The organism is Mesorhizobium sp. M2A.F.Ca.ET.043.02.1.1 (assembly GCF_003952405.1).
GTDB lineage: Bacteria > Pseudomonadota > Alphaproteobacteria > Rhizobiales > Rhizobiaceae > Mesorhizobium.
The window spans coordinates 3,547,480-3,599,632 of the sequence record NZ_CP034445.1 but is presented as its reverse complement, the minus strand read 5'-3'; the positions used below and the strand labels follow the sequence as shown (position 1 = coordinate 3,599,632).

Below are 52,153 nucleotides of genomic sequence, written 5' to 3'. Positions count from 1 at the left end.
TGCTTCGGCCGGCGCAGGAACAGCGGCGCGCCGATGCGTTCCTCCAGCAGCTTGATCTGGTAGCTCGCGGCCGCCTGGGTCATGCCCAATTCCTGCGCCGCCTTGGTGAAGGACAGGTGCCTTGCCACCGCTTCGAACACCCGGATCGCCTGCAGCGGCGGCAGCGGCGCAAGCTGCGGAGGGGTCAGATCGGGCATAAGGCCTCCTTATGGGTCATGATCGAGGTTTAATTGGAAGCACGAACCAGCCAGACCGATATTTGGGATCAACGATCAATCCAGTTCAAGGCTGACGATCATGGTCACGGTACAGGAAAAACTCGTTTCCACCCCCGCACGCGGCTGGTTTTTCATGCTGGTACGGGAATTTGCAAAGTTTTCGGGCCGCAGGCGCGGCTACATCGATGTTCGGGAACTATCCGAGCATCTGCAGCGCGACATGGGTTTTCTCGACGGCAATGATCCGCGCGGACCCTCGCAATAGCCGGCTTCTTTTATGGCCATCAGCCGGCAAGCAGGGTTTCGGCCGTCCGTTCGTCGGTGATGAGGCCATTGACCAGCCGGCGGTTGACGGCGGCCAAAATGCCCGGCAGCTTGCGGTCGCCCATGGCCAAGGCGATGACCAGCGATTTTTCCCGCGACGGCAGCGCGGCGGACGACACGCGGTCGTTGGTGATCCCTTCGATCATGCGGCCTTCGCGGTCGAACACCCAACCGACGATCTCGGCGATGCCGCCGGCTTTCTGCAGCGCCTTCAGCTCGCTTTCGGAAATGAAGCCGTCCTCGTAGAGCGGCGCCTTGGGCCCGAGATCGCCGATGCCGACGAAGGTGACGTCGGCTTCCGCGGCCAGCGCCAGCGTCGGCTGGATCATCGGCTGGTTGAGCAGCATCTCGCGCTCTTCTGGCGAGGAGGCGATGACCGGCAGCGGCATCGGGAAGGACCGCGCCTTGACGCGGTCGGCCATGGTGAAGATGACGTTGTAGAAGGCGGCCGAGCCGTCGGGCGAGATGTTGCCGGTCAGGGACACGACCTTGTGCTGCGGGCAGTCCATCGGCGGCAGCTGCTCGATCGCCGCCTTCAGCGTGCGCCCGGTGCCGATCGCCATGACGATGGGGGCTTCCGAGCGCAGCCGGCGCTCGATCTCGGCCGCTGCCGCCTCGGCGATGCCGATCGTCGTCGAGTTCGACGCCGGATCGCTCGGCACCACTTCGACAAGATCGAGCGCGAAACGCGATTTCAGTCGGGCGGCTAGGTCGAGGCAGTTGGCGATCGGGTGATCGACGCGCACCTTGATCAGCCCTTCGGACATCGCCAGCGACACCAGCCGCTGCGCCGTCTGCCTGGAGATGCCGAGCTTGGCGGCGATCTGGTCCTGCGTGTTGCCGGCAACATAATAAAGCCAGCCGGCGCGCGCGGCATCGTCCAACCTGGTGCTGCCGGTTTCCTGTCGCAAACTCACGTCCTGCCTCCCCGCCCGCAAGAACGCTGAAACGGGCGCCATAGCTTACAGCGAATATGCCGGCGCGCAATTGTCTATCGAAAGAGCAATTGCTTGGGCGCCCCACAGGCCTCCCGAAGATCTGCCGTCACGCCCCGAACCATTTGCCGGCGGGACGGTTTATCTCCGGCGGGAAACCGATTAAGGGGATCGGCGAAGGAGCCGCGCATGACGCCGAAAGCCGTTTTCTGGGATATGGACGGAACGCTGGTCGACAGCGAGCCCTTGCATGAGGCAGCCCTTGTGGCGGCGCTGCGCAGCGTCGGCATCGCCCCGCCGCACGACCTGCATGAGCGCGTGCTGGGCATCGCCGCATGGCCGGTCTACGAGATGCTGCGCGACGAATTCGGCCTCGACCTGCCTTTCGACGACTGGATCGTGCGCAAATACGATCACTACCTGCCGCTGGCGGAAACGCTGAAGCCACGCCCCGGCGCGATCGAGGTGTTCAACGAATTGCGCGCGCTCGGCGTAGAGCAGGCGGTGGTGTCCAATTCCGACCGGCTGATCGTCGATGCCAATCTGCGGGCCGTCGGCCTCACCTATCCGGGCATGATGACGGTCAGCCGCAACGATGTGATCGACGGCAAGCCGCTTCCCGAACCCTTCCTGCGCGCCGCTTATCTCGCCGGCGTCGACCCGGCGGATGCTTTCGCCGTCGACGACAGCCTGACGGGCGCCATGGCCGGACTGGCTGCCGGCATGAAGACGCTCTTCTGGCCGGAGGCGCCGATGGACGGCCCGGCCGGCGCGATTGTGATCAACAGCGCCGAGGAATTGCGGGCGCAGTTGGGGCTTTAACCCGAAGGTCGGTGCTGCCCCTCATCCGGTCCTTCGGACCACCTTCTCCCCGTAAAACGGGGAGAAGGAAAGGCCGCTCAATTCCGATAAACCGGCTCTTCCTCGTCCAGGATCGCTTTCAGCTCGGCCAGATGGCGCTCGGCCTGGCCGGGGTAGTCGTCCATCTCGCGCGCGGTCTTCTCGGCGATCTCGTCGGAGAGCGTGCGCAGCGGGCGCCCGGTCCACAGCGCCTTGATGTAAGTCTCGGCGGCGCGCTCGAAGTAGAACATGCGGTTGAAGGTGTCGGCGACCGTGTCGCCGATGACCATGACGCCATGATTGCCCATGACCATCACCTTGACCTTGGGGTCGGTGAGAAGCTGAGAGCAACGCTCGCCCTCCTCCTCGAAGGCCAGCCCGCCATAATTGGCGTCGACGACATGGCGGTTGAAGAACATGGCCGAGTTCTGGTCGACCGGCGGCAACGTCGAATCGGCGAGCGAGGCAAGCACCGTGGCGTGGATCGAATGGACATGCATGGCGCAGCGCGCATGCGGGACGTTGCGATGGATGGCGCCGTGCAGGCCCCAGGCGGTCGGGTCCGGCGCGTCGGGGCCGGAGAGCGTGTCGGGATCGTTGGCATCGATCAGGAGCAAGTCGCTCGCCTTGATGCGCGAGAAATGCACCTGGTTCGGGTTCATCAGAAACTTCGTGCCGTCCTCGTTGACGGACAGTGAGAAGTGATTGGCCACCGCCTCATGCATGTTGAGCCGCGCGGTCCAGCGGAAGGCGGCGGCGAGATCGACCCGCTCCTCGTAATAGGGCAGGTTGCTCAGCGGTTCCTTGTGCAGGCGGGCAAGGCTCATCGAAAATCCTCCTGTTTGGACGAGAATGCCGTGCGACGCCGCTGCCAGCAACCGATAATCGATGGCTCAGCGGATCAAGCCGCCGGGCGCGCCGACTGCAGCCCACCCTGCTCGACGATGAAGTCGATCACGTCCTGCAAGCCCTTGCCGCGCGACAGATCGGTGAAGCCGAAGGGCCTCTTGCCGCGCATGCGGCCGGCATCGCTCTCCATCACGTCGAGGTTGACGTTCACATAGGGCGCCAGATCGCTCTTGTTGATGATGAGGAAATCCGAGCGGGTGATGGCCGGGCCGCCCTTCCTCGGTATCTCCTCGCCCTGGCAGACCGAGATGACATAGAGCGTCAGGTCGGCAAGGTCTGGCGAGAAGGTGGCGGCGAGATTGTCGCCACCGGATTCGATGAAGATGATGTCGAGGTCGGGGAATTTCTTGTTCAGCTCGGCGATCGCCCGCAGATTGATCGAGGCATCCTCGCGGATGGCGGTGTGCGGACAGCCGCCGGTCTCGACGCCGACGATGCGCTCCTCCGGCAATGCCTGCAGCCGCGCGAGCATCATCGCGTCCTCCTTGGTGTAGATGTCGTTGGTGACGACGGCGATGGAGAAGTCGTCGCGCAACGCCTTGCAGAGCTTTTCGGTGAGCGTCGTCTTGCCGGAGCCGACGGGGCCGCCAATGCCGATGCGAAGAGGACCGTTTTTCGAGGTCATGCCGGAAACTCCGTGATAGCGAGAACGACAAAGCCCAGCCCGATCAACAGGCAGAGCGGCGAATAGAGGCTTTGGTCGAGCCGCGCGAAAGGCTGTTCGGGCGCCAGCCTGCGCCACCAAGGCGTGAAGCCGGCAATGCCGCGGCCGAGGAAGACGAGGCCGATCATCAATGCCGTGGCAGCCAGGCCTTCCCTTGGAAAGGGCGTCGAAAAGACACCGGCCAGCGCCAGCGGCCAGAGCGTCGCGAGCGCGAGGCAAGCGGCGACGGCGAAACTCGCGAAGGACGACGGCATCTCATCGACGCCGTGGAAGCCGACGACGGCGCGGGCGCATGACGCCTGGTCCGTACCCGGCCAGATGCCGCCTATGCCCCAATAGACATGCAGCGTGGTGATCAGGAGCAGCACGAAGGAGAGGGTGACGGCAAGGACGGTCATGAGCGGAACAGCCTGGAATATTGCGTTTCGTGCTGCATCGCCGCTATGTCGGACATGAAGGCCGAGCCGCCCAGATCGTCCAGGCTGGAAGCGGCGGCGCGCGACGCAACCGACAGCGCCAGAGGTTCAAAGCCGGCTAACAATGCGACGGCATCGACCTGGCCGACGACACCGAGCCTGATCGCCGCTTGCGCAAGATTGGAGAAGAAAGCCTGCAGGAAGGCGGAAAGCGCATCCGAAAGGCCGATGCCGCTGCTGCCGGCAACGGCGCCGACCGCAACGCAATAGGGGCAGTCGGCCGGCAACCGTTCAAGCACCGGGGACGGCCAGGCAGATACCGCTTTGAGGAAGGCCGCGCCTTGGAGCATTGTCTCCATATGACGCTCCCGCGAGCCGGCAAGAGCCTCGGCAAGTGCTGCGACTTCCGCCAGGTCGCCGCCATCATCGGGCGCACGGCGCCAGCTTTCGGCGAAGAGCACGGCGTCGTTCCAGCCCGAGCCAACCTCCACCAACGTTTCCAGCCAGCCGGCGAGATCGTCGCGATTTGCGATCAGCCCGTCATGCACGGCGCGCTCGAGCCCGTGGCTGTAGGAGAAGCCGCCGACCGGAAAGGCCGGCGACAGCCAGGCCATCAGCCGCAGCAGCGCGACGGTGGAAAGCTGCTCAGTCATGGTGATGGTGGTGGCCGTGATGATGATGGTCGTGATCGTGATGATCGTGCCCATGGTCATGATCATGATGGTCATGCGCGTGCCCGTGATCGTGGCCATGGTGGTCATGATCGTGATCATGCGAATGGCCGTGATCGTGGCCATGCCCTGAATAGGCGCCGCGCACGGGGCTGAACGGCTGCGAAACCTCATGCACCTTGGCGCCGAGGCCTTCGAGCATCGCCTTGATGACATGGTCGCGCAGGATGAGGATGCGGTCCGGCTCGATCGCCGCCGCGAGGTGGCGGTTGCCGATGTGCCAGGCGAGCTCGGTGAGATGAACGGCGTCGCGGGCGCGGATGTCGTAGACCTCTTCGGGTGCTGCGACGATTTCGAGCTGGCGGCCGTCTTCCAGCACCAGCCGGTCGCCATCGTTCAACGCCACCGGTTCAGGCAGGTCGACCAGCACCTTGTCGCCGGCCGCCGTCTCGATGGCGCGGCGGCGCAGATGGCGCTCGTCATGCGGCAGCACGGCCTTGTCATAGGGCGTCGTCAATCCGGGATCACCGGCGACAAGCACCGAGATAGCGCGTGGAAACTTGGTGAAATCGGTGGTGATGTTGAGCTTCATTTCATGGCTCCGCCATTGGCTTGGGCGCGGGCGCGTGCAGGGCGCCCGAGGACACGGTCGAAATAGGCATTCACCCGGTCGGATTCGATCGGGAAGCGGCCGGCACGAGCCCAGCCGCCCATATCGCCGAGCAAGACGTCAACGGCCGAGAAGCGATCGCCCAAGGCATAGGGCTTGTCGCCAAGCCGGCGATCCAGCGCCTTTATTTCGGATGCGAAATCATACGCCGCAGCCGGGCCGACATCGACCCGAACATCCTTCGGCAGCAGGAAGCGGTGGCGCAGCTTGTTCCATAGCGGGGCTTCCAACTCACTCTGGGCGAAATGCATCCATGAATCCATCTCGGCGCGCCCGGCGACACCCGGATTGGCGCCCATGCCCTTGTCAGCATGCTTATCGGCCAGATAGACGCAGATCGCCGCCGAATCCGTGATTTTCAGGTCGTCGTCGATCAGGATCGGCACCTTGCCTGAAGGGTTGAGCGCGTAGGCTTCCGGCGAGCGCAGCTTGACCTCGACGAACGCGTAGGGCTGCCCGAGCTCCTCGAGCATCCAGAGCACCCGGCTGACGCGGGAGCCGCGCGATCCGACAGCCTTGTACATGGTTGAACCCTTGCCTTTCCGAGAACCCTACCGCATCGCGAACGCTCAGACGATGGTGTCGAACAGCCGCAGGATGAACGATATCTGATAGATCAGCGCGGCCGCGACGAAAGCGATGTGGAAGCGCTTGTCGCGCACCAGGATCGCGACGATGCACAGCGCCACGAAGACCGGCGTGCGGATCAGATATTCGTTGCCGAAGCGGGCGAAATGCTCCGGACCCTTGAGCAGCGTATCGATCACATCAAGCAGATAGGTGAAGCCGAGCAGGCCGAAGAACCAGGCGCGGCGCGAATAGAAATAGTCCTCGTAGCTGGTGTAATCGAGCATCGAATGCGGAAACAGCAGCGCGCAGAGCAGGAACAGCGTAATGGCGTAGAAGATGATGAAAAGATATTTGCCGAAGGTCCAGTTCTCGATGGCGTAGAGGCCGAACTCCCACCACCAGAAATGCACCAGCATCAACAGCACCGAGGCGACCCAGGCGAGATGCACCGCATAGAGCCGGTATTGGCCGGGATGCTGGACGATGCGGGCAGTTCCCGAAAGCAGGCGGGTGACTCCGAGGCCGATCACCATGCCCATGACGATGCGGATATGCGGGAAGATGTCGTGCTGCGAGGCGATTTCGGTGGCCATGCCCGATCACAATGCTGCTGCTCTGCAGCATATTGCGATCTGCGCGCGCGAGCCGCAACGCCATTTGGCCGTCAATCGGACCAGCCGCCCGTCAAAACAGAAAATACCGCTGCGCCATCGGCAGCACGGTGGCCGGCTCACAGGTCAAGAGCTCGCCGTCGGCCCGCACTTCGTATGTTTCGGGATCGACCTCGACATGCGGCGTGGCGTCGTTGAGCACCATGGAATGCTTGCCGATGCCGCCGCGTGTGTTCTCGACCGCGACCATCGCCTTGTCGACGCCAAGCCTGCCCTGCAGGCCGGCGTCAAGCGCCGCCTTCGAGACGAAGGTCACCGAGGAGTTGGTCAGCGCCTTGCCATAGGCGCCGAACATCGGCCGATAGTGCATCGGCTGCGGCGTCGGGATCGAGGCGTTCGGATCACCCATGGGGGCAGCGGCTATCGAGCCGCCGACCAGCACCATCTCCGGCTTGACGCCGAAAAAGGCCGGATTCCACAGCACGAGATCGGCGCGCTTGCCGACGGTGATCGAGCCGATCTCCTTCGACAGGCCGTGCGCGATGGCCGGATTGATCGTGTATTTGGCGATGTAGCGGCGGACGCGGAAATTGTCGTTGTCGCCGGTTTCGTCGGGCAGCGCGCCGCGCTGGCGCTTCATCTTGTCGGCGGTCTGCCAGCAGCGGATCGCCACCTCGCCGACCCGGCCCATGGCCTGGCTGTCCGAGGAGATGATCGAGAAGGCGCCGATGTCGTGCAGGATGTCCTCCGCCGCGATCGTCTCCTTGCGGATGCGGCTTTCGGCGAAGGCGATGTCCTCGGGGATCGACGGCGACAGATGATGGCAGACCATCAGCATGTCGAGATGCTCGGCCAGCGTGTTGACCGTGTAGGGCCTGGTCGGGTTGGTGGAGGACGGGATGACGTTGGGCAGGCCGCAGACCTTGATGATGTCGGGCGCGTGGCCACCGCCCGCCCCTTCGGTGTGGAAGGCATGGATGGTGCGGCCCTTGATCGCCGCCACCGTGTTCTCGACGAAGCCCGATTCGTTCAGCGTGTCGGTGTGGATCATCACCTGCACGTCATAGGCGTCGGCGACCGACAGGCAGCAATCGATGGCGGCCGGCGTCGTGCCCCAATCCTCATGCAGCTTCAGCGAGCAGGCGCCGGCCAGCACCATCTCTTCCAGCGCCGCCGGCTTTGACGCATTGCCCTTGCCCGACAGGCCGATATTCATCGGGAAGGCGTCGAAGGACTGAATCATGCGCGCCATATGCCAGGGGCCGGGCGTGCAGGTGGTGGCCAAGGTGCCATGCGCCGGGCCGGTGCCGCCGCCGAGCATGGTGGTGATGCCGCTCATCAGCGCTTCCTCGATCTGCTGCGGGCAGATGAAGTGGATATGCGCATCGAAGCCGCCGGCGGTGAGGATCTTGCCCTCGCCGGCGATGATTTCGGTGCCCGGACCGATGATGATGGTGACGCCATCCTGCGTGTCCGGATTGCCGGCCTTGCCGATCGCGGCGATACGGCCATCCTTCAGGCCAATATCGGCCTTGAAGATGCCGGCAAGCGCGTCGACAACCAGCGCATTGGTGATGACGGTGTCGACGGCGCCCTCTGCCCGCGTCACCTGGCTCTGGCCCATGCCATCGCGGATAACCTTGCCGCCGCCGAATTTCACTTCCTCGCCATAGACGGTGAGGTCCTTCTCGACCTCGATGAACAGCTCGGTGTCGGCAAGCCGCACCTTGTCGCCGACCGTCGGTCCATACATCTGCGCATAGGCGGCGCGGCTTATCCTGGCCATCAGCAATCGCTCCCGAAATTCCAATTGTTTGTGCGTGGGGCACACATTGTCGCCACCCAATGGTCACGCAATGACCCGCTCGCCGACACTTTGAGCGCCCATTTCAGCGTTCCCATCGGGCCGTTAAGGCGGGCGGAATCACTCCCAATCCGATGGAAGGAATATCCATGCGCAACGCGATACTTGTCGCCGCAGCCGCCACCTTGTTGATGGCGGGAGCTGCCGGCGCCCAGCAGCAGCCGACGCCCAGCCCGGCACCGACCGCCCCCGCCGCGCCGAAAGCCCAGTCCGCGGCGCCGGCGATCCAGAGCGTCAACGTCGTCGACATCACCGAACTGCCCAAGGATGCGCAGACGCAGGTCAACCAGATCGTGGCGCAGCGCGGCGACGCCGGCCTGCAGACCTTGCGCAAGTCGATCGACGCGACGCCCAAGGTGAAATCCGCGCTCGAAGCCAAGGGCATGAGCTCGGCGCAGGTGATTGCCGCCAGCATGCAGCCCAATGGCGCACTGACGCTGATCACCAAGAAGGCGAGCTGATCGCGCGCCCAGGCGGGCCGCCATGTGGTCCGCCAACCATATTTTGAAGGGAATGCGGGCCGCCTCGCGGTCCGCCGCCAGGCTTTCGAAGGGAACCTGCGGCCAGGCCGGACCGTTTCGCTGTTTTCGCCCCGCCACGAGGTCAGTCAGGAGCGAGCGATGGCGAATGGCCGGCGTTTTGCAAGATGGAGTTCCGTGGTTGTTGCCGCGCTTTTCGCGGTCGCCGCGCCCCATGCCGCGTCCGCTGCGCAGCCGCTGGGCAGCGACAAGCCTGCCGCCGCGATCGTCGATTCCGATGTCCGCCAGGAAGAGGCGCTCTCCAGGACGGAGGCCGGAAAAGTCATCACCGCCATCGACCGGACCCGCGACAATATCGGCACGGTGCGCAAGACCACCAAGCTCGACAGGGTCGACATCGTGTTCCTGACCGATGCGGCGCGCAGCGAAGGCGGGCCGCCGCCGGCCATCGAGAACAAAATGAAGCAGCATCAGGACGATGTCGCCGAGCTGCGCCAGGAGATCGAGGCGAACGCCCTGCTCTTCAACGCGATCGATTCCCGGCGCGTGCAGGCCGAGGACGTGCTCGCCGTGGAGTTCGACAATCCGGGGAAGGTCGTCATCTACGCGGCAGCCAAGCCCCCGAAGTGATGGCCTCCGAAGTGATCTGAGCGCGGCGGCGGACCTCACAGCTTGCCCATCACCTTCCGCTGGAAGCCATAGACCTCGCGTTTTCCCCCCAGCGGCACCAGCGTGACGTCGCGTTCCTGGCCCGGCTCGAAGCGCATAGCGGTGCCAGCGGCAATGTCCAGCCGCATGCCGCGCGCGCGCTCGCGGTCGAATTTCAGGCCCTCATTGGTCTCGAAGAAATGATAATGACTGCCGACCTGGATCGGCCGGTCGCCGCTGTTGGCGACCTTGAGGGTGACGGTCGGCCGGCCCTTGTTGAGGTCGATCTCGCCTTTGGCCGCAATAACTTCACCGGGGATCATCGCGCCCTCACACCATGCCGACGGAAAGGCCGACGCCGATCGTCGCGCAAGCGGCGCCGGCGGCGCGCGCCAGGCCGCGGAAGCGCCACCCAAGCCGAAGGCCGGCTGCCATGCCGACACCGTGGAGCAGCGCGGTGGCGGCGGCAAAGCCAGCCATATAATCGAGGCCGGCAGCGTTTTCAGGCACCTCGGCGCCATGGGCGTGACCGTGGAACAGAGCGAACAGGCCGATGATGGCGACCCCGGCCGAGACCGGCAGGTCGATCGCCAGCGCCACCAGCAGGCCGAACGCCACGACGGAAGCGAGGATGCCCGGCTCGACGAAAGGCACCGGCACATGCAGCATGCCGAGCGCGCCGCCGGCCAGCATCACGCCGAGGAAGGCCAGCGGCCAGGCCCAGAGCGCCTTTCCGCCCTCATCGCCGCCCACAGGCCGACGGCCACCATGGCCGTCATGTGGTCGAGGCCGGACAGCGGATGCACGAAACCGGCGGCAAAAGAAGAGGTGGAGCCTGCGCCGACATGGGCTTCAGCCGGCATGGCGGCCGCCAGGAAAAGGATCGCGGCAAGTGTGGTTCGTTTCGTCGAGGCGGGGATCATCTTTCTGCCCTTTCCAATTGACCTGGTTAAGCGGCCTTGCGCGGGCCGCAGCCTTCGGCCTTGAGCACGCGCCTGGTCGACGGCGGATATTCGTCAGCTTGCCTGCCGGCCGGATCGGCCGCGGCGCGAAATTGCCGCCGCAATTCGGGCAGGCACCACCCAGCACATTGTCCACGCAGTCGGCGCAGAAGGTGCATTCGAAGGTGCATATCAGCGCATCCGTGGCCTCCGGCGGCAGATCCTTGTCGCAGCATTCGCAATTTGGCCTAAGCTCCAGCATCGGTCTTCCTCCTCACCGGATCGGCGCTTTACCTGATCGGCTCGTGCACGGTCACCAGCTTGGTGCCGTCGGGAAACGTCGCCTCGACCTGGACGTCGTGGATCATCTCGGCGATGCCGTCCATGACCTGGGCGCGGGTGACGACGTGGGCGCCGGCCTCCATAAGTTCCGCGACGGGACGGCCGTCGCGGGCGCCTTCGACGACGAAGTCGGTGATCAGGGCGATGGCTTCGGGATGGTTGAGCTTGACGCCGCGCTCCAGGCGCTTGCGCGCCACCATCGCCGCCATGGCGATGAGCAGCTTGTCTTTTTCACGCGGCGTAAGATTCATGCAATGTCCTGGTATTTCAGATCAGAGTGACCACAATTTAGGCAGGCCCGCCCGTCCATTGAGCAGTTCGACGAGTGGAACCAACCGCTTGCGGAGCTGGTAGCCGTCGCCGGCGGTGAGCCTCGCAAGAAGCTTGCCAGATCGGCCGACACTCCAGAAGCTGGCGCCGCCGCCGGCGGCAGAGTCGCCGATAATGGCGCGGGCCGCCTCGAGCAGGCTTTCCGCTTGCGGCGAAACGAGCAGCAGCGTCGCGATGGCAAGCGCGCCGCCGGTCGCCGCCGGCCGCCGCAACGTTGCCGCGATATCCGGCCCGACCCGGAAATCCTCCGCATGGATCAGCGCGCCGCACCGGCGGACCCGCCAACGGTCGTGGAAGCTGCCTCGAACCGTCCGCTCGCCCATCGCCAGCCGGCCGAACAGCGTGGCTTCGAGCACCAGCGCCTCGGCGTCCTCCGCGAGATCGACATCCAGCGTGCGGGCGAAGGCGGCGCGGTCGAAAACGATGGTTTCCTGCGGCAGCCAGGCGAGGCGCCCGCCCGGCCCGACCCGCAGGCCGACATTTGTCTCGGCCCTGTCGGCGGCGGCGCGATAGACCTTCTCGCAGGCCTGGGTGGTGATGGAGGCGGAGGCCTCGGCGCCGACTTCGATCGTCCAGCCGAGGCGGTCGCCGCCGGTCATTCCGCCGGCCGTGTTGATGAGCACTGCCTCGAGCGGATCGCCCTGCACCGCCGGCAGGCGGATCTTGGCCGATCCGTCCTGGTAGAGCCGCTGCAGGCGCGTCCGGCCATCGCTCTTGCCGCAGAAAAGCCTGGCTCGCCCGGCAACACGTTGCGCGGCAGGCAAAGGAGCGCCGGCCAAAGGCGAGGCGGGCGGGGGTGTCAGGGCGTTGTCGATCGTGTCCACGTTTCCAGGTTAAGCACTCCGGCGGCATTGTCGATATATCGCTTGTTGCTTGACATCGTTTTGGTTTCTATAGAGGGAAGCCACCCTGGAGCGGTCGCGCGGTGTCTGGCGAGGTAAGGGCAACGGCGTTGTTGGATCCGGGGACCAAAAAAGGGCGCTGATCAGTTGGCGTCGGAAAACGACAGGGAAGGAACCGAATGGCTGACCAGCTGACGACCGAGATCATCGAAAAGATCAAAGCGCATGCCGACACCGGCGGTGAGGAAATCACCGCCAGCACCGATCTCGGAACGCTCGGCATCCATTCGCTGGAATTGACCGAGATCATCTTCGATCTCGAGGAGAAGTACGGCATCGAGATCGAGATGAACACGGTCGATGCCTGGAGCAACCTGAAGAACGTCGGCGACATGGTCGAGGCGGTTCGCGAACTGATCGCGAAAAAAGCCTGACTGCATGCAAAAACGCGTCGTTATCACCGGTATTGGCGGGATTTGCGGGCTCGGCAACGATGCGCCGGCGATGTGGGACGCCATGCGCGCCGGCCGCTCGGCGATCGGCCCGATCGACAATCCGTCGCTGCATGACCTCAAGGTCAAGACCGGCTGCGAAATCAAGGAACTGCCCGAACATGGCATCGACCGCAAGCAGGTCGTGTCGATGGACCGTTTCAGCCTGCTGGCGGTGATCGCCGCGCGCGAGGCCATGCGGCAGTCCGGATTGACGGCACATGCCGACAACACCTACCGGATGGGCGCAATCGTCGGCATCGGCGTCGCGGGCTTCGAGACCATCGAGGAGAATTACCGCGCGATCCTGCTCGAGGGGCGCAACCGCGCCGCCATCTTCACCGTGCCGAAAGTGATGCCGGGCGCGGCCGCCGGGCAGGTGAGCATGGCGCTCGGGCTGCGCGGCCCTGTGTTCGGCGCCACCTCGGCCTGCTCATCGGCCAACCATGCAATTTCCACGGCGGTCGACCAGATCAGGCTCGGCCGCGCCAACGTGATGGTTGCCGGCGGCACCGAAGCGCCGCTGGTGTGGGGCGTGCTCAAGGGCTGGGAGGCGCTCAGGGTGCTTTCGCCCGACACGTGCCGGCCATTCTCGGCCGACCGCGCGGGCCTCGTGCTTGGCGAAGGCGCCGGCATGGCGGTGCTGGAAAGCTACGATCACGCGATGGCGCGCGGCGCCACCATCCTGGCCGAGATCGCCGGCGTCGGGCTTTCCGCCGATGCCTCCGACATCGTCGCGCCGACCGTCGAGGGACCGGAAGCGGCGATGCGTTTCTGCCTGGCGGATGCCGGGCTCAATCCGGAAGACGTCGACTACCTCAACGCGCATGGCACCGGCACCAAGGCCAATGACCAGATCGAGACCGCCGCGATCAAGCGCGTCTTCGGCAACCACGCCCCTTCGCTCTCAGTGTCCTCGACCAAGTCGATGCATGCGCATTGCCTCGGCGCTTCGGGCGGGCTGGAGATGATCGCCTGCGTGATGGCGATCCGCGACGGCATCGTGCCGCCGACCGCCAATTATCGCGAGCCCGACCCGGAATGCGACCTCGACGTAACGCCCAACACGGCGCGCGAGCGCAAGATACGCGCCGCGCTCAGCAACAGTTTCGCCTTTGGCGGAACCAATGCGGTGCTGGCCTTCAAGGCGGTCTGATCACAATCCCGGTTGACTGTATGTGCATCGGCCGCCGGTGGCTGGTGTATTGATCCCGGCCGGCCGGGGACCTAATTCTTCCTCACCCCGCCGTATTCTTTGCCACCCATTGTGAGCGCCGCCCGGCGCCAGTCCCTATCCGGAGTTTCCGATGACCGACCTGTCCGCCTTTCCGATCGCCAAGCGCTGGCCGGCCAAGCAGCCCGACCGCTTGCAGCTCTATTCGGCCACGACGCCAAATGGCGTGAAGGTCTCGATCGCGCTGGAGGAAATCGGCCTGCCCTATGAGCCGCATTATGTCGATATCGGCAAGAACGAGAGCTGGACGCCGGAATTCCTGTCGCTCAACCCGAACGGCAAGATACCGGCCATCATCGACCCGGACGGCCCCGGCGGCAAGCCGATCGGCCTATTCGAGTCCGGCGCCATCCTGCTCTATCTGGCCGACAAGACCGGCAAGCTCATTCCCGCCGATCCGGCACGGCGCTACGAGACGATCCAGTGGGTGTTCTTCCAGATGGCGGCGATCGGCCCGATCTTCGGGCAGGTCGGCTTCTTCCACAAATTCGCTGGGCGCGAGATCTCCGACAAACGGCCGCTCGAACGCTACCGCGACGAATCGCGGCGGCTGATCGGCGTGCTTGAAACGCGGCTGAAGGGCCGCAAGTGGATCATGGATGACGACTACACCATCGCCGATGTGTCGATGCTGGGCTGGGTGCGCAACCTGATCGGCTTCTACGAAGCGCGCGAGCTGGTCGGTTTCGATGATTTCCCGACAGTCGCCGAATGGCTGGAGCGCGGCCTGGCGCGGCCGGCGGTGAAAAGGGGCCTCACCATTCCGGCGAAGGGCTGAAGACGGTTCAGGTAAAGGCGTGCGGCACAAAAGTCCTGCCGGCGCGCCCATGCCGGGCTGGTTTCGACGCTCGGCGCTTTGGCTGCAGGTAGCGGTGGGCTAAGCGGGCGCGGCTAGCGCCCACGTTGGAGATTAGCCGAAACCCCCATGCGTCGTCATACTCGGGCTTGACCCGAGTATCCATGCCGTGGCCGCTGCCGTAGAGTGCAACGGTGCAGAATTCTGTAACTGCAGCAACGCTTTAGCGTCATGGCATGGATTCCAGGGTCTGCGCGCGTCGCTTCGCTCCTTGCTCCGCCCTGGAATGACGACCGAGCTGTCTTGACCGCCAATCGCGAAGGTCCGGCTCGGCGACTTCGCCGTCCCGAATCGCGCAAAAAGGGCTATTTCGTCTTGGCCTTGGCACCACTGCGGCCGAGCATAGAGGCCGCAAGCCGCGCAGTCGCGACGACTGCTCCTGTGGCGACGCTTGCCACGGCGCGGATCGGACCCGATTTCTTTGCCGCCGACTTGGGATGTTTCGCGCTCTTAGCCTCGACTTTATGGGCCGCGACCTTACGGGCCGCGGCCTTGTGGGCCACGCCTGGCGTCACTTTCTTCGGCGCCGCCTTGCCGAAAGCCGGCTTGGCGTCTTTCGATCGCTCGGCGATCGCCGGGCCGGCGCCCGCCTTGGCCTGCGTCGTCCTGGATTGGGTGGCCCTGGTTTTTTTGGCCACGGGCTTTCTGCTGTTGGTTGCCATCTGACAGTTCCTGCTCGCTTCTTTTCGCAATTCCGGACGGAAAGCGGTTGTCCGCTCCCCTGGAATTGCTCCGGCGCCGGACAATTCGGGATAGGCTGATAACGGCGTGAAAACCTTAAAGTTCCCGTCCGAAAATATCGAAAATTGAGCAGGTTAACCAATCACCAGCATCATTGATCAATGACCCGTCATTGACCGATGACCATGTCGGCCGGCCGGCGCCGCGCCAGCACGCGCTCGATGTTGGGCATGTCGTTGGAGGCGATCCAGGCGCGGGCGTCCTCATCCGACTTGCCATGCTCGCGCCAGCGCTCCATCAGCCGGCGCTCGAGCTCATTGCGCGGCACGTCGACGAAGATGGTGAAATCGAACAATGGCGCCAGCCGCGTCCACGGCTCCTCGTCGAGCAGCAGGTAATTGCCCTCGACCAGGATGAACTTGGTGTCGGCGGAAACGATCTCGGCCGCCGCGCGCGACAGTTCGATGCTGCGGTCGAACACCGGAATGGCGATGTCGGGTTCGCCGGAGCGGATGCGCTTCAACAGCGTCTCGAAGCCGGCGAAGTCGAAGGTTTCCGGCGCGCCCTTGCGCGGACGCAGGCCGCGGCGGTTGAGGATGATGTCGTCATAGTGGAAGCCGTCCATCGGCACGACCTCGGATGTGCCTTCGGGCAGAAGCTCATGCAGGTTCGCCGACAGTGTCGACTTGCCGGAGCCCGGCGGACCGGCAATGGCGACGACGAAGCGCTTGGCCTTGCCGGCGCGCTTGAAGATGGCGGCAGTGATATGGGCGATCTCGGACATCGGCGCCTCTTCGGTAAGGGTGCGGCCGGCATTTTGGCGGGTGTCGGTGGAAATTTCAAACCTGCTCTTGGTGACTGAGGCTCGACCGCTTGTTCGGCAGCCTCCCGCTTTCGAAATTGGCCGGAACGCCTGCCCCCTTCGTCATCCACGGGCTCCGCCCTGGAATGACGAACTCCCAGGCGCCCCCGCCTGAACCCCTACGCCGGAGCTGAACGCCCGATGCGCAGGAAGCCGCTGTCGAACGGCGCCTCCTTCACCGCGCCGTTCGGCGCAAGAACGCGCAAACGATCGGCCACTGCCTCAATCTCGGCCGGCGCCTCGGCCTCGGCGGACGGAACCGCGCCGATGACATGGCGAAACGACACCGACCGCCCTTCAGCCAGCGCGAAGGCCGTGGCCATGCCTTCATGCTTCAGCCAATTGTCGCCGAGCGAGGCGGCATGGCCGATCGCGCTGCGGCCGTCCTCGATGCCGAGCACGCCGAGATGGCGGCCGCTCCAGGGCGCGTAGTCGCGGCCGCCATTCGAGAACCACAGCATCGTCACCGGCAGTTCGGCCGGGTTCTTCAGCACCAGAACCAGGTCCTTCTCCGCGCGCCGCGCGATCGCCGTCCAGCCCGGGCCGCCGTGATCCGCCTCGACCAGCGTGACGAAATCCTCGCGCCTGTCTTCCATGCGGTAGTCGGTGAGGTCGGTGGTGCCGCCGGCGGCGAGCGGAAACTGCGTGAGGTCGGCGGCGCGGGCCGGATAGGCAAGCATGAAGCGGCCGCGCGCCGGGTCGGGCTCCAGCGGCGTTGGGGGCGTGACAGCGACGCGCTTGGGCGAGAAGGCGAGCCGGCCGCCGCCTTGCATGACCGTCATCGGATGATGGGCGACGGAGATGGCGCCGGAGCCGCCGGAGAAGACGTGCTCCTGGTAAAGGAAAGGATGGTCGTCGCGCAGGGTAAAAACCTTGTCGACGGCGGCGCCCATCACCTTGCGGCGCAGCCGGAACACGGCCCGCCAGCCGCCGGCAATGGCGCCGTTTTCGACGACGTCCCATTCGCTGTTGGCCGGCCAGCCATGCAGGGGTGCCGCCTCGACGTCGCTGGCGGAGAAGGGTGAGCAGAGGAAATCGCCGGAGAGGCGCACCGTGCCTTCCGGGAGGTTCGCGGGCAATGTCTCGCGCGGCGCGCCGACCCAGGGCGCGCGATGCAGCGGCTTCAGAACGCGGCCATCGGCCTCGATGTCCATGGCGGCGATATGGCCGACGGCGAGATCGAGCGAGACGGAGATGCCTTTTGCGCCGATCGTGACCGTGTTCATGAATGCCTCCCGCGAATCTTTTCTCGCGGGGAGCAAAGCCCGTCGAATGCCTCCTGTGCAAGCAGCGCGATCGGCATTTTGCATCAGTTCCTCACCCTTCCCCTTGTGGGGAGGGTCGGCGAGCGGTCGGAGCAAGGCGGAGACCGGTCGACGGGGAGGGGTCTGACAAAAAGAGTCCTTTCGACCCCCACCCCGATCCTCTGCGCGGATCGACCCTCCCCACAAGGGGGAGGGTGGAGCCCTACTGCCTTTTATACTCCCGCACCGGCGACTTCGTGCCATCCGTATAGGTCACCTGCACCGCCATCGATTTTACGTCGTCCTTGACCTTGAAATAGGGCTGGTAGTCGGAGGGAATGGCGTAGGGGTCCTTGGCGTCGCAGGGCGGCATCTTGATCTCCTTGTCGAGCGCCGAGCCGTTGAGGCTGTAATGCACCTCCTTGATGGCGCAGCGGTAGGAGAGCATCTGGGTGAAATAGACCAGGCCACGATTGCCGCCGGAATCGAAAGCGATCCATGACGTCCAGAACTGGTCGAGGATCTGCTTGTTCTCCTGCTGCAGCGCGCCGTCGGGGTCGAAGCGGATGTCGAACGGGCCGGTCTCGCGGCCGCGGATGTCGAGATATTTTATCGCGATGGTGGTGGCGGCAGTGCTGTCCGGCAACTCGAAGCTCGGATTGGGCATCGGCTTGCCGGTGCGCTGGTCGTTCATCGCCATCAGGCCGGTGTCGGTGAACGGGCCGGAATCGCCAAGGCGCCAGGAGATCGCCGTCGCCGGCTCGGGCAGCGAGATCGTCATCGACCAGCCGGCGTTGGAGCGCATCGGCGTCAGCGTCGGCACGAAGCGCGATGTGTCGAGCACATCGCCCAAAGCCGTCAGCCGGCTGCGGCTGCGGTCCAGCCAGTCGGCCAGTTGTGTCTGGTCGACGAAATATTTCAGCAGGCCGCCATCCTGCTCGTAGGAGACGAATTTGCTCAGCGCCTGCGCCTCGCTGCGCTTGTCGGCCAGCGTCTGGCTGCCGAGACGATCCTCGGAAAATTCCTGCGCCAGGAGAAAATAAGCCGGCGCGTAATCGGGGTTGGCCGCGATGAAGGCGTTGAGCTTGTCGAGCCGCTGCGCGTCGTCGAACTGCAACAGATGCACGAGCTTGATCGACGGCGCCTTGGCTTTCTCCGTCAGCGTGCCGAACACTTCGCGGGCGCCGGCCTTGCCGTCCTGGACTCTCAGCAGCATGGCAAAGCGCGTGTAGGGATCGATGGCGTCGACGTCGAAGCCGGCAAAGGCCAGATAGGAACGGCGGGCATTGAGCATGTCGCCGGCGAGCTCGTAGACGCGAGCATTGTGGTAGAATTCGTCGGGACGCTTCGGATCGGCGATCGCGCCGCCCTGGGCCGAGAGCTGGGCAAAACCCTTGGCGATCGTGTCGATCGAAGCAGCGATCTGCTCGGTGGTCGCCTGCAGTTTTTCCGCCTGCGCCTGCTGCTGTTGCTGGCCGGCGGCCAAGGTGTCGGTCGTCTGCTTGACCGCCTCGACAGTCTTCTGCGTCTCGGCGCCTTGCTCCGACTGCTGCTGTTGGGCGGAAGCGATCTGCTCAGTCTTCTGCGCCACCGTATCCGTGGTCTGCTTGACCGCCTCGACGGTCTTCTGCGTCTCGGCACCCTGCGCGGTCTGCTGTTGCTGGGTGGAAGCGATCTGCTCGGTGGTCTTGGCGACCGTATCGGTCGATTTCTTGACCTCCTCGACCGTTTTCTGCGTCTCGGTGACCGTCTGCTCGATCTTCGCCACCTTCTGCGAGACGATGCCCAGCGATTGCTGCAGCTCGGCGACGGCCGGCACAAGGTTGGCGATCACGCCGTTCTGCGAATTCGTTTCCTGCTGGATGCCGTAGACGCCGCCGGCGATCGCCGCCGCACTGGTGGCGAAGATCAGCGCCGGCATCGCCTTGGCGGCCAGCACCAGGCGCAGCACCATGGCGACGGCGATGATGATGGCCGCGACGGCGGCGACCAGGGCAATGTAGGCGGCAAAGGGCCCGAGCGGGTTGAGCACATCGCCGACTGCGCCGCTGATAAAGGCGAAGCTCGCCGCCCATTTGCCGGTGCGGCTGAGCGATGCCCTGAGCAACGAGGTCGTACCCGTGGCGATTTCCGACATGCCGATCCCCCAAAACCAAGCCGCGACATACTAGCGGAAAGGGGGTGGGGATGGCAAAGCGGATCGAGCCGGGCGTGGACTGCCCCTCACCCAGCCTCCGCTTCGCTCGGCTGACCATTCCGGGGCGAGCCACGGGTCTCGCCCGTCCTTCGGACCCCCAAGGGGAGAGGAGATTGTCAGCGCCTGCGCCAACCTCTTCTCCCCCACGGGGAGAAGGTGGCCGCGAAGCGGCCGGATGAGGGGACGGCGCCAACGTCGAAGGACAAGAACCCGTCCTCCACCCCCCGAAACCTGGGCAAATGCCTTGTTGCCCTCGTTAACCAGTTGGACGCGGCATATGGGTTACGTTAGCTTCGCCGCGTCTCAGCAACAGTTTTAGAACAGTCTTGCCCCCTACCTTCCCTCTCCTCCAGAAACTCATCGCCATATTGGCATTGCTCGCGCTGGTCGCCGGCTGCACGACGGCGGCACCGCCTGAAAGCGTGCTTGCCGTGCCGGCGCAGCCGCAGAAATATGCGGCGATCGTGGTCGACGCCTCGACCGGCAAGACCCTGTTCGAGGTCAATTCGCGGTCGCAGCGCTATCCGGCGTCGCTGACCAAGATGATGACGCTCTACATGCTGTTCGAGGCGCTGGAGAGCGGCCGGGTGATTAAGGAGACGCGGATCCCGGTTTCCGATCACGCGGCCTCGCAACCGCCGACAAAGCTGCGTTTTAGGCGCGGCGAGACGATCGACGTCGATTCCGCCATCCGCGCCATGGTGGTTAAGTCGGCAAACGACGTGGCGGTGGCGGTGGGCGAATATCTGGGCGGCGGCTCGGAGGACCAGTTCGCCGCCATGATGACCGCCAAGGCGCGCTCGCTCGGCATGAGCGGCACCAATTTCCGCAACGCCTGCGGCCTGCCCGATGACGGCCAGGTGACCACGGCGCGCGACATGGCGGTGCTGGGCGTGGCGCTGGAAAAGCGCTTCCCGCAGCATTTCCACTATTTCTCCGAAAGCGACTTCATGTTCCGCGGCAGGCTGGTGCGCGGCCACAACGACATGCTGGGGCGCGTGCGCGGCGTTGACGGCATCAAGACCGGCTACATAAGAGCTTCCGGCTACAACATCGTCACCTCCTACAATGCCGACGGGCGGCATCTGATCGTGGTGGTGATGGGCGCCGACACCGCGCGCCAGCGCAACGACCATGTCGAGGCGCTGATCCAGCGGAGTCTCGGACCGGCGATCGCCGATGCAAGCCAGCCCAGGCTGATGTATTCCGGCCAGCAGCCGGCCTCGCCGCCGCTGCTTCCACCGGCGGACTCGGCGTTGCCAGGGTTGCCGCCGCAGCAGCCGACGCCCGCGTCGGCGGCGCCGGGTTCGACGGCGTCCGATTTTCCGTCGCCGGATCTGGCCTCGCCCGGCGCGCCGCTGCTGCCGACGCAGTAGGCGGCGGGGGAAAATTTTAGACGTCGGCGGGACAGCGCCCCCCTCTGGCCTGCCGGCCATCTCCCCCACTTGGGGGGAGATTGGCAGCTTTGGCGACGGCGCTCGTCTTGCAAACGTCTGTGATTGGCGAAGGCCGTCGTGACGGCTGATCTCCCCCCTTGAGGGGGAGATGTCCGGCAGGACAGAGAGGGGGCGAAGGAACGCGGCGTTTCTCTTTCTCAGGCCGCGCTGCCGTTGCCTATCTCACCACCAGCACCGGAATCTCGGTCAGCGACACACTTCCGCCGTCTGGCTGCCCAGTACCAGCCGGCCCAGCCCGCGGCGGCCGTGCGAGGCCATGACGATGATGTCGCTGCCCTCGCCGGCGGCGACCTCGAGGATCGCCTCGGCGGGGGTGCGGTTCTCGATATGCAGGGTCTTCGCGCCGACGCCCTTCGCATCGGCCTCGGCCTTGCACTTGCCGAGCAGTTCGCTTGCATATTTGCGCGCGCTCTCCTCGTAATTGACCAGCTCGTCGGCGGCGACATAGCCAGCCATGGCGCCGCCCCAGGCCAGCGCCGGGAACGGCTCGGAGACGGTGGCGAAGGCCACGGTGGCGCCGAGGCCCTTGGCCAGCTCCAGCCCGTGGGCGACGCCCTTCTGGGCGAGTTCGGAGCCGTCGGTGGCGATGAGGATTTTCTTGTACATGGTGGCGATCCCTCTTTTGCGGGGCGCCGCGCGCGCCCAAGTGGCGGGAGCCTGAACGCTCAGGCCTGATCTCGATATAGTCAGCCTATCAGGCCCGCCACAGGGGCCAGTTTGATGCGGATCAAGGCCAGGCGGCAGAGACGATTGCGCCAGTGGGGGCGTGAAATCGCCGGCGGCGCTCCCCCTCACCCAGCCTCCGCTTCGCTCGGCTGACCTCTCCCCCAGGGAAGAGGAGATTGTCAGCGCCGGTGCCCACCTCTTCTCCCCGCCGGGGAGAAGGTGGCCGCGTAGCGGCCGGATGAGGGGCTGCGCCGACCTATGCGATTGCCTCAACAGCCCGCCCCCCATCACAAGAACTTGTTCGGTCACACACTCTTCACACTGACCATGGATATGCCGCGCCGGCTTGGCGTATCGTACCCGCAAAGCCTCGAACAGGAGCAGCGACCATGGCAGGCGACCCGAAGGCATCCGCGCAAATCCAGGCCGACAACGAGAACGATGTCGCCGGCGAATATCTCGAGGCGGAAACCGTGCCGGAGGATGCGCAGGCAGCCGCCGACGAGATCCTCGAGGCGCCGGAGGTGCCGGATTCCGAGCCGCACGCCGAACCGCATGTTCCCGGCACGGCCCGGATCAAGCCCAAGAAGAAACCCTCGGCGATATCGGGGCGCAAATTCCGCAAGCGCGACCTGGTGCGCATCGATGATCTCAGGCCCAGCCTCGCCGACCGCATCCGCTCCGACCATCCCGACCTGCCGCGCGGCGCCCGCATCAGCCGCGAGGAGCTCGGCCGCTACCGCATGCGCTACATGGAGGAGCTGCTGCAGCAGGAGCATGGCGAATTCTCCGAGCTCGACCGCCAGGTGGTGGAATCGATCGCCAAGCAGGACACGATCTCTGAGAACTCGGAAGAGGAATATGAGGAGCACCGCTCCTTCCCGGACCGCGTTTCCGACACCATGGCCGAGTTCGGCGGCAGCTGGTGGTTCCTGATCTCCTTCGCGGCGGTGCTTTTGCTGTGGATCGGCATCAACCTGGTCGCCGGCGCGACCAGCGCCTTCGACCCCTACCCGTTCATCCTGCTCAACCTGGTGTTGTCCTGCATCGCCGCCATCCAGGCGCCGGTGATCATGATGAGCCAGAAGCGCCAGGAAGCCAAAGACCGGCTGCGCTCCTTCAACGATTACCGGGTGAACCTGAAGGCCGAGCTGGAAGTGCGCCACCTGCACGAAAAGCTCGACTACCTCATCTCGCGCCAATGGCAGCGCCTGGCCGAAATGCAGCAGATGCAGCTCGACGCCATGCACGAGCTGACCGCGGCGAAGAAGGTGAAACGCGCGACGCGGGCGGTGCGGCGGAAGACGGCGAAGGTGGGGGTGGAGGGTTAGGCCAGTTCCTCGCCCCACGCAGTGGGGAGAGGTGGCTCGGGCGAAGCCCGAGACGGAGAGGGGAGCGCCCTCTCCGACAGCCATCCGTCAGACAATCACCCCACCAGCCCACCACACAATCCCCATTTGCCCGTTGAAGCGTGCTGCGGCTTCCGCTAAGAAGCCGTGGCTGGCCGGCTCACCGGCCGGTTCGTTTTCCGGTTCTCCCGGGAAGCACCCGTAGCTCAGCTGGATAGAGCGCTGCCCTCCGAAGGCAGAGGTCGCAGATTCGAATTCTGCCGGGTGCGCCAATTTTCTCAATAAAAATCAATAGTTGCGGCGAGCCTGATTTGTTCATGCCTGCATTTGCGTGCAGGGAAATGCGGTACAAAACGCCAACTTGCAAGCGTTTTCCGTACAAAATCCGTACAAGGAATCACCTTTCGTTCATGGCGGCAGCTCCGGAATTGCCGGGCAAGGTGATGCCGATCGCAACGTCGTGCGAGCCGCACATCGGGCAGCGGACCTTGCCCTTGAGTTCGGAGACCAGACATGCCCGGCCGCGCGTGATCATGAAGGTCATCAGGTCGAGATCGTAGCGGAAGCCGCATTCACGGATCGTCTTGAGCCCTGCGCGGCGCCCCCAGGTGCAGCGGAAATGGATCCTGCCGCCAGCCTGCCAGACATCCCTGACCGTCTCGATCGCCATCTGCCAACGCGATCAGCCCCGATGTCCGGGTGGCGGCAGCCCCGGGCCGGACATCGGCGCGGCATGCGGGCGCTGATAGTCGATCGGCCGGTCCCTCAACAGGTTTACCGCCTCACGCATCTGCTGCTTCAGCACGCCTATGGCGTCATAGTGAGGGCGAAACGGCGTCAGCGATAGGGTGGCGGCGTCGAGCGCCATGTCGAGGCTGTGCATCTTTTGCTCGATAGTCCAGAGATGGCCTTCCGAAATGTCGTCACGGCGGCGATGGCGGGGCATATTTCGTTCTCCATTTGATCAGAACGAAATGAGAACAAATTCCTTGCCCGTCAAGCCGGTTTGTGGAATCTTTTCGCCATGAGCGACGAGCCAACACGCCCTTCCGAGGCCACGCGACCGCGCGAGCGCGCAGCAGTGCTCGGGCATTTTTGTGAACACGCCGGATGCGGCAAGGATGCCGGATGGGGATTTGCCAGGCCGAAGCGGCCGTCGCACTGGTTCTGCTACGAGCACCGCGGCGACGGGGAGGCCTACCTTTGATAAGCAAGCCGCGCCGCACTGGCGATTATCCTGACCGCGAGATCGACTGCCAGGAGGCGATGGAGCCCGGTTTTCAGGCGATCATTGATTGCATGATCGAGGCAGACTGGGACCGCGAGGAAGTCAAGCGCGCCCTTCGGCGCCTGATCGCGGCCGATAACATGACGCAAAAGGAAAACGCAAAGGTCGAAGCAGAGCTGGCGATCGCGCGGGCGATGATCAGGGCCGGCCGGCCGAAGCCCTGGTGAGCTATCCCCGCTTCGACACTGCGCCGTCGTCGAGCTCGGCTTCCAACTGGTCGCTCACCGGCCTCGGTTCGCTGCCGAGCGGCACGCCGTCAAAGCCCTGCAGCCAGGCCTCTGCATGCTCGGCCCAATAGTCCGGCACGACGCGTTCCTTGCCATCCTTGAGCGCCTGCTGGCCATACATCCAGGCATAGGTGACGCGCTCCTGGTCCTTCTTAGCCACGGCCATCATCATCCTCCCAGAAGTCTTTCAGCATTGCGTGGCGAAGCTGCTCCTCGCCCTTCAGGAACCGCACTCTGCCCGAAAGGCCGGGCTTCAGCCACTCCGCCTTTTCCTTCTTGAGCCCCTTGGGCGGCGGCGCGCCGACTTTGCCTTGTACCCGGTCCCATAGCGCCTGGCGCTTGTCCGCCTTGAAGGTCACGAACGCGCCGCCCATGTAGCGGCCCTTGTCGGCCATCAGCACCATGGCCGGCTTGCCGCGCTCGCGCTGCACGCCGATGATGTCCATCACCTTCTCGTCGAAGCATTGTATCTTGCGCCACGCCGAGGTCGGGCCACTGCTGTAGACGCTGTCCTGCAGTTTCGAGACGATGCCTTCGAGGTTGGATTTGCAGGCCAGATGATAGGCGGCGTCGCCACTGCCAGGGAGCGCTTCGCTGAACTGGATGTGCAAGCCGGCCGGGATCATCGCCTGCAGGACCTCCCTGCGGTCGCGCAGGGGCATTCTGCGCAGGTCGTGGCCGTTGAGGTGGAGAAGGTCGAAGGCGACGAGATAGAGATCCTGCGGCCGGCGGGTGATGGCCGAGCGGAGCGCATGGAAGTCCGACAGCCCCTTGTCGTTGAGCACGATCGTCTCGCCCTCGATGATGAAGCTTTCGCCGTTCAGCTTCCCGGCTTCAGCGGCGAGCGGCCGGTATTTGGCCGTCCAGTCGATGCCGCTCTTCGTGTAGAGGCGGATGCCGTCGGCATCCTTGATCACCTGCGTCCGGTAGCCGTCGAACTTGATTTCGTGGCTCCATTCGGCACCCGCCGGCGGATTGTCGAACCGCTCCGGCTCCATGGGCTTGATGAACTTCAGACGCTCGACGGCGTTACGCATGCACATACCCAACAACCGCGATTCAAGCCGCACCAGGCAATCCGGTTCCGAGTATTTTAGAAAATTTGTATGTGAGAATGGTTATGAAGAATGATCCCGACTGCCGGGCAGCCCTGCGGATGATCCGAGCGACCATCCAGGAGCACTGCCCACCCGGCGTGCTGATGAGTGAGGAGCAGGTGAACGGCCATTACGGCCCGACGCTTCTTGGCGAGGCGGAGGCGCTGTCGGTCGCGATCGTAGCGACGGTCGAGCGGCTGTCGTTCGGCAGGCCAAAGCCGCCGGCGCCGAGCATCAAGGCTTGAACGAAAAAAGCCCGCCGGCCGTAGCCAGCGGGCTTGGAGACGACTTGCCGACGGATCAGACCGGCTTGAAGTCCAGGTAGAACGTGTCACCGACGCTGAACTTGCCGAGCAAGGCCGGGTTCGCGATCGTCAGCGACAGCGCGCCGGCTGGAGAGAACTTCGCGAACTGCTGATCCTCGTCGCTGCCGTCGGCGGGATAAGCGCCATCCTTGGCGGGGAAGTTGAACGTCAGGGTTTCCTGTGTCGCCTCGCCCTCTTCCGGATACTTCTTGATGCTGGTGACGCGCACCTTCGCTCGCATAGTGGTCATGCGTTTGGTCTCCATTTTGGGGTTGCCCGGAACCGCCGGGCGCGGATTATTTTGACCGAGCAATTTCCTTGGCTAGGTCGCCGATCTCGCGGCGGATTTCGGCCAGTTCGTCGACGGCACCGTTGGCCGCCTCGATCAGGCGATAGCCGATCTGCCGGCTTTTCTCGGCGTCGAGGCGCTGCGCGATCGCTTCCACCGTGTGCGCCTCGATCGCCGCGGCGAGCTGCTTGACCGCGCCGCTGTCGACGAGCGCGGCGTCGAGCACGAAGGTTTTGCCGTCCTCGGTTCCCTTCTTCTCGCCGCCCGCCGATTTCCATCCCATGCGCAGGACGAAGGCGGCTGCCATGGAGCCGCCGGCGGCGCCGAGCCACATCACCCATTCCGGTATGCCTGCACTGTCCATCAGCCATTTGTCCGCTTGTCCACCGCGATCCAGTAGAGGCTGTAGAGCGCCAGGAAGGACAGCAGGAAATTGAGGCCCAGACCGGCGCTCAGGATGCCGGTGATGAGATACGAACCCACGAACCCTATTCCGAACAAGCCGAACGTGACGGAGCCGATCGCTCCGCAAAAAAGCCGGATGGTCGACGTGGCGCGCTGGCGCGAGCCATTGACGATCAAGCCCAGCAGCCACAGCAACCCGATGGAGCTGAGCGTCCAACCGACGTCGTTCTCGCCGAATCGGCGGAAGAAGGCGTAGCCGGGCGCGGAGAATGCATCGCTGGGGTGGAGCAATGTCGTGCCCCAGACGAAGAGATAAGCCGCGCAGAACCATTCCGAGACGCGCTCGCGGAAGCGCTCGACGATGCGTCCGGCGATCATGTCTTCAGCTCCGTCCGCCGCCCGGTGCTGGCCTTGGTGTGCCGGTCGCATTCGGCCGGCGTGTAGAACTTCACGGCGCAGCCGGAAGCCATCGTCTCGTCGATCTTGTTCTGGTCGGCGAGCGTCTTTCCCTGCGCGCCCGCGAGGCTGCTACCGATGGCCAAGCGCAGGGCTGGAACACCGTCCACGCCGGAAGTCCCACACCCCGCCAGCAGCAATGCAGTCGTCAAGAGAGCGGCTGGCCTCGATGCCCTTGCGAATCGCATCCTGATTTTCCTTTTCGATCCTGGCGCGCAGCTCGTCGGCGCCGCGTTGCTTGATGAGGTGATAGCCGCCGGCAATTGCGCCGCCGACGATGATGGCAATGATTGCCCATGCGATCGCGCCGGCCGCGAAGCGGCCGACGCCCAGGCGGCCGGCGATGAGCGTGATGATGAGGCTCATAGCAGCCGTCCCGCGGCAAAGCCGATGAGCAGGCCGAGACCGAAGATCGCGGCCAGGACGGACTTGCGGCTGCACAGCGCATCCAGCATCAGGTCGGCCCAGAAATCGGGATTGTTGCCGCCGCCGCCCATCAACGTCGCGCCCCGGTCTGGAACGCCTCGATGCTCTTCTTTTCGCCGTGTCGCGCGACGAGGAAGAGCCCGCCGGCGACGCCGGCGATCGCCAGCATCCAGACCCAGCCGGGGACGTCGCCGGCGGCATCCTTGACCGGCTGGATGTAGCCGCTGGCGGCGCCCAGATTGCCTATCACGCCGTCGAAGAAGCTGCCGACCAGGGCGAAGACGCCTGTGAAGAAGGCGCCGATCTTGGTCAGCCAGCTCGTCCTGGCTTCCGGCACCTTTTCACGCACCACATCCGGCGGCGCGTTGGCGCGCTCGGGAGCGATCTCGCGCGGCTTGGCCTTCTGCAGCGCGAGCAGTAGATCGTCGTCGATGCCCTCGCCGGCCGGCAGGGCGTTGTCGGCGCGGAAGGCGCGGATGGCCGTCGCCGTCATCGTGCCGAGCTTGCCATCGACGCCGCCGACCTCGGTATAGCCGAGATCCTTGAGCTGCTGCTGCACGCGCTCGATCGTCGCCTTGTCGAGCGGAGCCGATGTGTCGGCCGGCGCCGCCGCAGGATCCGGAACGGCGACGGCGGAAGCCGAGGCCTTCACCTTGTCGAGCATCGCCTCGACCTTGTCCGGCGCAACCAGGGCCTTGTTCACGCCGTCCCCGGCATAGTAGCTCTGGCCGCGCTTCAGCGTGCGCTTGGCCTTGCCCGAGCCCTTCACGGTCGGGGCCAGCACCGGGAAGGAAGCCCATTCCTGCGCCAGGCCAAGGCCGAAGGCCGTGCGCGACTTCGTGCCGGCCATGAACTCGGCGAAGCCGCGTTCCTTCAGCAGCTCGTAGCCGAGCGCCATCTGCATCGGCCCGTCGAGCAGTTCCTTGCCGGTAAGACCGAGCTTCTTCTTCAGGCGGATCAGCGTGGCGCGCATGAACTGGAGGAAGCCGGCGGCCGAGCTGCCGAAAGACTTCGTCCAGCGCGGCCCGGCAGCGATTACCTCGTCGATCGTCATCGAGGTGAGCGGCTTCGCGAGCCTGGCCTGGTTGTTGCCATACACGGTGTCGAAGCCGTGCGGCGCCTCGATGCCGCCGATGAAGGCAAGCAGCATCGCCGCGCCCGAAGGTACGGTTTTGTCCATGGTAAACCTCTTGGTTGTGAAGTGCGCTTAGGGGGTTGAGTTTTGTCGCTTGGAGTGATTTAGCGACTCTGATGCTCGACCAACTGCAAAATAGCGGGATTGTTGTTCTGAATGAGCGCACAGCACCCGCTCAAAACACAGTTCTGATCGTGGGCGTACCCCGATCTGGAACTACTATGATTGCCAAGACGCTCGGCAAGCTTGGCGTTTTCCTTGGGGCCGAACTAGATCATTCAATTTCCGAGGATACTCGGCTCGCGCACGCGCTGGAAAACGCCCCGGCCTCGATGGCGGAGATTATCGAGGCCTACAATGCTGCCCATGATGTTTGGGCATTCAAGCGGCCGACCGCCTACCAGACGATCGACTCGACACTGTTCCGCAACCCCCGCTTTGTCATCTCATTCCGGGATCCTGTGGCCATTGCCAGGAGGGAGGAGTTGTCAATGACCTTCGATTTCCGGGAGCAGTTGGGCCGCGCGACTCGCTGGTCCGCAGATCTGGCCGAATTTGCTCTTCGCCAGAGCGCCCCCGTTATGCTTGTTTCCTATGAAAAGGCGCTCGCTAAGCCTAAGCAGTTTGTGTCGGATCTTGCGCGCTTCGCCGGCATCTCCCCCACGTGGCTGCAGATGCGCGCCGCCCGTGCTTCCATTCGACCGAGCCCCGCTGATTATGTCGCAAACTCGCAGATCAGGTTCCCAAAGACATGACAGATATCGCCGTCGTCATTCCCTATTACAACGGTTCCAAATACATCAGACGCGCCGTTGACAGCGTGCTAAAGCAGACCGTTAAGCCGGCCGAATTTCTAGTGGTCAACGACGGGTCAAAGCCTGACGAAGCGGCATTCCTTCATGACTTGGCGGCAGAGTGCGGATTTACCGTTCTCGACAAGGAAAACGGCGGCCAGGGATCGGCCCGAAATGCCGGCGTGGCGGCCACCAAGTCGCCCTATATTTGCCTATTGGATCAAGACGACTTCTTCCTGCCGAACCACCTCGAAATATTGCGCAAGGCCGTTAGGCAGGATGAACGCTTCGGGTGGGCCTATGCTGATCTCATGGAGGCAGACGGAGAAGGACGGATAGTCCGCAGTTCCATGATCAAGGCGCACACTACCCACCCGAAGGCGGATGTCTTCAAGATGCTATCGGAAGACATGTTCGTGCTCCCATCGGCATCTATCATCAGCAGATTAGCATTTGAGAAAGTAGGAGGTTTCGATCCCCAATTCATGGGCTATGAGGATGATGATCTCTTCCTTCGTATGTTCCGGGCTGGGTTCACCAACACTTTCATCGACAGGCCCGTCACCGTCTGGTGCATTAACCCGGAAAGCACATCCTACAGCATCCGCATGAGCCGCAGCCGGTGGCGCTTCTTGAAAAAGGTCTACGCCGATTTCCCGAGCGACCCGATACGCAGCCGCTATGTGATGCGCGACCTACTCATACCCCGCTTCAATCGGGCAATTGTCGGCGAGGCTTTCCAGGCTGTTGTTAGGCCTAATAGCTACAGGGGCCGAACCCTGGCGCCTCATGCCGACGAGCTTCTGTCGATCCTCCAAGAGTACAAGAAGCTGGTTCTTGCTGAGGAATGGGTCAACTGGCGCACCAAGTTGCGAATATCCTTGCAGGCCGTTCTGATTTCAACCAGGTCTCGCCTTTTAAATGAAGCCGCTCTATTTTGTGCCTTCATTTATCGAACGATCCGAGGAATGCTACGATGACCTTGCTTTTCATGGCCTTCATGATAGGTGCCCTTGTCGGTACAATTTTCCCGGCCATTCGCTTGGATCCATCGTTCTTCGCATACTTTGCCAAGAAGACCGAGGCCGATCCAAATCCGTGGGACGAGCGGTTCTGGTAACGCTACTTTAGCACCGTTGCTTTCAACGTCCCGCTAGCGATGTCCAGAGTGCCACCACTTTCATTTTGAAAGCGGACCGACACCGTATTGACGGCACTGACCCACGCCGTGACGGTGATGCCGGACGTGTCAAGCGAGAACGAAGCGAGCGCCACATCCCCCAGAGCTGCACCAGTGACCGTGACGGTTGTTGTGGCGCCGGCACCATCTGCCAGGCTGGGTGGATCATAGGTTGCGGTGCCCGTTAGTGAATAGAGCAAAGGTGCGTCGTTCTGGTAAATGCGGCCGGCCGCATTGAGAGTACCTGCCCCTTTGTCGCCGTTGGTCGGGTTCCCTAAGATGAGGCCTTGCCAAAGCGTCATGCGATTGGCGAGCGCACCGCCAACGATTGTGTCGAACAGCCATCGCAAATTGTAATTCGTACCTGTAGCAGCGACGGTGGGCATGTCGAAGCGGATGCGTCCACCAAGGATTTCGGCCAGCGCGTCATTCTGGAAAAAGGCATCAATGCTCATACCCCCGTCGTTCGGAGCCGGCGACGGCGACCGACGACGAAGCGATATGGCTTGTGCGTGCGATGATCCACCATCAGTGCTGACAATATTGATCATCGGCTTTGTGGGGCTTGCCGTCTGCCACCATTCTGGCGACAAAGTGCCTTCCACATTGTTCCTAACGACGTTGCCAGTGCCGTTGTCGGTTACGGTGCATTGTGCGTTTCCGACCTGATGATGGATGCGGTTGTAAAAGCTGCCGGCCTGCAACGAGATCACGCCGCTTATGTAGCCGAATTGCATAAAATTATAGGAAGACCACACCACGACGTTGCCCCCGCCGGTGTCAGCGTCAGCGGCGGCAACAAAGAACAGGTTGTTGTTGGTATTGCCATCGCCCGATTTACCAAGAACGATGTTGTTCCAATTGCCGAATGAATTCTGGATGTGGACCTCGTTGACCTGAAACGCGCCATCGGCCGCGCCGTGGCTTTCGGCTAGAAAACCGACGCCGCAGTAAGCGGTCTCGCCGAGCTCAACCCAATTGTCCTGGATGTGTTGGCCTGTGAAGATGTTGTTCGATGCGTTGGCATATATGCCTGCATAGGTGAATGCGATGGCAAACTCGACGCGAATTCGCGAGAACTGCACGTCGCGCAGCTCGACGCCGATCGATCCGGCAGTATTGATTCCGGTCGGCGCTGATGCGTTTCCGTTCACGGCACGCAAGACCGACAGATCAATATCGTATTGCGTGTTGCCTCTGGAAGTGTGGAGCGAAGCTCCGACAATGAGAGCAGCGCCAGCAGTCGGCGTATAGAAGATTTCCCCCTCGATCTTGAGCCTCACCGGTACGTCGAGCTGGAGAGAAGAGCCAAACTTGTAGCGATAGCCAGGCGGCCCCCACACGAAGCCGCACGGCCCCTCTGTGGTTGCCACGCCAATGGCCTTCGCGACAGCGTATGCTCCCGCAAAGGCAGGCTGATCATCATTTGAATTGTCGCCCAGGGCTCCGAACCAGAGGACATTCATGATGCCATCGTGGCGACGCTTGTAGACATAGAGCGGGTTGGCGGTCGAAACTACATAGACGCCCTCTCTGGTGTCCGCGGTGACGGCGGCTTGTTCGTTCGCAGATAGCGACGAGATCAGCAAGCTGTCGAAGATACCCTTGCGCAACCCCTCGCCGAGCAACGCGGTCGCGTCCTTAGTCGGGTCAAGAGCCTTCATCGCCGACCTTGTGGCGACGTAGGGCATCACATCGATCGCATCGCGTAATCCCATCGCGCTGACTACACCAGTCAGTCCAGCGACAGAAGCGACGCCCCCCACGTCGCCAGACCGATTGAAAATGAGCGAATAGTTGTCGCCGTCGACGAGCACACCGGATCCGCCGACATAGACAAGCGTCAGCTTCCGGTATCCGGTGCCGTCGACGACAGAGCCTGTCACATTGAAGACGTGAACCACGCTGGAATTATCGATGCCGCGCAGAGTGAGAGAGCCACGAACAGCGTTCGTGCTATCGTCCCAACTATCGACAATGCTGCTGATCGTGAGACCGGTTGCATCGACATTGTCGACATATGCAGCTGTTGCGACACCAACCGCCGCATTGAGCCGGAAAACGCCCAAGCCAGGGTCCGCATCTGCTGTTGAGGACGAGAAAATAAATGGAAGGCCGGAGCCGGCATGAAGCGATTCCAGGTAGGCGCCCCAGAGGCGGATTTTCGCCTTGTTCGGTTTGTTAGCCCCGCTGGCGGGAACGCCATCCGTCACAAAGTCACGCCAGATCGTATTGGCAAGCTCGATCATGCCAAATCTCCAAAGCTATCGATTGTCAGTTGATTGGCCGCCAGAGCGGCTCTGGTTCAGGTAACGGTCACCGAGCCGGTGGCCACGCTGGCCGATTCGACGCCGGATGCGTTGGCGGCCTTGATCCAGTAGTAGTACGTGCCCGCCGCCAAGCCGCCGTCCACGTAGCTATCCGCCGTCGACGGCGGACCGTACTCGGTGCGGACAAGCGCCGCGGAGCCCTCGGTATTCACCGTGTTGCGGCGGATATTGGCAGCGGTGTAATTGGCGCTGTTCGGTGCCGTCCAGTTAAGCGTCACCTGGCCAGTGCCGCCGGTCTTGCTAACCGAGGTGACCACGCCTGGCGCGGTAGGGTCGGCAACCGGCGTCACCTTCAAGCTTGGCGACGTCCAGGCACCTTCGCGCCCAGTCAGCGTAACGAAGCGCACTTGCGCTTCGTATTGCACACCATCTGACAGCGCCTGCGTATTTGCAGACGTTGCATCATCGGCGATCGGTACAACCAGCCAATCGGTGGCTCCAACCTTACGGTATTGCCCCTGGATCTTCAGAGCATCAGAAGGCGAGGCATCGAAGGCCAACACTCCGTAAGGGACCTGTTGGCTACCGACGGTAATGCGCGACACTCCGAAGGAGAAGCCGGTCGGCAGGGGTATGGTTTTGTCGACCGTCGTCTCTTCCGAGATCGGCGCGGTGCCCTCCTCGGCGGCGGCATCCCAATCATAGGCTTGCGACGGCATCGACTGCACCTGAAGCGATACGCCGGTCAGGATCCCGCCATCGGCGATGTTGAAGCGAAAGTCCTGGACTTCAAAGACTTCGTCGATGCCGAACAGCGGATAGGTGAGCCGTACGAAGCGTTTCCCGAACGCCGCCAGACCGCGCAGATTGCACTGGAAGACGCCCACCCATGATGGATTGGCGCGATAGGCGGCGAGCTTCATGAGGCGCCGGCACTGCCCATGCGACGGGGCCATATTGAAGGGCGTGTCCTGCGGGATCTCGCCGCGTAGCGCGACGTCATCCTCGTCGATCCATTGGTCGGCGTCGGTAGACTGGTAGTCGTGGAACGGCGAGGTGAAGGTCGCGCGAATGATGTTGGCCGTGGTCAGCACGTCGCGCCCGCGCGCTACCTCGGAAAACCCCGTAATCGCGTCGGCGTCAAGAATGACGGTCGGCTCTTCCCAAGTGCCGATATCCAGCGTGAGGCCCCCATCCGAGGTCGGCACAAGCCGACCGTCGCAAGCTGCCGTCATGCGCGACAACACGTCGGCCGGCCGCTCGCTTAGTTGGTACGATCCCCAGAGGCGATAGCGCTTTTCCGTTCCGCCGGCTTTCAGCGGGACTGCCTCGGCGGCGCGGTTGTAAGCAGCAAGCCATCCCGCCGCGGCGATAGGCGTGTCGACGATGCTTGCAGGCAGACGCATGCCGTCTGCATGGAGCATGTAGTCGCGGATAATGTCGGCGGCGTTCTCGGACCAGATGTCGGTGCCGGTGCCGAGATTGTGGACGATCGATCCCCGCGCGACCACTCGGTAAAGCGTATTGGAGAGGTTCGGGAATACTTCCGTGATCTTGTCCGACGCCACCGACGCCTGGACCGCATAGAGAGAGGAGATTCCGTCTCCCCGGTGATTGGAATCCCACTCGGGAAAATTGCCCGTGAGATCGCTATAGGCCGTTTCAGTGGGCAGGCCGAGACGGGAACGGATGAACGCCTTGCCGTTGTATGGCGCCGATGTAACAGTGACGCCGCTTAGGGTCGCCAGATTGTCGTCGATCCAATACTCCTCGATCGCATCGAGCCGGCCGGTCCCAAGGGCAATGACCTTGAACAGCAGGCCTCTCTTGTTCTCGACGAATACCCACGGACCGGAGGCCTTGACCCGCCCATAGTGCCGCACGCGCGGCGCAACGGGGTTCTTGACCGAGGTCTGCACATCCTGCGGCTTCGGCGGGTCAGGCCTGAAAAGCGAGCTGGCGAGATAAGAAAGGCCGATGGCGACGCCGATCTGGACGGCACCGACGATGGCGCCGACGGCGATGCCGAGAGCCGCGCCGCTGACGCCAACCGATGTGAGTGCCAACAAAACAAGGCTTTCCAAACCCATGCGCGCTCGCGCAAAGATCGACCTCTGGTCTGTCGGGTCCAGATTGTTCCCGATGTAGCTCATACCGACCAAGCCTTCCAGAATCTGTCGATCGGCACGGCAAGCGCACCAGTCTCATGCCGCGAAAACCAGCAGTCGCCGGCATGGATGGCAGGACAGATCAAGCCCTTGTCCGGAAACACTAGGCCGACATCACCGACGATCGGCATGGTCGTCTTTTTGAATCCTCCTGCGCGCGCAGCGCGATTGACCATGACAACGAACATCTGCGGCACGACCATCCATTCGGCCGCGTCCTGCGCATTGCGCAGCTGCCTGCCGAAGGCGTTAACCGGCGAGACACCTGATAGAAACCTGACCCAGCGGTCGATCGTGCCGCCGCAGTCGGTGACGCCCTTCTCATAAGGGCGCTGCATCTCGGCGGTGATGTAGTCACGCACCGCTCGCAATCGTTCCGCCTTGGTCACGTCGCGCCTCAATAGTCAGGATAGGTGACGGTCTTCATCAGGATCGAGCTGACGAAGCCGAAGAACTTGTCGCCGGGCGAGCGCGCCTGCTGGTCGCGGTCGGTGTAGCGCCCATAGGGCGGGCGCGATCGATTGAAGAAGGCATTCTCAGCAACGATGGCAATCGACTGGATCGCGCCTTGATCATCCTGCATTTCGGTCCGGCCGACCTTGGGCGGCTGCATGAACCCCCAGAAGATCGGAATTGGATTGCCAACCGTCTGCCATTCGGAATCGAAGAGCTGCAGGTAGACCGTCATCAACTGCTGGTCGATGAGCGGCGTATCCTCCAAGGCCTTCGCCAGGAAACCGAGCGCCTGGTCGGGCAGACCGTCGACCGAGACGGTGACGCTGTCGCTCGCGCCGCTGCCAGAAAGCCCAAGCCCTTCGATCTGTGCGGCGCCATACATCGGCAGATAGGTGTTGCCGTTTACCGTAAGCTTGGTGTTGCCGTTCCAGGCATATTCCGGACCGGAGGCGAAGTCGAACTTGACCAGGATGCTGACATAGACCCGGCCCGCCGTAAGCAGCGCCAATTGCTCGGCAGTGAAGAAATCAGCCGACATCAGACGTCCTCTACGAACTGGACGGTCGGGGTGCCGAAGCGGCGCAGGCTCAACTGCAGGTCCATGCTGTCGTCGCTTGCGAGCCGCATGCGGCAGACCGGATCGTCGAATTCCAGCCGGTCGCCGGACAGCACAGGCTCGCGTAGCGGCGGCCGGAAAGTCATGGTGCCGGTTTTCTGATCGAAGGTCCGGATCCTATAGAGCCGTTCGCCGAGCGAGAAATGCTGACCCGGCTGTATGGCGCCTGCGTAGCCGACCGTCACTGTCATCGTGGTCGCACGCAGCGCCGCCGGCGCCGCCGCGACGACGTCGATGACTTCGCCGACATAGCCGGTTCCATCGTCGAACAAGGCATCGTCGCTATGTGGAACCTGGTCGTAGAGCCCAGCGGCAACCGCGCCGTCTGGGACCGGCTGATAACCGCGGCAGAGAGGGACGAGGATCGAGCCCAAGCGCCCCTCGAGGAGCGTGCTGATGGCCCGGTGCGCCAGCACGGCATTGCGATTGTTGACGACGATCGAGCTATAGGTCGCCTTCCAGATGCCGGCATCGCTCGACACGACCTGTGTCGCGCCATTGACGGATGCCGGCCCGGCAAGCGAGCGCGGCGCAAGATCGAAGGCGACGTCCCGCGGAACCAGGACCTCGCACGGCCAACGGATGGTCATGGAAGCCCCTTACAAAGACCGGCTTTGCGCTTCGGCGAGATAGCCCGGCATGCCGTTGCGGACCGCCTTGGTGCTGCGCTGCACGGCAACATCGACGATCGTTCCGGAATGCGTCTTGATGCGCTGGTCGGCGATGTCGGACATGCGCCCGCTGTCATCCTGAAGCACGACGCGCACGGTATCGCTGGAGCCGCCGGCGCGCGCGCCGCGCGGCAGCACCACTTCGCCTTTCTGCAGGATAGCCGGCACCTCGCCGGGCTGAAGGCCTCCGGCCACGCCGCCGCCATGCATACGCCTGGCGCCGGCGAACGTGGATGCCGCGACGGCGCGACCATGGCCATAGCCGTCCACGCCGGCCACGCCGCCGGAATGCAGGATGCCGGGGATAAGGAGACCGCCGAGCAGGCCACCACCGCCGCCAAAGAGGCCACTGAACAGTCCGCCGCCGCCTGAAGGGAAGAGAGCGTTCAACGCCATGTCTTCCAGCTTGTCGGCTATCTTGTTCAGTACGTTGGCGAAGATCTCGCCGGCATCCTTGCCCGCGCGCAGATCGTCGATGATGCCGCCGAGCACGCCACGGCCGAAGTCGTTCAACTCGCGCTGCTGGTCGAGGATCTTCTGCTGGCTGGCCTTGAAGGCATCGGCGCTGGAAGATGCCTTGGCATAGTTGCCGGCGAGTTCGTCTATCTTGGCCGCAAGCTCTGGCGTCACCTCCACGCCAGCTTTGGCGGCGTCGTTGAGGAGTTGCTGCTTGATCTTGGCCTTGTCGAGCGCGAAGCCGTAATCGTTCACCAGCGGGTTTAGGCCGGCCTGCGCTTGCGCCTCGGCGTTGAGCAGATCGATACGGCGCTGGATGTCATCCATGCTGCCCTGGAAGATGTCGCTCGGCGTCTTTGCCGAACTACCGACGCTGGCGCCGGCCCGCCGCTGCGCATAGGCGATGGCATCGTCGACCGTGCGACCGCCGCCGAGGATGGTCGGGTTGGCCTTGATTGACGCCTGCGAGATCAGCCCGGCGAGCGGCGTGCCAGGCGCGGCATTAAGCACCTTGGCAGCGTCGCCGGCGCCAAGGAAGTGTGCGAGCTGCAGCGCCGCCTCGTCGACATGCACGCCAGCATCCTGCAACACCTTGGCGTTCTCGGCGGCATATTTGCGGATCAGGTCGTAAGAGACATCCGCATTGTCGCGCAGCGCCAGGATGGCGTCGCGGGACATGCTGTCTGCCTGTTGCGGGTAGTATTTCTTAAACAGGTTGAGCCAGGTGCTCTCGATGAACTGGCCGACGCCCGACGCGCTCGAATTCGGATTATCGCCTCGGCCTTCGGCACGATCGACGCGCCGCACGAACGCGTCGATCGCTGAATTCAGGCTGTTGATCGACTGGCCGACATCCTCGAAGGACGGACGCTGATCCGGCGTAGGGGCGGAGGCTGGAAGGTGGATGCCTTGCGGGTTGGTAAACGCGCCGGGCGGCCCGTTGAAGCCGCGAAACCGTTCCGCGTTCAACGCCTCATCCTGCGCCTTGCGCGCCTCGTCGGCCTGTTTGGCGACAGCGGCGAAGCCGTCGGCGATTTCGTGGACCTTGCGGGCGAAGGCATCGGCCGCCGGTACGCCACGGTTGAAATAGGCCGTCGATAGCGCTTCCAGCAGCGCCTTGTTCTCCTTGGTCGAATCCTTGCCCTCCTCCACCGCCTTCTGCAGCGCAGTGAACGCGCGCTGGACGGCGACGATTTCCTCATTCGGCGCGCCGGCAAGCCGAAGCTGGCTCACCAGGTCGGCGATATCGACGGTCAGGGTTTTGACCGTTTCCCGGGCTTCCTTAAACTGCTCGTCGATCGTCAGTTGCGTGGCCTGCCGGATCTCGCCTTCTTCAAGCGCGCGCTTGCGCTCGTCGGCATAAGCCTTGACGGCAGGCAGGGCATCGCCCCATTTCTGCGCGACCCTGTCGAGCAGCTCGGCTTCCTGTTTCAGCGTCTCGGCGCTCTTGTCGCCACCGCTCACAACCTCCGAGAAATATTCGACGGCGTAGCCGACGAGAGCGATTGTGGCGATGGTCGCGAGGGACACTGGGTTGATCAGCGACGTGAAGGCACCGCCAAGCGCCTTGACAGCGCCGGCGGCACCAGCCTGGCCAAGCACCTGGTTGATCTGGGTGCCCTGCTGCAGTGCGATCGTGAGCGGCGAGGCTCCCCCCTTCAGCTGCACGGCGATGTCCTGCAGCTGTGCGCCGAGGTTCGCCGTCTGGAAGGACGATGCCTTCATGGCGGTCTGGATGTCCTTGGCGCCGCCCTGGATGACCCGGAACGACTGCCTGGCGCGCGTCGCGGTATTGTCGAAGGCGCCGGCCGTGCGGTTGCCGAGATCGTCGAACTGCTGCTGGATGGCCGTCGTCGTCGCGCGCGTGTCCCCGGTCAGGCGTTGCAGCGCGCGCTGTATCTGCTTCGTGTCGGCAGAGATCGACAGGATTAGGTCTTCGGTATCGCCGGCCATTTGATCGCTATTCCCTGATCCAGTCCCAGAGTTCGTCGACTTCCTTGGACGTGAGGGCCTTGTCCCCGTCCGGATCGTTGGCCTTCTGCCAGCCTTCGAGCGCGGCGAGGTATTGCCACATGCTCATTCGGCGGACTTCTTGCGGGGTGAAGCCGAGGACGGCTCCGTTGCCATAGATGGCTCCGAACCGGAACTTTCCGTTTGGGAGTTCATCGGATCGCTCTGATCCGGAGCCTCTGATTTTTTTCCGACGTCCTCCTCTGGCGCGCCGGCTACCGCCGCGCCGAGGACGAGCTGCGCAAGCACGAGATTTTCCAGCGGCGGCCGGTCCTGCACATAGGCACGGACCAGCTTCAGCGCCTTGACGGGTTCCGCTCCGCCGCCGATCAGGCCAAGGCGGATGACGTTGGAAATGTCGCCCATGCGCCAGCGGCCGGACACAAGCCGGTCGAGCACCACATAGGGACCGGCGTCACAGGCCTCCTGAAGCTGCTCCAACTCGCCCCAGCCCATGCGGAAGACGTAGTCGTCATTTGCGAAGGTCTGGGTGGTCGAGGCGTCTCGGCTCACGAAACCACCCGAGTCATGGCGCCGTCGGACTGCAGCGACACGTTCGCGGTGACGCGCTGCGCGTTCGGCGCCGTGGCCGCGAAAGTCTCGACATGCATCGAGCCGGTCCAGGTGATAGTCTTGGTCGGGAACTCCCAGATGACCTTCACGTGGACCGAATCGACGCTCTCCCAAGCGTTGAGCCAGGTTTCGACCGACTCGGAGGCGAGCACACCCTCGCCGCTGATCGCCATCGACAGCGAGGTCGCATCGCGGCCGAGCCAGTCGACCTTGTCGGGATCGTCGCAGTCGGGAAGCTGGAACTCGTTGAGGGCCTTTGTCAGCGTGACCGAGCGGGACGTGAAGCCGCAGGGAACGGCGAAATTTTCTACCGGGGTCGCGCCGTCGCCGAGCATGACCTTGACCTTGCCGCCCTTGATTGTCGTGGGGGATGCCATCGTATCGTCTCCATGTGGGTTGATCGGCGCGGCATGGATGCCGGCAGGCGCGCCACCTGCCTGTTAAAAGTCGGATACCCTGTTCACGGTTGTTCCGCGAAAGCCTCGAAGCTCATGCGAGCCCGGTTCGTCAGTCCGTCCGGGTCGCGCGAAAAGACTGTCTGCCGGTGCTGCAGATAGACCAGCGCGTTGTCGGCAAGGATCAGTTCCGGCTCGAGAATGCCTATCCGGACCGCGTCGCTGATCTTTTCCGCCTCGGGGAGCCCGACAGCGCGCGACCACACGTTGATGTCGAAGGCGATGTTGAAGCCTTTGATGCAATCGGCATCGTCTGAAAGTTCATCGAACGGGCCGATCGTCACATAGGGAAAGGTCGGTTTGTCGGGAACGGTGTCGTAGACCCGCTGCCCGATGAGCGACGTTACTCCGACCACGCCTTTCAGCCGCGCCACGATCGCGCCCTGCAGTTCGAGGCTTGGCGATGTCATCTAGACCTCTCGATAGCTTCGATCAGCTCTTCATTCTGGTCCATCAGACGCTGTTCGTCGGCCTTTGCCTTGCGAACGGCTCTATTGACGGCGCCGGCGATGCGGCGGCGGAGCCGCTTGCGATACGCCCGGTAGGTCGGGAAGATATGGGGGCGTGGCGCCATCTTGACTGTGCCGAATTCGAGGAATCGCCAGATAAATTCCGCGAATATTCCGGTCGCGTTCGGATCCTTGGTCGCGTTCAGCGCGTTGCCAGTCGACATCGTCTTGACCTTGCCGCCGACCCGCCGTTCTCCCGGTCGGTTGGCGAGGCGATCCGCCTGGATGGTATCGGCGTAATGCCCGGTATCACGCGGCGCGCGCGGCCGGATCCTGTTGGCAAGTTCCTTCGCGCCCTCGAGCTGTTCTACGGCAACTTCCTTTTCGACATTCGGAAGCAGCTGATTGAGACGCCGATAGAGCGCTTCACGCCCCATCCACTTGGCCTGTGTTCTCATGCCGCCACGCCTGATTGCACTGTGAGATAGACCCACGCTGGATCGGTGATGATGTCGACGGCGATGACCGCGTAGACCGTGCCGGTTCTAACATCACGCATTTGCCAATCGGTCGTCAGGCGGCGAGACTGCGAGGACGAGCGCACATAGACGCCGAACGTGTTGCGGCCCTCGAGGCGCGCCGCCAGAACGGCTTCGGAGCCGCCTCTGCTGCGGAAATCGGCGCGGCACTGGAAGCGTTCCTCGAAATCGCCGGCGACGGTGTTGCCGTAGCCGTCGTCGATCTCGGAACGCGCATCGAAGGCGACGCGCTCGCGCAATGAGCCGGCGTCAGGCCTGGCCATCGTCGGCACCCTTGCGCGGCTTGGAGCATTTCACCGCCTTGTCCGCCGAAAGCGCGGCATCCGCGCAGGCGCGCGTGACGTTCTGCTCCATCCCCGCCTTGTAGGCGATGACGGATTGCGGCGTCGGCTTCCAGTCGAAGTCGGCGGTGAAGCGGACCCACATGTCAGTTCGACACGCCCGTGTAGCGGATGTCGAGCGCCAGCACGCTCGCCGACGATGCCAGACCGATCAGACAGACATATTCGCCCGCCCCGATGTCGGCGACCGGGCAGATGCCGCCGGGCGTATCCGACAGGTAATAGGCGAGGCCCGGCGTCAGGGCCGCGCCAATCGTGATGTCGCCGCTCTTCTGGAACTTGATCGGCTGATCGAGCGCGCCGCCATTGAGCGCGATGCCGATTGGGGTACGGATCTCGGCGCTGGCGCCGTTCGAATCCGCCTTCATGAGCTTCTTCGTGGTGCTGGAGCGATAAACCGCCTGCCCGGCGGTGATCGCCTCGCCGGCGGCGCCGGTTTCGGTTTCGGCATTCGCGCCAGCGACAACGCTGGCAGCGGTGATGACAAGGTCGGCCATGGGAGAGTTCTCCGGTTTGAGAGAGGTGAGCGGCTATAGGCCCGGCTTTTTGAAGGGCCAGATCAGAGCCTCGTAACCGAGCGGTAGGAAGTTCGAGACCGCGTCGACGGTGACCGCCTCGCGGTTCTGGTAGAGGTGAGCGACATGCATCCGGATCGCCGCCTTCAACGCCGCCGGCACATCTTCCGGCGCGCTGCCGGCGACATAGAAGACTGACACCGCATCGGGGCGGGAGTAGACCTGCGGCCATGCTGCGCCAGGTGCGATCGCGACATATGCGCCGACGCTGTCGACAAGCATCCGATAGGTCGGGCCGGGAAGCGTCTGCTCGGCGTTATCGGCGTCCCAATACTCAACGATCAGGCCTTCACTCTGCGCGCGTCCCTTGACCAGGCGCAGGCATTTGAAGCTGTCGAAATCCTGCCGCCAGGTCTGGGTCACCAGAGCGATATCGAGAACCTTTTCCAAATGCGCTGTGGCCGCATCGAGGAACGCTTCCAGAAGCACGTCGTCATCGTCGAAATCGACGCGGCAATACAGCTTCACATCGTCGAGCGAGACGGGCGTGTCTTCCGGATCCTCGATGCGGACAGGTGCGAGCATGATCAGTCGACCAACACGTGAACGGTGCCGGACTTGGCGTTGCCGCCAGCCGCGACGACGATCTTCACACGATCGTTGGCGACACCGATCTTGTCCTGCACGGCGGTGCCGCCAGCGGCAAAGAGAGCCGCGGCGCCGGCCTGCGAATGAGTAGGCGCGCGCGGATAGCGCACCGCGGACGCGTTCACATTGGCTTCCGCCCAGATGCTCTCGCCCGTCGCTTCCGACGTGACGGTGAAGCCGACGCCGTTGGCAAAATCGGTCTTCACATACTGGATGCTGTGAATCTTGCCGGACAGCCGCGGCGTGTACGCCGTGGCGCTGCCGTCGGCAGCAGTGGTGATGGCTACCTTGTAGCGACGCATGGTGTTTTCCTCTCGGGAGTTGCGGCGGCCTTGGGAGAAGGCGCCTGGTGCCGACGGAGCTATTTCCGCCGTTTCGCGGCCTTGTTCGCGGGCGCAGCGCCCTCGGCCTTGTTCTTCGGCGCCGGCTCGGCCTTCTCAGCCTTCACCGGGCCAATCAGTTCCAGCGTCTTGCCCTCGAGGTGGCCAAGCTCGGCCCGGGTGCCCTCGCGGGTGTCCCCTTCCTTGTAGACGCGGTCGCCTTCATGGCCCCGCAGGACTTTCCATTGCAGCTTTTCAGTCATTGCGACCTCCTTCGGTTGATAGAGCGGGCGGCTGACGCCGCCCGCCTTGATCAGCCGAACTCAGGCCGCGAGCGCGGTGTCGAAATCACCGTAGATGAAGGATTCCGGACGATAGACGGCGAGCGCGACGCGCTCTTCGCCAAGGATCGTGATGAGGTTCTTGGTGAAGTCGTCGTTCTCGAAACCAGCCTCGACACGCGCATCCCAACGGTCGAAAATCTGCGCGCCGAGCTTGAACGCACCGGTCAGGAATTTGCGAACCGTCATCGACTGCGTCTGCACGACCGGCAGGCCCCACAAGGTAGGCGTGATCGAGCCCTGCGGATTGCCGATGATGTACCGGCCGATATCGTCCTTCTGGGTCTCGATATAAGTCCAGTCGATCGGGTTGAGGACATGGCCGGTGGCCGGGTACTCAGCCAGCGCCGCCTGCAACATCGCCAAGCGAAGCACATCGATCATCGTTATGTCCGCCAGTGAAATCGGCGCCGCATATGCGGTCGCCTGCGGGATGATGCCGTTGAGATTCTGGCCGGTGCCGTCACCGTTCAAAATCTGGGACTCTTCCTTGTAGGCAAGACCATAGATCAGACGCTGGTCGATCATGGAACGGAGCTGCGAGATGTCTTCGAGCACCTGGCGCGAGGCCTTCATCCAGTGCGCGATGACTTTTGCCGACGTCGTCATCAGATCGAGCTTGATGTCCGAAGACGGCTTGGAGGCGCCTTCCGCCACCATGCCGGCATTGTTGGTGAAGCCCGTTTCCTTGACGTATTCCAGTGTGTTGCCATCCATGCGGCCGGTCGAGATCAGGTCGCGAACGGTCAGGCGGCGCTGTGGGAGCGGCAGAATACCGGGCAGGCGGGTCGGCGCGATGGCGTCGCCAACCGCGCCGGCGGTGTCGGTCGTGGCGGAAGTCAGCGTTGCCTTAATGCGCAGGTCGGTCTTGCCCTTGCTGGGCGAGCTGCCGAGCCAAGACTTCACGCTCTCGGCCTCGACAAACTGCTCGCCGAACGACTTTGCCTTCTGATCGTCCTTCGGACCTTCGCGGGCGATCTTCTGCTCGAGCGTGGTAAGCTGCTCGTTCAGACCGTTCATCTTGGTGAGGGCCTGGTCCGCCTTTTCCTTGGTGGACTTGGTCAGGTCCTCGCCGGCCTTGGCCTTGCCAAGGGCTTCCTCGGCGATGGCCTTGACGTCGTCGAGCGCCTTCTGGAACTTCTCCTTGACCTCCTTCGCCAGTTTCTCGACGTCGACGACGTCGCCACCGGTTCCGTCGTTGGGCTTGTCGAAGAAGATGCGCGGACCGATGGTCGAGGCAGCGAGGCGGGCAATGCCGCCAGCACCGACCGCAGCGAAGGGCGCGAGTCCGGCCAGGGCGGAAGGATCGACGACGCCGAAGGCGGCATGCGCGGATCCGGCGGTGAGAATGCCGAGCGCAGCGATGGTCGCTACCGCCAGCATCGTGGCGATGTTCAGTTTCATAGCAATGTCCTTTGAACAGTTGGTGAGTGATCAGCCGCGCAGGAGCGCCTGCAGGAATGCGGCCGGTTCTTTCGCCTTGCTGCCCTCGGACTCGCTCCGAATGGCCTTCGCATAGCCGACAGAGGCGATCTGTACGGCCATGGCTTTGGGGACGCCTGCCTCGCGCAGGATGTCCTCGAAATCTTTCACGGGCATGGGATCGCCGTCGCGCAGCCGGCGCGCGAATTCATCAATGCGCTCGGACTTGACCGCCTCGATCCGCGCCCGGCGGTTCGCCGGGAAGGTGACCGGGCTGATCTCATAGAGGCTCAGCTTCTTCAGGAGGCGCACAGCCTGTTCCTGGTCGGCTTCCTCTTCCTTGTAGCCGATCGACAGGCCGCCGATGGCCTTGTTCTTGGCGAGCGTGTGAACCTCGCGGGCGCGCTGGATGTCGAGCAGGAAACGGCCCTTGCCCCACAGACCCTTGGCGTCTTCCGCCAGGTCTTCCCAGACGCCAATCGGCTGATAGATGTCGTGGTTCCACAGCATCAGCACATTGCTGCCCTCGCGCTTGTGGCGGGCGAGGCTTTCGACGAAGGCGCCAGGCATCACCTTTTCGCCGTAGGAATCGACGTTGCCGAAGATCGAGCCGTAGCCCTCGAACGTGCCGTCATCCGACAGGTCCTTGACCTGCAGGGCGAAATCCTTCGTCTTCATTTCGGACCTCCGATCAGGTTCTGTTGGTCGGCCGGATCAGCCGTGATGGGGATGTTCTGCATCTGCATACGCGGCACGTCCCCGCCCTCGACCTTCGGCATGTTCTCGCGCATGCGCACCTCGTTGATGGTCATCGCGCCGATCGAGGTCATGTCCTTGTAGAAGGCGGAGCGGCCGGCGCTGTCGGCGCGCAACAGACCTTCAAGGTTGAACTCGATCGAGATGCCGTCCGCCCTGTCTTTCGGCGTCAGCAATTGCTTTTCGAGCGCCTGTTCGATGCGCTTCAACCGGCGGCGCAACGTGAACTTCTGAAGGATCAAGCCCTGTTGCTCGACGCCCGTCGGCCAGCTCGTCGTCTTCGACGTATGGCCGATCATGACCGGCGGCACGCCGAAGAAGCGGCAGATTTCCTCGACCGAGAACGCGCGCGATTCGAGCATCTGCGCGTCTTCCGGCTTGAGCTGGAACTGGACCCACTCGGTACCGCCCTCAAGGATGATCGGCTTGCCGGCATTGTCGGCGCCGATCTTGTCGGCGATCTCGGACCTGGCGATGTCACGCTGGTCCTTGTTCAGCCAATTGGCGAACTTCAGACCGCCTGACGGCCGCAAACCATTGGCGAAGGTTTTCCCGGCTGCCTTGTCGGTCGCACGGGCGAGGGAAAAGGCATGACGGCCGAAATGCAGCGTCGACATGCCGCCGAGCGGATCGCCGCCAGGGCCGCGGATGTGCAGCATCGTCTGGTCGGTCTCGACATATGCACGGCCCTCATAGGACCAGCGATATTCGAGCGTGCCGTTGGTGAGACGGCGAACAGAGACGAGATCGGGACGAACCGGGACCAGCGCAGCGAGAGCGGTCGAGCCTCGGAGCTGCCGGGCGTAGGCATTGCCCCAAAGCTCGATTGATGATGCCATGAAGTCCCAGAAGTCGACGGCGGTCTGATCGAAATTCGGACTGTCGTGCAGCAGCCGATAAAGGGGATGGTCCTTGGCAACTTCACGCGTGCCGTCCGCTAAGGTCCGGTAGACCATCAACGGCAATGACGAGATAGTGCCGGCCAGGAGATTGACGCAGCCCCAGACGGCGGAGAGGGCGAGCGCGTTGCTGCCAGTGACAGGCTCGCCGGCGTCGCCGATCTGTCCGGCCGGATACCAGCCGTCCGGCTGCCTGACGCTGAGCGCCCGAACCACGACATCGGCCATCTTGCGAAAGAGTTTCAAGCCGCACCTGTCAGGGATTTGAAGTAATCATCCATGCCAGCGTCCTCGCCCTTGTCTCTGATGGCGATGCCGATCGCCATGGTCGTGCCGATGATGCCGTCCACCCGCTCGGTCGATTTGTTCTTCGCCGGCTTGATGTTGTCGGCGGCGTCCGTTTCGACAGCGACAACCTGGGCATGGCGGCGCAGCACCGGGTGGCCGCCATGATGGAAGCCATTGCAAAGAACAAGGCGTTCCAGTTCCTTGGCCGGCGGCGACATTGAGGCAAAGCCCTGGCCGAAGAGCACGACCGGCAGGCCTTCCTGTTGGAGCTTCACCGCCGTCTCGGTCGCGTTCCAGCGGTCGATTGCGAGGCCGCCCTGTCCGGCCTCAAGTTCGTGGTTGCCGACATGCGCGATGCGGAATTTCTCGGCATCGCGGTAAATCTGTTCCTGAATGAAGGCGTAATCGACGACGTTGCCCGGTGTAGCGATGATCGCGCCTTCGTTCACCCACTTCTCGTAGGGCAGCTTGTCGCGCTTGGCGTGTTCCTTGATCAGCGCGGCAGGCTTGAAGAACCGCGCCAGCAGCGCCGGCGCCGGAAGCCCTTGCTGGATCGGGAACCACCAGATCAGCGCCGAAAGGTCGACAACCGACGAAAGATCGAGGCCACCGAAACAGCGCTTGTGCGCAAGCTTCGCCTCAAGCTCTTTCCAGCCGACCGGGCCGGCGCAATGGTCCCAGCCGAACTTTTTCCCCTCGTCGTCAACCGCGTCGATCGGCAGCCAGCGGACGGCCTGTTCCGTCCAGAGATTGAGGTGATAGTTCTTGAAGTGGTTTTCGAGACGCGGCAACTGGCGGGCACGGCGCGCATTGGTGCGCATCGTGTCCAACTTCTTCGAGACGCCGAGGTTCGGATTGGCCTTGTGCCAGGTCTCTTCCGATTGCCAATCGTCTTCCGGGTCCGCGGCATAGACGATGACGAGCGTTTCGGGATCCTCAAATGTGCCGTCGAGAATCTTCTGACACTCGTCCCAGACTTCCTCGCCGTAGGTTCCTTTCTTGCCGGCGGTGGAGATCAGGAATTCCAGCGGCTGGCGCCGGGCGTCTTCCGAATCGTGCACGAACTGGTAGAGGTCGCCCGACACCCATTCGTGGATTTCGTCGCCGATCAGTCCCGACGCCGAGAAACCATGCTTGCCTTCGGCCTTGCCCGACAGCGGCTTGAAACCGGCATTGAGCGCCGCGCAATAGATCGACGATTTCAGGCAGACGAGATCATTGCTGAGCGTCTCTGACTTGCCCGCCATCGTGGCGGCTTGGTTGAACACCAGCCGCGCCTGACCTTCATGCGAGGCGATCGAATAGACTTCGCCGCCGAGTTCGCCATCGCCGAGCAGCACTAGGAGCGCGATGCCGGCAGCGAGTTCTGTCTTGCCGTTCTTGCGCGGCACCCAGACATAGACGCGGCGATATCGACGCGTGCCGTCGGGGCGCTTCCAGCCGAAGACGGGCCGGACGATGTCGTTGGCCTGCCAGGGCTCCAGTTCGAACGGGCGTCCTGCCCATTCGCCCTTGGTGAAGCACAGATGCGTCGGAAAGAACGCGACCGCCTTGTCGGCCGCTACCTCATCGAACCAATACTCGCCGGCACACCACGCTTGCCGGTCCTTGCACCACTTCGCATCTGCGCCAACGCCGAGCGGGCGGTTGCGCGGTCCGAGCCGGTGCGCTGCTCGACCTGCCTTGACCGGCATGGCCCTACTGCAGGAATCCTACCGCCGAACCTTTGGCGGCCGGCTTGGCCGGAGCCGGTGAAGCCGGCGTCTTGTCGGCGCCAGTCGCGGCCGGCGCCGAGCCCATGCCGGAGAACAGATCGCCGGTCGATCCCGCGGCGCGAGCTGCGAACAGGCGCTGACGCTCTGCCGGGTTGAGGCCGAAGTTGGCTTCGGCCGTCACAAGCTGACGCTCAAGGTGATAGCCGATGATGAACGACGGATCGGCGCGGCGCACCTTTCCGCTGGCCGTCTCGATCTCGTAAATCTCGCCCATCTCGTCGAGACGCTGCTGCATCTTCAGCCAGCGGGCGAAGTTGCGGCAGTAGCGGCCGAAGGTCTCGGCGTCGATCGGGAACAGCAACTTCATGCCGATGACGCGCGGCGCCAGCCGGTTCCAAACGTCGAGGGCTTCACCCTTCAGCCATGCCGGCGGCTCGACCGTGCCACTGGTCGCGACGGTCTTCGCCTGCTCTTCGGCCGAAGGCTCGACGCCGATAGGACGGCGACCAGACTTCCCCTTCGCAAGCTTGACGCTGGCAGGTTCCGGCTTCGGTCCCCTGCGGCCCATGGTTCAGCTCCAACAAAAAAATAAATCCGAAAACCTGCGCGCAAAAAAACTTTGGGGAGGCGCCGGTCTAGCGGGTGGGGGCTCTGGACTTTCGACCCACCCCCCGGCCCCGCTCGGCGATCTGCTCGCGCTGGCGTTCGCCGTCGTGGTAGGCCTTCGAGACCGTCCGGATGTTGTTCTCATCCCAGAACAGCGCTGGGTCGCCATCGGGTTCGACGATGTGGTCGGCGACCGGACTGTCGTCGGCCGGATACTTGCCCGAGCACAGCACGCCTGTCTCCTGGCATCGGAAGAGATCGCGAACATGAACGCGTTGCTTCAGCTTCTGCCATCGTGCGGTCTTATACCAGGCACGCTGCTCGGTCTGGTCGCGCCGGCTGTCATGCTGGCGCTGCTGCTCCTGACGTGATGGCAGGTAGCTTGGCCGAAAGGTCTTCGGCATATGCGGCATTGTCGGGAATCTTTTCCATTGCGAGGAAGCTGGGTTGCTTCCTCTGGGGCTGATGGCGCGGTCCGCCTTTTCGGCGTGCGACTCTTTCAGCTCGTCCTGGGGCATACTCGCTAATCCAGTTTCGTGACGTTGGCAAGGTCGACGTCGAGCGGCACCGTGCGACCGAACACGCTGGTCTCGACCGTCAGGCGATGCTTGTCCTTCAGCAGCAGCACGACAGTCTCGAAGCCAGCGAACGGTCCGCTGTCGATCGACACCTTGTCGCCTGCCTTCAGCGCGTTGGTCAGCACGGCGATTGCGTCTGGGTCGTTCTCGATACGCGCTTGAAACTTCACGATTTCCTGCTCGCTCACCGGGCTCGGGTTCTCGCATCCACCAATCGGACCAAGGACACCGGCGATGGTGCGAAGCCCTGCCCATGTCACCGGGCAGGACACCACTTTCACGAAGATGTAGCCCGGGAATGACGGCACGCGGACAGGCTCAAGACACTGGTGTCTGCGCCCGCCACGACGCTTCGGCTCGGCTTCCGTGTGCAGCATGACGCGCTCGACATTGGCATCTTCAAGCGACTTATCCACAGCAATGTCGGCTCGATCCTCGACCCGGAGCACGTACCAATGCGCTTCCGGGCCATCCATTCCAGCCGCGGCGAGCAGCGCCTGCTCTCGCCGCCGCAATGCGATTCGCTTGTCGCTCTTCTGCCAGGCGCGGTCGACGTTGATGATCTCACCAGTCGATGGATCGACCCAGGCACGCTCACCGTCACTCAGCCGCTTGGTGCCGATCGCCATCATCTTGCTTTCCTCGCCATGCCTTTTCGAATGCTTCCAGCCCGTCCGGTCCGCCAACCGGGAAGTAGGCCACGCGGCCGGGGTCAGGCAGCCAAGGCCAGCCGCGTTGCTGGAAACAGGCCTTCCAGTCGTTCCACAGCGGCATGTCGACGGGTACGGCGACCATCTGGCCTTTCAGCGCATGGCAGCGCTCGCCGAAGCGATAGCCGCGCCCGGCGCGCGCAAGGCCGAACAGCTTGAACAGATACGGCCAGCGCTCCGCGAAAGCAGTCGCATCAGGATTGGTCGGGCCGTCCAGCATGTGGCCCAGCACAAACGCCATCCACACCGGTCCGAAGGGCGGCGCATAGTCGTCGGCCTCGACAGCCGGCGCAGCCTTTGGCGGCAGCTTCTCCCAGCGCTTCTCGGCGAGGTAGACGGCGAAGGTGCAGATCACTGTCCGGCCGCCGACCTTGGCGCTGGCCACGTAATCGCCCATGCGGTCGGCCGCCACCTCGCGCTCCGCCTCGGTCAGTTTGCGCGCCTCGGCCAGCGCCTTCGGCCCGCTGTCGCTGATGTAGCTCGGCCAGTTCGGATGCGCCTTCTTCAGCCAGCGCTCGATTGCCTTTTCTTCCTCTCGCGTGCGCTCTTTCTCGGATTCGTTCTGGTGGGTCGTTCTAAGAGGGTCGTTCTTAGGTGCCGGTTCTGGACCGGCAGGGGGTGCCGGTTCTGGACCGGCAGGGGGTGCCGATATACCGGCAGGGGTGCCGGCCTGCCGGCAGGGGTCATCCGCGTCGGAATCGGCCTCGCGTACGCTGCCCGGATCGGCGTGCTTCGGATCGAGGATGACGCGATAGACATGCGGGCTGTCGCGCCCGTTCTGCTCTTCCTGCACATAGCGCTCGAGATAGCCGGCCTTGACCAACCGCTCGATCGCCTCGAACACGGTTGCGCGTGCGCAGCCCATCTCGTCGGCCATCTTCACCTGGCTCTTGCGACACCAGCCGAGATCGTCGGTGTGGCGCCCGAGCACGCACAGCACCTGCAGGTCGCGCGGTTTCAGCGCCCTGTCGGTCGCCGCGCGCGCCGGGATGATTGAGAGACGCGGCCCGGTCATACGAACATCCCCACCTGCTCGTCATAGCGCTCGCGTGTCTTCGCCGAGCGGCGATAATCTTCGAACGGCGTCTTTCGCCAGATCATTGGCGAGTTCGCCCAGCGCGCCACATCGCGCAGGAGCTGCTCATTCCAATCAAAACGGGGATGCGGCCTGCGCTGCAACGAATTGAGTTTCATGAATGGCTGAACGTGCGGTTCGCCGCCCCAAGCCATCACTTCGCGGATCCGCTCCATGCAAGCCGCAACAGGTTCGTTCCCGATCAGGACATAGACGCGCTTCTGCCGTGGCGAGACGTCGGACAGCATGCGCATGACGCGCTCTACGAAAGGCCGCTCGGCCATGTCGTCATAAGCAAACCGCCACGGGCCACGATTGATCGCCTTCCAACGGGCGTAGACATCATCGTCAAAGGTGCGCGGC

67 protein-coding genes, 1 tRNA gene and 3 pseudogenes (2 of these 71 running past the window's edge) are annotated in these 52,153 nt (G+C 63.6%); 15 read left to right on the top strand and 56 right to left on the bottom strand.

All coding sequences use genetic code 11. The annotated features are described in order from the left end of the window. A protein-coding gene (locus tag EJ068_RS17345) for a LysR substrate-binding domain-containing protein (RefSeq protein WP_126080000.1) crosses the window boundary here: on the bottom strand, positions 1 to 197 show its 5' portion. It extends 712 nt beyond the left edge of the window; the window shows 197 of its 909 coding nt (coding positions 1-197); the start codon lies at positions 195 to 197; the stop codon falls past the left edge of the window. Positions 198 to 297: 100 nt separating this feature from the next. Between EJ068_RS17345 and EJ068_RS17340 the strand changes: the two genes are divergently transcribed. Next, complete coding sequence (locus EJ068_RS17340) at positions 298 to 483, top strand: hypothetical protein (RefSeq protein ID WP_126080001.1); 186 nt, start codon at positions 298 to 300, stop codon at positions 481 to 483. Between the two features lie 19 nt (positions 484 to 502). Here the strand turns inward: EJ068_RS17340 and EJ068_RS17335 are convergent, their stop codons facing one another. Then, positions 503 to 1,459: a sugar-binding transcriptional regulator gene (locus EJ068_RS17335; protein ID WP_126080002.1), complete on the bottom strand. Its 957-nt coding sequence runs from the start codon at positions 1,457 to 1,459 to the stop codon at positions 503 to 505. 207 nt (positions 1,460 to 1,666) lie between these two features. On the opposite strand from EJ068_RS17335, the gene EJ068_RS17330 reads away from it, so the two are divergent. After that, positions 1,667 to 2,299 carry an HAD family phosphatase gene (locus tag EJ068_RS17330; RefSeq protein ID WP_127251650.1) on the top strand — a complete coding sequence of 211 codons (633 nt, stop codon included), beginning with the start codon at positions 1,667 to 1,669 and terminating at the stop codon, positions 2,297 to 2,299. Positions 2,300 to 2,376: 77 nt separating this feature from the next. On the opposite strand, the gene EJ068_RS17325 is transcribed toward EJ068_RS17330, so the two are convergent. The 8 genes from EJ068_RS17325 to ureC form a co-directional block, all read right to left on the bottom strand. Further along, on the bottom strand, positions 2,377 to 3,144 hold the full coding sequence (locus EJ068_RS17325; RefSeq protein WP_127251649.1) for a class II aldolase and adducin N-terminal domain-containing protein: 768 nt from the start codon (positions 3,142 to 3,144) through the stop codon (positions 2,377 to 2,379). A gap of 74 nt (positions 3,145 to 3,218) precedes the next feature. Continuing rightward, positions 3,219 to 3,851: an urease accessory protein UreG gene (gene ureG / locus EJ068_RS17320; RefSeq protein WP_042637471.1), complete on the bottom strand. Its 633-nt coding sequence runs from the start codon at positions 3,849 to 3,851 to the stop codon at positions 3,219 to 3,221. Continuing rightward, positions 3,848 to 4,288, bottom strand: coding sequence for a DUF3995 domain-containing protein (locus EJ068_RS17315; protein ID WP_127251648.1), 441 nt, complete (start codon positions 4,286 to 4,288; stop codon positions 3,848 to 3,850). The genes ureG and EJ068_RS17315 overlap by 4 nt, the downstream gene beginning before the upstream one ends. Next, a complete protein-coding gene (locus EJ068_RS17310) occupies positions 4,285 to 4,959 on the bottom strand; it encodes an urease accessory protein UreF (protein ID WP_348527560.1) in 675 nt (224 codons plus the stop codon). Before EJ068_RS17310 ends, EJ068_RS17315 begins: the two co-directional genes overlap by 4 nt. Then, the gene (ureE, locus tag EJ068_RS17305) at positions 4,952 to 5,569 is read right to left on the bottom strand and encodes an urease accessory protein UreE (RefSeq protein WP_127251647.1); all 618 of its coding nucleotides are present in this window, start codon (positions 5,567 to 5,569) and stop codon (positions 4,952 to 4,954) included. The genes EJ068_RS17310 and ureE overlap by 8 nt, the downstream gene beginning before the upstream one ends. Continuing rightward, complete coding sequence (locus EJ068_RS17300) at positions 5,566 to 6,171, bottom strand: glutathione S-transferase family protein (RefSeq protein ID WP_127251646.1); 606 nt, start codon at positions 6,169 to 6,171, stop codon at positions 5,566 to 5,568. The genes ureE and EJ068_RS17300 overlap by 4 nt, the downstream gene beginning before the upstream one ends. Positions 6,172 to 6,216: 45 nt before the next feature. Continuing rightward, the gene (locus EJ068_RS17295) at positions 6,217 to 6,810 is read right to left on the bottom strand and encodes a hypothetical protein (protein ID WP_129554671.1); all 594 of its coding nucleotides are present in this window, start codon (positions 6,808 to 6,810) and stop codon (positions 6,217 to 6,219) included. A 91-nt stretch (positions 6,811 to 6,901) separates the two neighbouring features. Beyond that, entirely contained in the window at positions 6,902 to 8,617 is a 1,716-nt protein-coding gene (gene ureC / locus EJ068_RS17290) for an urease subunit alpha (RefSeq protein ID WP_189439053.1), read from the bottom strand. Between the two features lie 164 nt (positions 8,618 to 8,781). Between ureC and EJ068_RS17285 the strand changes: the two genes are divergently transcribed. Beyond that, the gene (locus EJ068_RS17285; RefSeq protein ID WP_127251643.1) at positions 8,782 to 9,153 is read left to right on the top strand and encodes a hypothetical protein; all 372 of its coding nucleotides are present in this window, start codon (positions 8,782 to 8,784) and stop codon (positions 9,151 to 9,153) included. A 159-nt stretch (positions 9,154 to 9,312) separates the two neighbouring features. After that, entirely contained in the window at positions 9,313 to 9,801 is a 489-nt protein-coding gene (locus tag EJ068_RS17280; RefSeq protein ID WP_126080011.1) for a hypothetical protein, read from the top strand. Positions 9,802 to 9,836: 35 nt separating this feature from the next. Here EJ068_RS17280 and EJ068_RS17275 read toward each other — a convergent pair whose 3' ends face one another. The 5 genes and pseudogenes from EJ068_RS17275 to EJ068_RS17255 all read right to left on the bottom strand — a co-directional run bounded on the left by EJ068_RS17275 (position 9,837) and on the right by EJ068_RS17255 (position 12,196). Beyond that, positions 9,837 to 10,142 carry an urease subunit beta gene (locus EJ068_RS17275; protein ID WP_127251642.1) on the bottom strand — a complete coding sequence of 102 codons (306 nt, stop codon included), beginning with the start codon at positions 10,140 to 10,142 and terminating at the stop codon, positions 9,837 to 9,839. A gap of 7 nt (positions 10,143 to 10,149) precedes the next feature. Beyond that, positions 10,150 to 10,742: pseudogene (locus tag EJ068_RS17270) on the bottom strand (HupE/UreJ family protein). A gap of 26 nt (positions 10,743 to 10,768) precedes the next feature. After that, positions 10,769 to 11,022: pseudogene (locus EJ068_RS17265) on the bottom strand (DUF1272 domain-containing protein). Positions 11,023 to 11,050: 28 nt separating this feature from the next. Then, positions 11,051 to 11,353, bottom strand: coding sequence for an urease subunit gamma (locus EJ068_RS17260; RefSeq protein ID WP_041003069.1), 303 nt, complete (start codon positions 11,351 to 11,353; stop codon positions 11,051 to 11,053). A gap of 21 nt (positions 11,354 to 11,374) precedes the next feature. Continuing rightward, positions 11,375 to 12,196 (bottom strand): urease accessory protein UreD, encoded by an 822-nt coding sequence (locus EJ068_RS17255; protein ID WP_245463469.1) that lies wholly within the window; start codon positions 12,194 to 12,196, stop codon positions 11,375 to 11,377. A 257-nt stretch (positions 12,197 to 12,453) separates the two neighbouring features. Between EJ068_RS17255 and EJ068_RS17250 the strand changes: the two genes are divergently transcribed. The 3 genes from EJ068_RS17250 to EJ068_RS17240 all read left to right on the top strand — a co-directional run bounded on the left by EJ068_RS17250 (position 12,454) and on the right by EJ068_RS17240 (position 14,777). Beyond that, complete coding sequence (locus EJ068_RS17250) at positions 12,454 to 12,708, top strand: acyl carrier protein (protein WP_041003067.1); 255 nt, start codon at positions 12,454 to 12,456, stop codon at positions 12,706 to 12,708. Positions 12,709 to 12,712: 4 nt separating this feature from the next. Next, positions 12,713 to 13,921 carry a beta-ketoacyl-[acyl-carrier-protein] synthase family protein gene (locus EJ068_RS17245; protein WP_127252239.1) on the top strand — a complete coding sequence of 403 codons (1,209 nt, stop codon included), beginning with the start codon at positions 12,713 to 12,715 and terminating at the stop codon, positions 13,919 to 13,921. Positions 13,922 to 14,072: 151 nt separating this feature from the next. Beyond that, positions 14,073 to 14,777, top strand: a complete 705-nt coding sequence (locus EJ068_RS17240; protein ID WP_127252240.1) for a glutathione S-transferase N-terminal domain-containing protein — start codon at positions 14,073 to 14,075, stop codon at positions 14,775 to 14,777. Between the two features lie 383 nt (positions 14,778 to 15,160). Here the strand turns inward: EJ068_RS17240 and EJ068_RS17235 are convergent, their stop codons facing one another. From EJ068_RS17235 to EJ068_RS17220, 4 genes are all read right to left on the bottom strand, one after another. Further along, positions 15,161 to 15,493, bottom strand: coding sequence for a hypothetical protein (locus tag EJ068_RS17235; protein WP_348633180.1), 333 nt, complete (start codon positions 15,491 to 15,493; stop codon positions 15,161 to 15,163). A gap of 212 nt (positions 15,494 to 15,705) precedes the next feature. Continuing rightward, on the bottom strand, positions 15,706 to 16,320 hold the full coding sequence (locus EJ068_RS17230; RefSeq protein ID WP_126080018.1) for a nucleoside triphosphate hydrolase: 615 nt from the start codon (positions 16,318 to 16,320) through the stop codon (positions 15,706 to 15,708). 197 nt (positions 16,321 to 16,517) lie between these two features. Then, positions 16,518 to 17,624, bottom strand: a complete 1,107-nt coding sequence (locus EJ068_RS17225; RefSeq protein ID WP_127252242.1) for a hypothetical protein — start codon at positions 17,622 to 17,624, stop codon at positions 16,518 to 16,520. 241 nt (positions 17,625 to 17,865) lie between these two features. Beyond that, positions 17,866 to 19,779: a methyl-accepting chemotaxis protein gene (locus tag EJ068_RS17220; protein WP_127252243.1), complete on the bottom strand. Its 1,914-nt coding sequence runs from the start codon at positions 19,777 to 19,779 to the stop codon at positions 17,866 to 17,868. 386 nt (positions 19,780 to 20,165) lie between these two features. Here EJ068_RS17220 and EJ068_RS17215 point away from each other — a divergent pair, with 386 nt between their 5' ends. Next, positions 20,166 to 21,215, top strand: a complete 1,050-nt coding sequence (locus EJ068_RS17215) for a D-alanyl-D-alanine carboxypeptidase family protein (RefSeq protein ID WP_129554670.1) — start codon at positions 20,166 to 20,168, stop codon at positions 21,213 to 21,215. A 238-nt stretch (positions 21,216 to 21,453) separates the two neighbouring features. Here the strand turns inward: EJ068_RS17215 and EJ068_RS17205 are convergent. Beyond that, positions 21,454 to 21,902, bottom strand: a pseudogene (locus EJ068_RS17205) (universal stress protein). Positions 21,903 to 22,351: 449 nt separating this feature from the next. Between EJ068_RS17205 and EJ068_RS17200 the strand changes: the two are divergent. Beyond that, positions 22,352 to 23,293 (top strand): DUF1003 domain-containing protein, encoded by a 942-nt coding sequence (locus tag EJ068_RS17200; protein WP_127252245.1) that lies wholly within the window; start codon positions 22,352 to 22,354, stop codon positions 23,291 to 23,293. Between the two features lie 213 nt (positions 23,294 to 23,506). Then, positions 23,507 to 23,583: transfer RNA gene (locus tag EJ068_RS17195), tRNA-Arg, on the top strand. 125 nt (positions 23,584 to 23,708) lie between these two features. Here the strand turns inward: EJ068_RS17195 and EJ068_RS17190 are convergent. Continuing rightward, the gene (locus EJ068_RS17190) at positions 23,709 to 23,981 is read right to left on the bottom strand and encodes a hypothetical protein (RefSeq protein ID WP_129554669.1); all 273 of its coding nucleotides are present in this window, start codon (positions 23,979 to 23,981) and stop codon (positions 23,709 to 23,711) included. Between the two features lie 12 nt (positions 23,982 to 23,993). Continuing rightward, positions 23,994 to 24,257, bottom strand: coding sequence for a hypothetical protein (locus EJ068_RS17185; RefSeq protein ID WP_129554668.1), 264 nt, complete (start codon positions 24,255 to 24,257; stop codon positions 23,994 to 23,996). A 257-nt stretch (positions 24,258 to 24,514) separates the two neighbouring features. On the opposite strand from EJ068_RS17185, the gene EJ068_RS17175 reads away from it, so the two are divergent. Continuing rightward, positions 24,515 to 24,766, top strand: coding sequence for a hypothetical protein (locus EJ068_RS17175; RefSeq protein ID WP_129554666.1), 252 nt, complete (start codon positions 24,515 to 24,517; stop codon positions 24,764 to 24,766). Position 24,767: 1 nt separating this feature from the next. Here EJ068_RS17175 and EJ068_RS17170 read toward each other — a convergent pair whose 3' ends face one another. Both EJ068_RS17170 and EJ068_RS17165 read right to left on the bottom strand, forming a co-directional pair. Next, positions 24,768 to 24,992 carry a hypothetical protein gene (locus EJ068_RS17170; RefSeq protein ID WP_129554665.1) on the bottom strand — a complete coding sequence of 75 codons (225 nt, stop codon included), beginning with the start codon at positions 24,990 to 24,992 and terminating at the stop codon, positions 24,768 to 24,770. Next, the gene (locus EJ068_RS17165; protein ID WP_129554664.1) at positions 24,979 to 25,863 is read right to left on the bottom strand and encodes an RNA ligase family protein; all 885 of its coding nucleotides are present in this window, start codon (positions 25,861 to 25,863) and stop codon (positions 24,979 to 24,981) included. The genes EJ068_RS17170 and EJ068_RS17165 overlap by 14 nt, the downstream gene beginning before the upstream one ends. A gap of 83 nt (positions 25,864 to 25,946) precedes the next feature. On the opposite strand from EJ068_RS17165, the gene EJ068_RS17160 reads away from it, so the two are divergent. Beyond that, entirely contained in the window at positions 25,947 to 26,168 is a 222-nt protein-coding gene (locus EJ068_RS17160) for a hypothetical protein (RefSeq protein WP_129554663.1), read from the top strand. Between the two features lie 55 nt (positions 26,169 to 26,223). Here the strand turns inward: EJ068_RS17160 and EJ068_RS17155 are convergent, their stop codons facing one another. From EJ068_RS17155 to EJ068_RS17135, 7 genes are read right to left on the bottom strand one after another with little or no spacing between them, the layout of a single operon-like run. Continuing rightward, positions 26,224 to 26,493, bottom strand: a complete 270-nt coding sequence (locus tag EJ068_RS17155; protein WP_245463141.1) for a hypothetical protein — start codon at positions 26,491 to 26,493, stop codon at positions 26,224 to 26,226. A gap of 31 nt (positions 26,494 to 26,524) precedes the next feature. After that, positions 26,525 to 26,881, bottom strand: a complete 357-nt coding sequence (locus EJ068_RS17150) for a hypothetical protein (protein WP_129554662.1) — start codon at positions 26,879 to 26,881, stop codon at positions 26,525 to 26,527. Then, positions 26,881 to 27,300, bottom strand: a complete 420-nt coding sequence (locus tag EJ068_RS17145) for a hypothetical protein (protein WP_129554661.1) — start codon at positions 27,298 to 27,300, stop codon at positions 26,881 to 26,883. Before EJ068_RS17145 ends, EJ068_RS17150 begins: the two co-directional genes overlap by 1 nt. After that, positions 27,297 to 27,464 carry a hypothetical protein gene (locus EJ068_RS33330; RefSeq protein WP_245463140.1) on the bottom strand — a complete coding sequence of 56 codons (168 nt, stop codon included), beginning with the start codon at positions 27,462 to 27,464 and terminating at the stop codon, positions 27,297 to 27,299. The genes EJ068_RS17145 and EJ068_RS33330 overlap by 4 nt, the downstream gene beginning before the upstream one ends. Continuing rightward, complete coding sequence (locus EJ068_RS32685) at positions 27,451 to 27,744, bottom strand: hypothetical protein (protein WP_189512682.1); 294 nt, start codon at positions 27,742 to 27,744, stop codon at positions 27,451 to 27,453. The genes EJ068_RS33330 and EJ068_RS32685 overlap by 14 nt, the downstream gene beginning before the upstream one ends. After that, entirely contained in the window at positions 27,741 to 27,875 is a 135-nt protein-coding gene (locus EJ068_RS33690) for a hypothetical protein (protein ID WP_281058994.1), read from the bottom strand. The genes EJ068_RS32685 and EJ068_RS33690 overlap by 4 nt, the downstream gene beginning before the upstream one ends. Further along, entirely contained in the window at positions 27,875 to 28,984 is a 1,110-nt protein-coding gene (locus EJ068_RS17135) for a peptidoglycan-binding protein (RefSeq protein ID WP_129554659.1), read from the bottom strand. The genes EJ068_RS33690 and EJ068_RS17135 overlap by 1 nt, the downstream gene beginning before the upstream one ends. A gap of 71 nt (positions 28,985 to 29,055) precedes the next feature. Here EJ068_RS17135 and EJ068_RS17130 point away from each other — a divergent pair, with 71 nt between their 5' ends. The 3 genes from EJ068_RS17130 to EJ068_RS32680 are packed head-to-tail and all read left to right on the top strand — an operon-like array spanning position 29,056 to position 30,853. After that, positions 29,056 to 29,694: a hypothetical protein gene (locus EJ068_RS17130; protein ID WP_129554658.1), complete on the top strand. Its 639-nt coding sequence runs from the start codon at positions 29,056 to 29,058 to the stop codon at positions 29,692 to 29,694. Continuing rightward, entirely contained in the window at positions 29,691 to 30,713 is a 1,023-nt protein-coding gene (locus EJ068_RS17125) for a glycosyltransferase family A protein (protein ID WP_129554657.1), read from the top strand. Before EJ068_RS17130 ends, EJ068_RS17125 begins: the two co-directional genes overlap by 4 nt. Then, positions 30,710 to 30,853, top strand: a complete 144-nt coding sequence (locus EJ068_RS32680) for a hypothetical protein (RefSeq protein WP_189512491.1) — start codon at positions 30,710 to 30,712, stop codon at positions 30,851 to 30,853. Before EJ068_RS17125 ends, EJ068_RS32680 begins: the two co-directional genes overlap by 4 nt. Positions 30,854 to 30,855: 2 nt before the next feature. On the opposite strand, the gene EJ068_RS17120 is transcribed toward EJ068_RS32680, so the two are convergent. The 25 genes from EJ068_RS17120 to EJ068_RS17005 form a co-directional block, all read right to left on the bottom strand. Next, positions 30,856 to 33,162: a hypothetical protein gene (locus EJ068_RS17120; RefSeq protein ID WP_129554656.1), complete on the bottom strand. Its 2,307-nt coding sequence runs from the start codon at positions 33,160 to 33,162 to the stop codon at positions 30,856 to 30,858. A 56-nt stretch (positions 33,163 to 33,218) separates the two neighbouring features. Further along, complete coding sequence (locus tag EJ068_RS17115) at positions 33,219 to 35,336, bottom strand: fibronectin type III domain-containing protein (RefSeq protein ID WP_245463139.1); 2,118 nt, start codon at positions 35,334 to 35,336, stop codon at positions 33,219 to 33,221. Further along, on the bottom strand, positions 35,333 to 35,740 hold the full coding sequence (locus EJ068_RS17110) for a hypothetical protein (protein ID WP_129554655.1): 408 nt from the start codon (positions 35,738 to 35,740) through the stop codon (positions 35,333 to 35,335). Before EJ068_RS17110 ends, EJ068_RS17115 begins: the two co-directional genes overlap by 4 nt. Before the next feature lie 8 nt (positions 35,741 to 35,748). Continuing rightward, entirely contained in the window at positions 35,749 to 36,345 is a 597-nt protein-coding gene (locus tag EJ068_RS17105) for a hypothetical protein (protein ID WP_129554654.1), read from the bottom strand. Then, positions 36,345 to 37,013 carry a hypothetical protein gene (locus EJ068_RS17100; RefSeq protein ID WP_129554653.1) on the bottom strand — a complete coding sequence of 223 codons (669 nt, stop codon included), beginning with the start codon at positions 37,011 to 37,013 and terminating at the stop codon, positions 36,345 to 36,347. The genes EJ068_RS17105 and EJ068_RS17100 overlap by 1 nt, the downstream gene beginning before the upstream one ends. A 9-nt stretch (positions 37,014 to 37,022) precedes the next feature. Further along, positions 37,023 to 39,503: a phage tail length tape measure family protein gene (locus tag EJ068_RS17095; RefSeq protein WP_129554652.1), complete on the bottom strand. Its 2,481-nt coding sequence runs from the start codon at positions 39,501 to 39,503 to the stop codon at positions 37,023 to 37,025. 123 nt (positions 39,504 to 39,626) lie between these two features. Further along, entirely contained in the window at positions 39,627 to 40,073 is a 447-nt protein-coding gene (locus tag EJ068_RS17090) for a gene transfer agent family protein (RefSeq protein WP_129554651.1), read from the bottom strand. Continuing rightward, positions 40,070 to 40,510 carry a phage tail tube protein gene (locus tag EJ068_RS17085; RefSeq protein ID WP_129554650.1) on the bottom strand — a complete coding sequence of 147 codons (441 nt, stop codon included), beginning with the start codon at positions 40,508 to 40,510 and terminating at the stop codon, positions 40,070 to 40,072. Before EJ068_RS17085 ends, EJ068_RS17090 begins: the two co-directional genes overlap by 4 nt. Before the next feature lie 83 nt (positions 40,511 to 40,593). Then, positions 40,594 to 40,998: a DUF3168 domain-containing protein gene (locus EJ068_RS17080; RefSeq protein WP_129554649.1), complete on the bottom strand. Its 405-nt coding sequence runs from the start codon at positions 40,996 to 40,998 to the stop codon at positions 40,594 to 40,596. Then, the gene (locus EJ068_RS17075) at positions 40,995 to 41,495 is read right to left on the bottom strand and encodes an HK97-gp10 family putative phage morphogenesis protein (protein WP_129554648.1); all 501 of its coding nucleotides are present in this window, start codon (positions 41,493 to 41,495) and stop codon (positions 40,995 to 40,997) included. Before EJ068_RS17075 ends, EJ068_RS17080 begins: the two co-directional genes overlap by 4 nt. After that, positions 41,492 to 41,839, bottom strand: a complete 348-nt coding sequence (locus tag EJ068_RS17070; RefSeq protein ID WP_129554647.1) for a head-tail adaptor protein — start codon at positions 41,837 to 41,839, stop codon at positions 41,492 to 41,494. Before EJ068_RS17070 ends, EJ068_RS17075 begins: the two co-directional genes overlap by 4 nt. Then, positions 41,826 to 42,002: a hypothetical protein gene (locus EJ068_RS32675; protein WP_189512489.1), complete on the bottom strand. Its 177-nt coding sequence runs from the start codon at positions 42,000 to 42,002 to the stop codon at positions 41,826 to 41,828. The genes EJ068_RS17070 and EJ068_RS32675 overlap by 14 nt, the downstream gene beginning before the upstream one ends. 1 nt (position 42,003) lies before the next feature. Then, positions 42,004 to 42,414, bottom strand: coding sequence for a hypothetical protein (locus EJ068_RS17065; protein ID WP_129554646.1), 411 nt, complete (start codon positions 42,412 to 42,414; stop codon positions 42,004 to 42,006). A 33-nt stretch (positions 42,415 to 42,447) separates the two neighbouring features. Continuing rightward, positions 42,448 to 43,017 (bottom strand): head-tail connector protein, encoded by a 570-nt coding sequence (locus EJ068_RS17060; RefSeq protein WP_129554645.1) that lies wholly within the window; start codon positions 43,015 to 43,017, stop codon positions 42,448 to 42,450. A 2-nt stretch (positions 43,018 to 43,019) separates the two neighbouring features. After that, positions 43,020 to 43,382 carry a hypothetical protein gene (locus EJ068_RS17055; RefSeq protein ID WP_129554644.1) on the bottom strand — a complete coding sequence of 121 codons (363 nt, stop codon included), beginning with the start codon at positions 43,380 to 43,382 and terminating at the stop codon, positions 43,020 to 43,022. 59 nt (positions 43,383 to 43,441) lie between these two features. Further along, a complete protein-coding gene (locus EJ068_RS17050) occupies positions 43,442 to 43,663 on the bottom strand; it encodes a hypothetical protein (RefSeq protein WP_129554643.1) in 222 nt (73 codons plus the stop codon). A 60-nt stretch (positions 43,664 to 43,723) separates the two neighbouring features. Continuing rightward, positions 43,724 to 45,145 (bottom strand): phage major capsid protein, encoded by a 1,422-nt coding sequence (locus EJ068_RS17045; RefSeq protein ID WP_245463138.1) that lies wholly within the window; start codon positions 45,143 to 45,145, stop codon positions 43,724 to 43,726. 30 nt (positions 45,146 to 45,175) lie between these two features. Beyond that, entirely contained in the window at positions 45,176 to 45,841 is a 666-nt protein-coding gene (locus tag EJ068_RS17040; RefSeq protein WP_129554642.1) for an HK97 family phage prohead protease, read from the bottom strand. Next, positions 45,838 to 47,064: a phage portal protein gene (locus EJ068_RS17035; RefSeq protein WP_129554641.1), complete on the bottom strand. Its 1,227-nt coding sequence runs from the start codon at positions 47,062 to 47,064 to the stop codon at positions 45,838 to 45,840. Before EJ068_RS17035 ends, EJ068_RS17040 begins: the two co-directional genes overlap by 4 nt. Next, complete coding sequence (locus tag EJ068_RS17030) at positions 47,061 to 48,800, bottom strand: terminase TerL endonuclease subunit (RefSeq protein ID WP_129554640.1); 1,740 nt, start codon at positions 48,798 to 48,800, stop codon at positions 47,061 to 47,063. The genes EJ068_RS17035 and EJ068_RS17030 overlap by 4 nt, the downstream gene beginning before the upstream one ends. A gap of 4 nt (positions 48,801 to 48,804) precedes the next feature. Continuing rightward, the gene (locus tag EJ068_RS17025) at positions 48,805 to 49,389 is read right to left on the bottom strand and encodes a phage terminase small subunit P27 family (protein ID WP_129554639.1); all 585 of its coding nucleotides are present in this window, start codon (positions 49,387 to 49,389) and stop codon (positions 48,805 to 48,807) included. Positions 49,390 to 49,456: 67 nt separating this feature from the next. Then, complete coding sequence (locus EJ068_RS17020) at positions 49,457 to 49,945, bottom strand: HNH endonuclease (protein ID WP_210212011.1); 489 nt, start codon at positions 49,943 to 49,945, stop codon at positions 49,457 to 49,459. 5 nt (positions 49,946 to 49,950) lie between these two features. Continuing rightward, positions 49,951 to 50,637: a transcription termination/antitermination protein NusG gene (locus EJ068_RS17015; RefSeq protein ID WP_245463137.1), complete on the bottom strand. Its 687-nt coding sequence runs from the start codon at positions 50,635 to 50,637 to the stop codon at positions 49,951 to 49,953. Beyond that, complete coding sequence (locus tag EJ068_RS17010) at positions 50,606 to 51,730, bottom strand: helix-turn-helix domain-containing protein (protein ID WP_128315177.1); 1,125 nt, start codon at positions 51,728 to 51,730, stop codon at positions 50,606 to 50,608. Before EJ068_RS17010 ends, EJ068_RS17015 begins: the two co-directional genes overlap by 32 nt. Beyond that, positions 51,727 to 52,153: the end of a hypothetical protein gene (locus tag EJ068_RS17005; protein WP_128315176.1), read on the bottom strand. 485 nt of this gene lie beyond the right edge of the window; only the last 427 of its 912 coding nucleotides appear in the window; its start codon lies beyond the right edge, outside the window — the gene reads right to left on this strand; it ends in the stop codon at positions 51,727 to 51,729. The genes EJ068_RS17010 and EJ068_RS17005 overlap by 4 nt, the downstream gene beginning before the upstream one ends.

Coding starts and splice junctions, on each gene's coding strand:
- EJ068_RS32685 (WP_189512682.1), bottom strand. CDS start 27,744: ATGAGCCTCATCATCACGCTCATCGCCGGCCGCCTGGGCGTCGGCCGC.
- EJ068_RS17245 (WP_127252239.1), top strand. CDS start 12,713: ATGCAAAAACGCGTCGTTATCACCGGTATTGGCGGGATTTGCGGGCTC.
- EJ068_RS17185 (WP_129554668.1), bottom strand. CDS start 24,257: ATGCCCCGCCATCGCCGCCGTGACGACATTTCGGAAGGCCATCTCTGG.
- EJ068_RS17100 (WP_129554653.1), bottom strand. CDS start 37,013: ATGACCATCCGTTGGCCGTGCGAGGTCCTGGTTCCGCGGGACGTCGCC.
- EJ068_RS17065 (WP_129554646.1), bottom strand. CDS start 42,414: ATGGCCGACCTTGTCATCACCGCTGCCAGCGTTGTCGCTGGCGCGAAT.
- ureG (WP_042637471.1), bottom strand. CDS start 3,851: ATGACCTCGAAAAACGGTCCTCTTCGCATCGGCATTGGCGGCCCCGTC.
- EJ068_RS17230 (WP_126080018.1), bottom strand. CDS start 16,320: ATGTCCGAGATCGCCCATATCACTGCCGCCATCTTCAAGCGCGCCGGC.
- EJ068_RS17130 (WP_129554658.1), top strand. CDS start 29,056: ATGCTCGACCAACTGCAAAATAGCGGGATTGTTGTTCTGAATGAGCGC.
- EJ068_RS17145 (WP_129554661.1), bottom strand. CDS start 27,300: ATGATCGCCGGACGCATCGTCGAGCGCTTCCGCGAGCGCGTCTCGGAA.
- EJ068_RS17115 (WP_245463139.1), bottom strand. CDS start 35,336: ATGAGCTACATCGGGAACAATCTGGACCCGACAGACCAGAGGTCGATC.
- EJ068_RS17260 (WP_041003069.1), bottom strand. CDS start 11,353: ATGAATCTTACGCCGCGTGAAAAAGACAAGCTGCTCATCGCCATGGCG.
- EJ068_RS17025 (WP_129554639.1), bottom strand. CDS start 49,389: ATGGGCCGCAGGGGACCGAAGCCGGAACCTGCCAGCGTCAAGCTTGCG.
- EJ068_RS17220 (WP_127252243.1), bottom strand. CDS start 19,779: ATGTCGGAAATCGCCACGGGTACGACCTCGTTGCTCAGGGCATCGCTC.
- EJ068_RS17020 (WP_210212011.1), bottom strand. CDS start 49,945: ATGCCCCAGGACGAGCTGAAAGAGTCGCACGCCGAAAAGGCGGACCGC.
- EJ068_RS17160 (WP_129554663.1), top strand. CDS start 25,947: ATGAAGAATGATCCCGACTGCCGGGCAGCCCTGCGGATGATCCGAGCG.
- EJ068_RS17250 (WP_041003067.1), top strand. CDS start 12,454: ATGGCTGACCAGCTGACGACCGAGATCATCGAAAAGATCAAAGCGCAT.
- EJ068_RS17310 (WP_348527560.1), bottom strand. CDS start 4,959: ATGACTGAGCAGCTTTCCACCGTCGCGCTGCTGCGGCTGATGGCCTGG.
- EJ068_RS17125 (WP_129554657.1), top strand. CDS start 29,691: ATGACAGATATCGCCGTCGTCATTCCCTATTACAACGGTTCCAAATAC.
- EJ068_RS17080 (WP_129554649.1), bottom strand. CDS start 40,998: ATGACATCGCCAAGCCTCGAACTGCAGGGCGCGATCGTGGCGCGGCTG.
- EJ068_RS17170 (WP_129554665.1), bottom strand. CDS start 24,992: ATGGCCGTGGCTAAGAAGGACCAGGAGCGCGTCACCTATGCCTGGATG.
- EJ068_RS17050 (WP_129554643.1), bottom strand. CDS start 43,663: ATGACTGAAAAGCTGCAATGGAAAGTCCTGCGGGGCCATGAAGGCGAC.
- EJ068_RS17135 (WP_129554659.1), bottom strand. CDS start 28,984: ATGGACAAAACCGTACCTTCGGGCGCGGCGATGCTGCTTGCCTTCATC.
- EJ068_RS17150 (WP_129554662.1), bottom strand. CDS start 26,881: ATGGACAGTGCAGGCATACCGGAATGGGTGATGTGGCTCGGCGCCGCC.
- EJ068_RS17330 (WP_127251650.1), top strand. CDS start 1,667: ATGACGCCGAAAGCCGTTTTCTGGGATATGGACGGAACGCTGGTCGAC.
- EJ068_RS17040 (WP_129554642.1), bottom strand. CDS start 45,841: ATGAAGACGAAGGATTTCGCCCTGCAGGTCAAGGACCTGTCGGATGAC.
- EJ068_RS17015 (WP_245463137.1), bottom strand. CDS start 50,637: ATGATGGCGATCGGCACCAAGCGGCTGAGTGACGGTGAGCGTGCCTGG.
- EJ068_RS17225 (WP_127252242.1), bottom strand. CDS start 17,624: ATGAACACGGTCACGATCGGCGCAAAAGGCATCTCCGTCTCGCTCGAT.
- EJ068_RS17070 (WP_129554647.1), bottom strand. CDS start 41,839: ATGGCCAGGCCTGACGCCGGCTCATTGCGCGAGCGCGTCGCCTTCGAT.
- EJ068_RS17075 (WP_129554648.1), bottom strand. CDS start 41,495: ATGAGAACACAGGCCAAGTGGATGGGGCGTGAAGCGCTCTATCGGCGT.
- EJ068_RS17155 (WP_245463141.1), bottom strand. CDS start 26,493: ATGGAGACCAAACGCATGACCACTATGCGAGCGAAGGTGCGCGTCACC.
- EJ068_RS17285 (WP_127251643.1), top strand. CDS start 8,782: ATGCGCAACGCGATACTTGTCGCCGCAGCCGCCACCTTGTTGATGGCG.
- EJ068_RS17340 (WP_126080001.1), top strand. CDS start 298: ATGGTCACGGTACAGGAAAAACTCGTTTCCACCCCCGCACGCGGCTGG.
- EJ068_RS17190 (WP_129554669.1), bottom strand. CDS start 23,981: ATGGCGATCGAGACGGTCAGGGATGTCTGGCAGGCTGGCGGCAGGATC.
- EJ068_RS33690 (WP_281058994.1), bottom strand. CDS start 27,875: ATGGGCGGCGGCGGCAACAATCCCGATTTCTGGGCCGACCTGATGCTG.
- ureE (WP_127251647.1), bottom strand. CDS start 5,569: ATGAAGCTCAACATCACCACCGATTTCACCAAGTTTCCACGCGCTATC.
- EJ068_RS17010 (WP_128315177.1), bottom strand. CDS start 51,730: ATGACCGGGCCGCGTCTCTCAATCATCCCGGCGCGCGCGGCGACCGAC.
- EJ068_RS17200 (WP_127252245.1), top strand. CDS start 22,352: ATGGCAGGCGACCCGAAGGCATCCGCGCAAATCCAGGCCGACAACGAG.
- EJ068_RS17085 (WP_129554650.1), bottom strand. CDS start 40,510: ATGGCATCCCCCACGACAATCAAGGGCGGCAAGGTCAAGGTCATGCTC.
- EJ068_RS17295 (WP_129554671.1), bottom strand. CDS start 6,810: ATGGCCACCGAAATCGCCTCGCAGCACGACATCTTCCCGCATATCCGC.
- EJ068_RS32675 (WP_189512489.1), bottom strand. CDS start 42,002: ATGTGGGTCCGCTTCACCGCCGACTTCGACTGGAAGCCGACGCCGCAA.
- EJ068_RS17275 (WP_127251642.1), bottom strand. CDS start 10,142: ATGATCCCCGGTGAAGTTATTGCGGCCAAAGGCGAGATCGACCTCAAC.
- EJ068_RS17030 (WP_129554640.1), bottom strand. CDS start 48,800: ATGCCGGTCAAGGCAGGTCGAGCAGCGCACCGGCTCGGACCGCGCAAC.
- EJ068_RS17325 (WP_127251649.1), bottom strand. CDS start 3,144: ATGAGCCTTGCCCGCCTGCACAAGGAACCGCTGAGCAACCTGCCCTAT.
- EJ068_RS17045 (WP_245463138.1), bottom strand. CDS start 45,145: ATGAAACTGAACATCGCCACGATGCTGGCGGTAGCGACCATCGCTGCG.
- EJ068_RS17060 (WP_129554645.1), bottom strand. CDS start 43,017: ATGCTCGCACCTGTCCGCATCGAGGATCCGGAAGACACGCCCGTCTCG.
- EJ068_RS17300 (WP_127251646.1), bottom strand. CDS start 6,171: ATGTACAAGGCTGTCGGATCGCGCGGCTCCCGCGTCAGCCGGGTGCTC.
- EJ068_RS32680 (WP_189512491.1), top strand. CDS start 30,710: ATGACCTTGCTTTTCATGGCCTTCATGATAGGTGCCCTTGTCGGTACA.
- EJ068_RS17315 (WP_127251648.1), bottom strand. CDS start 4,288: ATGACCGTCCTTGCCGTCACCCTCTCCTTCGTGCTGCTCCTGATCACC.
- EJ068_RS17095 (WP_129554652.1), bottom strand. CDS start 39,503: ATGGCCGGCGATACCGAAGACCTAATCCTGTCGATCTCTGCCGACACG.
- EJ068_RS17240 (WP_127252240.1), top strand. CDS start 14,073: ATGACCGACCTGTCCGCCTTTCCGATCGCCAAGCGCTGGCCGGCCAAG.
- EJ068_RS17055 (WP_129554644.1), bottom strand. CDS start 43,382: ATGCGTCGCTACAAGGTAGCCATCACCACTGCTGCCGACGGCAGCGCC.
- EJ068_RS17165 (WP_129554664.1), bottom strand. CDS start 25,863: ATGCGTAACGCCGTCGAGCGTCTGAAGTTCATCAAGCCCATGGAGCCG.
- EJ068_RS17120 (WP_129554656.1), bottom strand. CDS start 33,162: ATGATCGAGCTTGCCAATACGATCTGGCGTGACTTTGTGACGGATGGC.
- EJ068_RS17280 (WP_126080011.1), top strand. CDS start 9,313: ATGGCGAATGGCCGGCGTTTTGCAAGATGGAGTTCCGTGGTTGTTGCC.
- EJ068_RS17105 (WP_129554654.1), bottom strand. CDS start 36,345: ATGTCGGCTGATTTCTTCACTGCCGAGCAATTGGCGCTGCTTACGGCG.